This window comes from Pseudorhodoferax soli (genome assembly GCF_003337555.1).
GTDB classification, from domain to species: domain Bacteria; phylum Pseudomonadota; class Gammaproteobacteria; order Burkholderiales; family Burkholderiaceae_C; genus Pseudorhodoferax; species Pseudorhodoferax soli.
Window position 1 is genome coordinate 282,526 of record NZ_QPJK01000009.1, and the last position, 53,825, is coordinate 336,350.

Consider the following 53,825-nt stretch of genomic DNA (forward strand, 5'->3'; position numbering starts at 1 on the left):
TCCCTGGCCGTGATCAACACGCTGGGCCTGGACCCGGCCAAGGTCAACCCCATGGGCGGCGCCATCGCGCTCGGCCACCCGCTGGGCGCGACCGGCGCTATCCGGTCTGCGACAGTCGTGCATGCGCTGCGGCGCAAGAATCTGAAGTACGGCATGGTCACCATGTGCGTGGGCATGGGGCAGGGCGCTGCCGGGATCTTCGAGAGAATCTAAGGGACATGAGCGAACACTTCTTCGACCAGGCCGTGGCCTTGCGGCCGGACGGCGAGCACACCTTCCGCGGCGCCGCGCATCCGGCCTGGGCCAACATGGTCGGCCCGTTCGGCGGCATCACGGCGGCCAGCGCGCTGAACGGCGTGCTGTCGCACCCGCAGCTGCTGGGCGCACCGATCGCGCTGACGGTCAACTACGCGGCCGCGCTGGGGCCGGGCGACTACCGCTTGGCCGCCGTGCCGGCGCGCACCAACCGCTCGACCCAGCACTGGACCATGGCCATGACCCAGCCCGGGGCCGACGGCGCGGAAGAAACCGTGCTGACCGCCACGGCCGTGACGGCCGCGCGCCGCGACACCTGGAGCCTCAACGACACGGCCATGCCGTCTGCGGCGCCCCCGCAGGACTGCGGGCGCTTCAACCCGTTCGGCGTGGAATGGCTCAAGCGCTACGACATGCGCGTCGTGCAGGGCGCCGTGCCCTCGACGTGGGACGGTGGCGGCACCGACAGCCTCACGCAGATGTGGATGCGCGACGATCCGCAGCGCCCGCTCGACTTCCTGTCCCTGGCCGCGCTGGCCGACGTGTTCTTCCCGCGGGTGTGGCTGCGCCGCGCCACGCGTGTGCCCGCCGGCACCGTGTCGATCACCACCTACTTCCACGCCGATGCGGCCATGCTCGCGCGCAGCGGCACGGGCTACCTGTTCGGCCAGGCGCGTGGACAGGCCTTCAGCAACGGGTTCTTCGACCAGACCGCACAGCTGTGGAACGAGGCCGGCGAACTGCTGGCCAGCTCCCACCAGATCGTCTACTACAAGGAGTGAGCGCCATGAGCGATGACATCCTGGTTCACGCCGAGGCCGGCGTCACCACCATCACCTTCAACCGCGTCGACAAGAAGAACTCGATCACGGCCGCGATGTATGCCACCTTGGCCGATGCGCTGGCCGCGGCCGATGCCGACCCGGCGCAGCGCGTGGCGGTGCTGCAGGGCCACGAGACCATCTTCAGCGCCGGCAACGACATCGGCGACTTCCTGAATGCGCCGCCAAGCGGCGAAGAGTCTTCCGTGTTCCGCTTCCTGCGCGGCATCGCCGGCTTCTCCAAGCCGCTTCTGGCGGCGGTCTGCGGCCCGGCGGTTGGCGTCGGCACCACCATGCTGTTCCATTGCGACCTGGTCTATGCCGGCGACAACGCGGCCTTCTCGATGCCCTTCGTGAACCTGGGCCTGGTGCCCGAGGCAGCCTCCAGCCTGCTGGTGCCGCAGATGATGGGCTACCACCGCGCGGCCGAGGCGCTGCTGTTGGGCGAGCCCTTCATGGCCGAAGCGGCGCTGGAGGTCGGGCTGGTCAACCGCGTGGTGCCGCCGTCGGAAGCCAACGCGCTGGCGCAGGCCCAGGCGCGCAAGCTGGCGGCCAAGCCGCTGACTTCGCTCATTGCCACCAAGCGCCTGCTCAAGAAGACCAGCGCCGACGCGGTGCTCGCGCGCATGGACGAAGAGGGCGCACTGTTCCGCCGCATGCTGGCCGAGCCGGCCGCGCGCGAGGCCTTCGGCGCCTTCATGGAGCGGCGCAAGCCCGATTTCTCCAAGCTCTGATCAGGCCGTGCACAGCGTTCGGCGCCGCCATTGCGCGCGCCGGCGCATGGCAATCGCGGCCACCGCGCCGCAGCCTGCCAGGTTGATCAGCGTGATCATCAGGAAGGGCAGGTCGCGCACCACCAGCACGCCGTAGGCGATGGCCGTGATGTGCGAGAGCACCCAGGACCACCAGGTCAGCAGCGAGAGCGAGCGCGCGCCGTCCTGGCAGCGCCACACCGTCACGATCTGCGGCACGTAGGTGAACATGCGCACCGCGTTCGTCAGCAGGTAGGCCCAGGCGATCAACGCGAGCGGGCCATCGGGCATGCCCATGGACCACGGCGTCGTCATGGGCGATCGGTCGGCTGTGGGGCCGGCGGGTGAAGAGGCATGGCGTGGTCTCCGGCGCCGGACAGCGGCGCATGCCCAGACTCTAGGAACCGGCGGCCGTGGCGGGAATGCCGTCAGTGCGGCAGTCCATCGCGTGTTTGCGCGAGGGGCAGCTCCAGCTGCCAGCAGCAGCCGTGCGCACGCGGCAGGCGGCGCAGCCGGCCGCCCAGGCGCGCGGCGCGGGCGTGCATGTTGGCCAGCCCGTGGCCCGAGCCGCCGGCCGCTGCCATGCCCACGCCGTCGTCGGCCACCTCCAGATGCAGCAGGCCGCCGTTCCAGGCCAGCGCCACTTCCACGGCCCCGGCGTGCGCATGCTTGAGCACGTTGGTCAGCGCCTCCTGGGCGATGCGCAGCACCTGCAGGGTGCTGTGCGGCGGCAGCGGGAGGGCCTCGTCCGGCAGGTCCTGGCGCCAGTGGGTGGCCAGCCCGGCCTCGCGCAGCCGGGCGTCCCAGCGGAAGCGGAAATCGGTCCAAGCGGTGGCGAAGTCGCTTTCGTCCGAGCCCAGCGCATCCAGTGCCACGCGCATTTCGTCGATGGCCGCGCGCAGCATGCCGCTCATCTGCGGCGCGTCGAGCGCGCCCCGCTCGGCCCGCAGCAGCGAGGTGAACAGCTGCGCGCCCAGGCCGTCGTGCAGCTCCTGCATGATGCGCTGGCGCTCCTCGGTGGCGGCCTGCTCGCGCTGCAGCGCGGCGATGCGGGCGTAGCTGGCGGCGATCTCCAGTTCGCGGGCGGCCACGCGGGCCTCCAGCGTGCGGTGCGATTCCTCCAGCGCGCGCAGGTTGCGCACGTAGCGCAGCGTGATCAGGCCGCCCATCGTCAACAGCAGCAGGTTGGCACCGTAGTGCAGCAGGAAGAACCGGTGTGCGCTCCACTGCGGCAGCAGCGCGGCGAACCATGCCGACTGCACGGCCATCAGGTAGTCGTGCACGCCCGACAGCAGGGTCAGCACGAAGACCGCGGCAATGACGATGTAGCCCGCCGAAGGGCGGCGCCAGGCAGCCAGCACCGTCACCAGCGCCGCCAGCACGCCCATCGGGATCAGCCCGGCCACCCACCAGCGGGCGACCCACTCCTCTGCGCCGGGGCTGGCGCCGCCGAGCACGTAGACCAGCGGGCCCAACGCCCACCAGCCGACGAGCAGGCGCACGAGCCAGGGCCGCTGCCAGCGCGCCAGGTGCAGTGCGAACAAGCTCAGCAGCACGATGAAGCCGCCGTTGCTGGCGTGGTAGACGAGCCGCCAGATCGGCCATGCCCACGCGGGCAGCACGTCGAACACGAACGTGGTGGTGCGCAGCGCCCAGATCACGCCGACCAGCCCGGCGATGGCGTAGAGCGTTTCGCCCCGGCGCCGCGACCAGATGTACAGCGCGAACAAGCCCGCCACCAGCGACACGACAACGGTGATGACCGGCACCGTGCGCACGAAGAACAGCCGCTGGTCGAACTGCTGCTGCAGCGCGCTCTGCGGTCCGAGCACCAGGCGCGGCAGCATGGCCGCGGCGGGCGCCTGCGAGGCCGCCACGCGCAGTTGCAGCAGGTTGGCGCCACTGTGCAGCAGGCTCGGCGGCAGCGCCAGCAGGTGCGGGCGCTCCCAGCGCACGCGGTTGCGCTCGCTGGTCTCGGGCACGGCGCCGATCAGCTGGCCATTCAGCCAGACGCGTCCGCCGCCGTACAGGTAGGGCAGGTACAGCACCCAGGCGTCGTCCTGCATGGCCTGCACCGCACCGTCTGGCAGCGGGAAGACCAGCTGGTACCAGACGGCCGGCGCCTTCTGCGCATCGGGCACCGCCACCACCTGCCAGCGTGGATCGCCCGGGGCGGGCGGTTGCGCACTGTCGGCGCGCAGCAACTGGGCCTGCGTGGGCTCCAGCGTCTGCGCCTGCACCGCGCCGGCCGCCAGCCAGGCGGCCAGCCACAGCACGCTACAGCAGGCCCAGCTGCGAAGCTTCATACACCGCTTCGCCGCGCGAGTGCACGGCCAGCTTGCGGTAGATCTTCTTCACGTGGGCGACCACCGTGTGCGGCGAGATGTCCAGCAGCTCGCCGATGGTCTCGAAGCTCAGGCCCTTGGCGACCATGCGCAGCAGCTCCGTTTCGCGCGCCGTCAATGGAGACGCCGCCTCCAGCGGCATCGGGCGGGAAGCCGTGCCGGCCGGCGCGCCGGCGCGCAACCGCGACAGGATGCGCCGCGCGATGCTGGGGCTGATCGGCGCGCCGCCGGCGTGCAGTTCGTGCACTGCGGCCGCGATGCGTTCGGGCGCGGCATCCTTGAGCAGGTAGCCGGCGGCACCGGCCTCGATGGCCGCCACCACGTGCGCGTCGTCCCCGAACATCGTGACGACCAGCACGTCGCAATCGGGGTGGCGCTGCTGCGCATGGCCGATGACCTCGATGCCGCTGATGTCGGGCAGTCCCAGGTCGACCAGCAGCACATCGGGCCGCTGCCGATCCAGCACAGCCTTGGCGGCGTGGCCATTGGACACGGCGCCCAGCAGGGCGAGACCGGGGTCGCAGAGCACGGCATCGGCGAAGCGCCGCATGAACTCGGGCTCGTCCTCGACGATCAGCACCTCAATGGCCATTCGTTACTCCAGGGGCCCGGCCATTCTGCCAGCGGGTGAGGGGGGCGCCATCGCGTGTCCGCGGGATGGCCTCGGAGCCAGGCTGCGCGTTAAGGTGCACCATGACCGATGCCGACAAGCTGATCGCCCGCGCCCGCTCCATGACCGAACGCCGCATCCTGTACTGGGCCGGCGCCGGCGGCACCGATCCCGGCGCCCCCGACTGCACGACGCAGCTGGCCGTGGGCCGCGCCTGGCCCGGGCTGCCCGCCGACGAACGTGCGCGCCTGCTGCCGATCGCCCAGGCGGCGGGCCTGGACCCGACCGATCCCGATCTGGTGGTGCCTGCGTGCGACTGCTCGGGCTTCGTGTGCTGGGCGCTCGGCATCCCGCGCCGGCGGCCGACGGGCGCGTGGATCAACACCGACAGCGTCTGGGCCGATGCCTCCGGCCCGCAGCGCGCCTTCGTGCACCGCCCGGAGGCGTCGGTGGGCGACCTCGTGGTCTATCCGAAGCCGGTCGACGCGCGTTTCGGCCACATCGGCATCGTCACCGCGGTCGATGGCGCGGGCCGCGCGCTCCGCGTGCTGCATTGCTCGGCCGACAACTTCGCGTTGGCGCCGGCCGGTGATGCGATCCGGGAGACCGCGCCCGCGGCCTTCGAGCAGCATCGGCAAACCCTCTACTGCCGCTTCATGGGAGCGGGCTGAGCGCCACGCGGGTCAGCCAGGCTGCAGCAAGCCGCCCAGCAGAGGCCTGGCGTACAGCGCGGCCACGTTGGCGGCGCAGGACGGGGGCGACCAGCGTTGTAGTTCGGCCGATGCGTTGATGCCATTGAGCGCGATCTGGGCCGCCAGCGAAGCGTCCAGCGGCCGCACGGAGCCTTGCATGACGCCCTCCACGACCAGGCTGGTCATGCGCTCGGTCAGTCGGTTGTTCTCGTCGAGGATGCGGGCCCGGTGCACCGGATCGGGCAGCGCCGAGATCGCCGTCATCCGCAGCAGCGGGCCGGCCGGCGAGCGCTGGAACAGCACCAGGCCCCGCGTGGCCAGGCACAGCTGGTCCCAGGCGCTGCCAGGTGTGGCCTGCGCCAGGTTCAGGGCTTTGCGCACGACGGCGAACGTGTGCGCAAAGCACTGCGAGACCAGATCGTCCTTGGCCTCGTGGCGGGCGTAGAAGGCGCCTTTGGTCAACTGCAGCCGCTCGGCGATGCGCGTGACCGACGCACCCTTGTAGCCCTGTTCGTTGATGAGCTCGGTGGCCGAGCGCAGGAACGAGCCGGGTGCCATGTCGGCCGCGGCGTCGAGCACCCAGGCCTGCTCGGCGCCGCTGTCCGCCCAGGCGGCGTCCGGGCTCGCCATGCCCCGCAGCACGATGTCGGCCGCGCGTTCGGCGATGCGGCCGTACTCCTGCGGCTCGTGGCGCTGCACGTTCTCGCGCAGCCTGTTCAGCGTCGACAGCAGGATGTGCCCACGGGCGTTCAGCGCCTCGCGCGACAGCCCAGCCGTCTCCGGCCCGCGCAACAGGTCGCGCACCCGGCGGAACATCTCCGTGTAGGCCGTGAACACCTGCTCGAGCATGGGCTGCGGCAGCGCGCGCAAGTCGTGGAACAGGATCAGCGCGGGCTCGGTGCCGGCCTCCACCGCCGCCAGGCGCTGCGCGAGCTGCGTGAACAGCGCGGTCACACGCTCGGCCACGGTGGCGTGCGCGGCAGCCCGCGCGATGAAGGCGTGGTGCACCTCGATCGCACGCAGGAAGCAGGCGGTCGCCAGGTCCTCCTTCTTGCGGTAGTAGTACGTCACGCTGTTCTTGACCAGCCCGACGCTGGCCGCCACATCGGCCAGCGCGGCGCCTTTCACGCCGCGCTGGTTGAACAGATCCGCCGCGGCCGCCAGCACGGCCTCGCGCTTGTGCGTGAACTTGCGGGTCCGCTCGGCGGCGTCTGGGCTTGGCGTCATGGAGGAGGGGGCAGAGCTGCCAGGACAGCGGTTCGAAGTCGCGCCAATGTCGCGTTTGAGACAGTTTTAGAACAGAGGGTATTCCCGATACTCGGCTCTAGCTGGAAGTGTTGTCATCGCATTGCGACTTTTCGAATAAACGGTTTTTGGTGTGCGGCGCCCTGGCGTCGTGCAACCGATGGCCCCAACGGAGACAAGACATGGCCCTGCGGATTCCATTTCCCGCGATGCGTGTGCTCGCGCTGTCCGCCACGCTGGCGTTTGCCGGCCCGCTGGCCACGGCGCAGGCCGTCAAGCCCGCCGCCGGCAGCCTGACCATCGCCTTCGCGGCCGAGGCCACCACGCTGGATCCCGTCAAGTACTCCGCCGGGGTCGACACCTACTTCATCGGCCAGATCTTCGAACAGCTGGTCAAGCCCGATCCGAGCCAGAAGCGCGTGAACTGGCTGGCCGAGTCCTGGGAGGTGACCGATGTCGGTGGCAAGCCCGTGCTCGACGTGAAGATCCGCAAGGGCGTGAAGTTCCACAACGGCGACCCGCTCACCGCGCGCGATTTCGAGTTCTCGCAGAAGCGCCTGGCCGATCCCGCGCAGTCGCGCTGGTCGCACCTGCAGGCCGCGGTCGAGCGCTTCGAGGTGGTCAACGACCACCAGTTCAAGATCCATTTCAAGGAAGGCGACGGCTCCTACATCGCCGACAACCTGCAGCTGTGGGCCATGCCCAAGGCCTACTTCGAGAAGGTCGGCGAGGAAGGCTTCGCCAAGGCGCCGGTCGGCACCGGGCCCTGGAAGTTCGTCTCGCGCAGCGTCAAGGAAGAGCTCAAGCTCGAGGCCTTCGACGACTACTGGCACAAGACCGCGCGGCCCACGGTCAAGAACCTCACGATCAAGATCATCCCGGAGGACCTCACGCGCGTGGCGGCCTTCAAGACCGGCGCGGTCGACTGGATCGACGCGGTGCCGCCGGCCATGATCGCCGAGGTCAAGAAGATGCCCGGGGTCCAGACCAGCACCGTGGTCTCGGGCAACAACCTGTTCCTCGACTTCGCCGAGCAGGTGCCCAACTCGCCGTGGCGCGACGTGCGTGTGCGCCAGGCGGCGGCCCATGCGATCGACGTGGACGCCATTGTCAAGGCCGTGCTGTTCGGCCAGGGCGAGCGCTATGTGCAGGTCGGCAAGGGCGGCGCGGGTTACGACCCCAACCTCAAGCCCTACCCCTACGATCCGCGCAAGGCCAAGGAGTTGCTGACGCAGGCCGGCTTCCCGCGTGGCTTCGACACCAACTGCTACAACCTGACCACGCCACGCGAGCCCAACGTCAAGGAGATGGGCGAGGCGATGTTCGCCTACCTCACGGCCGCCGGCATCCGTTGCAAGGTGCAGGGCCTGGAGTACGGCGCCTGGATCAACCTGGGGCGGCGCGGCCGCAATGGCCCGCCCGAGATGGACGGTGTCATCAGCTGGATGTGGGGCCAGGGCATCCCGGGCGACCCGGGCACGGCCTGGGCCGGCCACCTGCACAGCTTCGTGGCCGGCAAGGGCTGGGGCAGCTACTCGTACGCCAGCGACCCGGAGCTCGACACCTTGGTCGAGGAGGCCAAGCGCACCATGGACCCGGCCCAGCGCGAAGCCGTGCTGCAGCGCCTGGCCAGGCTCAAGCACGAGCGCGTGCTGGGCGGCCTGCCGACCTACCGGCCGCTGGTCACCCTGGCCTGGCGCGACAAGGTCGACTACACGCCCTGGCCCTGGCCGGGCTTCTGGCGCAACCTGCAGCAGATCGGCCTGAAGCAGCCCTGAGACGGCGCCGTCAGCACCAGGCTCTACAGATGCCGCAATTCCTGCTCAAACGCTTCGGGCTGGGCCTCATCAGCATCATCGGCGCGAGCGTCGTGATCTTCATCATCTCGCGCCTGTCGGGCGACCCCATCGTGCTGCTGCTGCCGGTGGACGCGCCGCCCGCTGTGATCGAGGCCATGCGCAAAACGATGGGACTGGACCAGCCGCTGTGGCGCCAGTACCTGCTGTTCGCCCAGCACGCGCTGCTCGGCGACTTCGGCAACTCCTACCGCTGGCAGACGCCGGCGCTTTCGCTGGTGCTCGAGCGCTTGCCCGCCACCATCCAGCTGGCCTGTGCCGGGCTGCTGTTCAGCATCGCGCTGGCTGTGCCGCTGGGCATCCTGTCGGCCGTGTACCGCGGCACCTGGCTGGACAGCTTCGGCAAGGGCTTCGCGATGCTGGGCCAGTCCATGCCGGGCTTCTGGGTCGGGCTGCTGCTGATCCTGGTGTTCTCCGTGCACCTGGGCTGGCTGCCCGCCTTCGGGCATGGCACGCCGGCGCACATCCTGATGCCGGCCATCGCGCTGGGCTGGTACCCGGTGGCGGCGCAGACGCGCATCGTGCGCTCGGCCATGCTGGACGTGCTGGACAGCGACTACATCCGCATGGGCCGCGCGCTCGGCACGCCGGAGTGGCTGCTGGTCGGCAAGTACGCCTTCCGCAACGCCGCCATTCCGCTCGTCACCATGCTGGGCGTGTACTTCGCTGCCATGCTGGGCGGCGCCTTCGTGGTCGAGGTGGTGTTCGCCTGGCCGGGCCTGGGCCGCACCGTGGTGGAGGCTGTGTTCGCGCGCGACTTCCCGGTGGTGCAGGCCGGGGTGCTGTTCACGTCGGTGCTGTTCGTGGCGGCCAACCTGCTGGTCGACCTGAGCTACGGCGCCATCGACCCGAGGATCCGCCATGCAGGCTGACGCCACGCTTGCCGCCACCGCCCATGCGCCGCGCGCCGGCTGGCTGCGCCGCCTGCGCGGGCGCGGCATCCCCTGGCTGTCGCTGGGGCTGCTGCTGTTGCTGGGCATCGCCGCCATCGGAGGCGAGGCGCTGGCGCCCTGGGATCCCAACGCGCTGGACCTGGCCAACGTCTTCAAGCCGCCGGCCTGGCATGCCGAAGGCAGCGCTGCGCATTGGCTCGGCACCGACAACCTGGGCCGCGACATCGCCAGCCGCATCATCGCGGGCGCCCGTGTCTCGGTCACCGTGGCGCTGTACGTGATCGTGCTGTCGGGCGGCATCGGTGCGCTGATCGGCCTGGTGGCCGGCTACTTCGGCGGCTGGGTCGATGCGGTGCTGATGCGCCTGGCCGACATCCAGATGTCCATCCCTTCGCTGGCGCTGGCCCTGGTCGTGGCCGTGGTGCTGGATCCGAGCTTCTCCACCGTGGTGGTCGTGATCGTCATCACCTACTGGACCTGGTACGCGCGCATCATCCGCAGCGAGGTGCTCTCGCTCAAGGAACGCGACTACGTGGCGCTGGCGCGCGTGGCCGGTTGCAGCAACCTCACCATCCTGCGCCGCCATCTGCTGCCCAACGTGTCGAACACGCTGCTGGTGCTGGCCACGCTGCAGGTCGGCCAGGTCATCGTGTTCGAGGCCTCGCTGAGCTTCCTGGGGCTGGGCATCCAGCAGCCCGATGTGTCCTGGGGCCTGATGCTGGCCGACGCGCGCAACTACATGACCAACGCCTGGTGGCTCATCACCCTGCCCGGCGTGGCCATCATGCTGACCTGCCTGGCGTCCAACCTGGTGGGCGACTGGCTGCGCGACACGCTGGACCCGCGGAGGAAGCAACGCTGATGGACCCCCTGCCCACCGCCGCCAAGCCGCCGCTGCTGCGCATCCGCAACCTGCAGACCCACATCGCCGTGCGCGACGGCACCGTGCGCGCCGTCGACGGCGTGAACCTGGACATCGCCGAACGCGAGACGCTGGGCGTGGTCGGCGAATCGGGTTCCGGCAAGACCATGACCGGCCTGTCCATCCTGAAGCTGCTGCCGCGCCCCGGCGGCCGCATCGCCGGCGGCAGCATCGAGCTGGACGGCACCGACCTCGTCGGCGTGCCAGAGCGCGAGATGGCGCGCCACTGGCGCGGCCGGCGCATCTCCATGGTCTCGCAGGACCCGCTGACCTCGTTGAACCCGGTCTACTCCATCGGCGACCAGGTCGGCGGGCCGTTCCGCTACCACGGGCTGGCCGCATCGCGCGCCGAGGCACGCCGCGCCGCCATCGACGTGCTCGGCCGCGTGCGCATTCCGTCGCCCGAGAAGCGGCTGGACGACTACCCCCACCAGTTCAGCGGCGGCATGCGCCAGCGCGTGGTGGCCGCCATGGCGATCGCCTGCCAGCCCCGCCTGTTGATCGCCGACGAGCCCACCAGCGCACTCGATGTGACCATCCAGGTGCAGATGATCGACCTGCTGCGCCGCATCCAGCAGGACACCGGTGTCGGCATCCTCATGATCACGCACGACATGGGCGTGGCCGCGTCCATGTGCGACCGCATCGCCGTGATGTACGCCGGCCGCGTGGTCGAGTCCGGCCCGGTGCGCCGCATCTACCACGCGCCGGCCCATCCCTACACCCAGGCGCTGCTGGCCTCGATCCCGCGGCTGGGCCAGGCGCGTGAGCGGCTGGATTCCATCGGCGGCCAGCCGCCCAGCCTGCTGGATCCGCCGCGCGGCTGCCGCTTCGCCGCGCGCTGCCCGCAGCGCATGGCGCGCTGCGAGGCCGAGTACCCACCCGAATTCGAAACCGCCAGCGGCCACCGCGTCGCCTGCTGGCTGCACGAGGGCGCGCCGCATGCCACCTGAAACGCCAGCGACGCCACTGCTCGAAGTGCAGGGACTGCAGAAGCACTTCAAGGTGCGGCATTCGCGCAACCCGGTCAAGGCCGTCGAGCAGCTGAGCTTCGCCGTGCCCGCCGGCAGCACCTTCGCCATCGTCGGCGAGTCGGGCTGCGGCAAGACCACCTGCGCCAAGCTGATCCTGGGGCTGGAGCCGCCCAGCGCCGGCAGCATCCGCTTCGACGGGCGCGACGTGGCCTCGCTGGCCGGTGCCGACAGGCGCACCTGGCGGCGCCAGGTGCAGGCCGTGTTCCAGGACCCCTACGCCTCGCTGAACCCGCGCCTGCGCGTGGCCACCATCGTGGCCGAACCCATCCTGGCCAACGAGAAGCCCACGCGCGCCGAACTCGACCGGCGCATCGCCGAACTGCTGGACGTGGTGGGCCTGCCGGCGGATGCGGCGCGGCGCTATCCGCACGAGTTCAGCGGTGGCCAGCGCCAGCGCGTGGCGATCGCGCGCGCGCTGGCACTGCGGCCGCGCCTGCTGGTGCTGGACGAGCCGACCTCGGCGCTGGACGTGTCGATCCGCGCGCAGATCCTCAACCTGCTGTCGGACATCCAGCAGCAGTACGGCCTGACCTACCTGCTGATCGCCCACGACCTCGCGCTGGTCGAGCACTTCGCCGACGCCGTCGGCGTGATGTACCTGGGCGACATGGTCGAGCAGGGCCCGACCGCGCAGGTCTTCGGTGCACCGCGCCACCCCTACACCCGCGCGCTGCTGGCCTCGGTGCTGCGGCCCGACCCCGACGTGCCGCTGCCCGTGGGCATGATCCGCGGCGAGATCGGCAGCGCGCTGGCGCCGCCGCCGGGCTGCAAGTTCCATCCACGCTGCCCGCAGGCCATCGATGCCTGCCGCAGCGACAAGCCGGTGCCGACGCCGTTCTCGCCGCTGCACTGGGCCGCCTGCCATGTCGAAGCCGCGCGCGCCACCGGCGCGCCCACCGCCGCCGCGCCCGCCGCAGGCGCCGGCACCCACTTGGAGCCCGCACTGCCATGACCCAGGACGAGTACCTGCGCGATGTCGCGCAACTGCAGCAGCGCCACTGGCCTGCCGACATCCCGCGCGCGCCGGCCTACCGCTTCGGCGAGGTGCCGATGACCGAGTACCTGCGCCGCTGGGCCGCGCTGCAGCCCGACAAGCCGGCCTTCATCTACTACGGCGCTGAACTCAGCTACCGCCAGCTCGACCAGCAGAGCGATGCGCTGGCCGCGCTGCTGGCGCGCCACGGCGTGCGCCAGGGCGAGCGCGTGGCCGTGTTCCTGGGCAACTGCCCGCAGTTCGTCGTGGCCTTCTACGCCATCCTCAAGCTCGGGGCCGTGCACGTGCCGGTGAACCCCTTGTTCAAGGAGGCCGAGCTGGTCTACGAGCTGAACGACACAGGCGCCAAGGTCGCCATCGTGCAGGACCAGCTGATGCCGCTGGTCCAGGCGGTGCAGGACCGCGCGCCGCTGTCCACCATCTTCACGACCAGCTTTGCCGACGCGCTGCCGGCGGCACCCACCATCCCCGTGCCCGAGTCGATCCGCCAGCCCAAGATCGAATGCCCCGGCACCATCGACCTGCTGCGCGCGCTGGCCGAGGAGCCTGGCGCCTGCCCGGCCGTGCAGGTGGGGCTGGACGATGTCGCAGCGCTCAACTACACGGGCGGCACCACCGGCATGCCCAAGGGCTGCGTGCACACGCAGCGCAACATGCTCTACACCGCAGCCACCACCTGCACCGTGGGCTCGCCCGGTTCGCCGGACGACATCAGCATCAACTTCTTCCCGGTGTTCTGGATCGCGGGCGAAGACTTCGCGCTGCTCTTCCCGGTGTTCAGCGGGGGCACCTGCGTGCTGCTGGCGCGCTGGGACCCGGTCGGCTTCATGGCGGCAGTGCAGCGCTACCGCGTCAACGTGGCCGGCCTGCTGGTGGACAACGCGGTGGAACTGCTGGAACACCCCGAGGCCACCCGCTACGCACTGCGCTCGCTGCAGCGCGTGCGCGTGTCCTCGTTCGTCAAGAAGCTCAACATCGACTACCGGCGCCGCTGGCAGGCACTGACCGGCACCGTCATGGCCGAGGCCGCCTGGGGCATGACCGAGACCCACACCTGCGACACCTTCACGACCGGCATGCAGGACGAGGACTTCGACCTCAAGGCCCAGCCCGTGTTCGTCGGCCTTCCCATGCCCGGCACGGAGTTCAAGATCTGCGACTTCGACAGCGGCGCGCTCAAGCCCCTGGACGAGGAGGGCGAGATCTGCTGCCGCTCTCCCTCGCTGCTCAAGGGCTACTGGAACAAGCCCGAGGCCAGCGCGCAGGCGCTGCGGGACGGCTGGCTGCACACGGGCGACATCGGCGTCATCGACGCCATGGGCTACCTGCACTTCCTGGGCCGGCGCAAGGAGATGCTCAAGGTCAAGGGCATGAGCGTGTTCCCGGCCGAGATCGAGGCCCTGCTGGGCCAGAACCCGGCCATCCTCGGCTCGGGCGTGATCGGCCGCGCCGACGCCGAGCGCGGCCAGGTGCCCGTGGCGTTCATCCGCGTGGACCCGGCGCGCCGCGCCGAGGTCGACGAGCAGCAGCTCATCGCCTGGTGCCGGCGCAACATGGCCAGCTACAAGGTGCCCGAGATCCGTTTCGTCGACGCGCTCCCGATGACCGCCACCGGCAAGGTCAAGAAGGAAGAACTGGCCAAGCTCCTATGACATCGCCCTCCGTCCTGATCGCCAACCGCGGCGAGATCGCCATCCGCATCGCGCGCGCCTGCGCCGACCTGGGGCTGCGCAGCGTGGCCGTGCACCCTGCCGACGATGCCCGTTCGCTGCATGTGCTGCGCGCCGATGCGGCGCAGCTGCTGCCGGGCCGCGGTGCCGCGGCCTACCTCGACGTGGCGCAGATCGTGGCCGCGGCGCAGGCCGCGGGCTGCAGCGGGGTGCATCCGGGCTATGGCTTCCTGAGCGAGAGCGATGCGCTGGCCGATGCGTGTTCCCAGGCCGGCCTGGCCTTCATCGGCCCTTCGGCCGATGTGCTGCGCCTGTTCGGCGACAAGGCCCGTGCACGCCGTGCCGCGACCGAACAGGACGTGCCGGTGCTGGCCGGCACCCCCGGCGCGGTGGATGTGGCCGGCGCACAGGCCTTCTTCGCCACGCTGAACGGCGCCGGCATGCTGGTCAAGGCGATCGCCGGCGGTGGCGGGCGCGGCATGCGCGTCGTGCAGCGGGCCGGGGACATCGCCGAGGCCCACGCGCGCGCCAGCGCCGAGGCGCTGTCCGCCTTCGGCCGCGGCGAGGTCTATTGCGAGGAGTTGATCGCGGACGCGCGCCACATCGAGATCCAGGTGCTGGGCGACGGCACCGGCGAGGTCGTGCACTTCGGCGAGCGCGAATGCAGCCTGCAGCGGCGCCACCAGAAGATCGTCGAGATCGCGCCCAGCCCCACGCTGGGCAACGCGCTGCGCGAACGCATCGCCGAGGCCGCGCTGGCCATGGCGCGCGCGGCGAAGTACCGCGGCCTGGGCACCTTCGAGTTCCTGGTCGACCGCGGCTGCGCCGACCGCTTCGTCTTCATCGAGGCCAATCCGCGCCTGCAGGTCGAGCACACCGTCACCGAGGCGGTCTACGGCGTGGACCTGGTGCAGGCGCAGATCCGCGTGGCGCTGGGCGCGACGCTGGCCGCGCTGGGCTTGCGCCAGGCCGACATCCCGGCGCCGCGCGGCCATGCGGTGCAGCTGCGCGTGAACATGGAGAGCATGCAGGCCGATGGCAGCGCCTTGCCGGCCGCAGGCCTGCTCACGGCCTACGAGCTGCCGTCCGGGCCCGGCGTGCGGGTGGACGGCTTCGGCTACGCCGGCTACCGCACCAGCAGCAACTACGACGCGCTGCTCGCCAAGCTGGTCGTGCATGCGCCCGGCGGCTACGCCGATGCCGTGGCGCGCGCGCGGCGCGCACTGGGGGAGACCCGCATCCAGGGCGTGGCGACCAACCTGGGCTTCCTGGCCGCCACGCTGGCCCATCCCGAGGTCCAGGCCAACGATGTCTCCACGCGCTGGCTGGACGCGCACATGGCCGAGCTGCTGGCCAGCGAGGCCGCTGCACCGGTGGCCAGTGGCTTCTTCGACAGCGGCGCGGCCGGCGCTGTGCCGGGCGCTGTGCCGGGCGCCGCGGCGGCACCGGCCGGCACCGTGGCCGTCGTCGCGCCCATGCAGGCCAGCGTGATCGCCATCGACGTGCGCGAGGGCGATGCCGTGCGGGCCGGCCAGCAGATCGCCGTGCTCGAAGCCATGAAGATGCAGCACGTGGTCGTCGCCGAGCGGCACGGCACCGTGCGCGGCCTGGCCACGGCCGTGGGCGAGGTGCTGCTGCAGGGTCAGGCCATCGCCTTTGTCGAGCCCGGCGAGGGCGAGGCCCTGGCCGATGCGCGCGAGGAACAGGTCGACCTGGACCGGATCCGCCCCGACCTCGCGGAGTCGGTCGAGCGCCACCGCCTGACGGCGGACGCGGCGCGGCCCGAGGCCGTGCGCAAGCGCCATGCCCAGGGCGGGCGCACGGCACGCGAGAACATCGACGACCTGGTGGACGCTGGCAGCTTCACCGAGTACGGCGCGCTGGCCTTCGCCGCGCAGCGCAGCCGCCACCCGGTCGAGCAGCTGCAGCGCAGCACCCCGGCCGATGGCCTGATCGGCGGGCTGGCGACGGTGAACGCTGCGGAGTTCGGGCCCGAGCGCGCCCGGACCGTGGTCGTCTCCTACGACTACACGGTGCTGGCCGGCACCCAGGGATCGTTCAACCACAAGAAGCAGGACCGGCTGTACAAGCTGGCCGCCGACATCGAGCGCCCGCTGGTGCTCTTCGCCGAGGGCGGGGGCGGGCGGCCGGGCGACACCGACAAGGCCTTGTTCAAGGTGGCCAGCCTGGACATCCCGACCTTCAAGGCCTTCGCCCACTTGTCGGGCCTGGTGCCCGTGGTCGGCGTGGTGCACGGCCGCTGCTTCGCGGGCAACGCGGCGCTGCTGGGCTGTTGCGACGTGATCATCTCCACGCGCAGCGCCAACATCGGCATGGGCGGGCCGGCCATGATCGAAGGTGGCGGCCTGGGCGTCTACACGCCCGAGCAGATCGGTCCGGCCGATGTGCAGAGCGCCAACGGCGTGATCGACGTGCTGGTCGACGACGAGGCTGCGGCCACGGCCGCGGCGCGCCAGTACCTGTCGTACTTCCAGGGCACGCTGTCGGCCTGGCAGTGCGCCGACCAGCGCGCACTGCGCCGCGCCATCCCCGAGAACCGGCTGCGCGTGTACGACGTGCGCAGGGTCATCGACCTGCTGGCCGACACCGGCTCGGTGCTGGAGCTGCGGCGCGGCTTCGGCCTGGCGATGGTCACCGCGCTGGTGCGCATCGAGGGCCGGCCCGTGGGCCTGATCGCCAACAACCCCATGCACCTGGGCGGCGCGATCGACGCCGACGCGGCCGACAAGGCGGCCCGCTTCATCCAGCTGTGCGATGCGCACGGCCTGCCCATCGTCTCGCTGTGCGACACGCCGGGCTTCATGGTCGGCCCCGAGGCCGAGAAGACGGCGCAGGTGCGGCGCGTGTCGCGCATGTTCGTCAACACCGCCTCGCTGAGCGTGCCGCTGGTCATGGTGGTGCTGCGCAAGGGCTACGGGCTGGGCGCGCTGGCGATGGCCGGCGGCGACTTCCAGGACACGGTGTTCACGGTGTCCTGGCCCACGGGCGAGTTCGGCGGCATGGGCCTGGAGGGCGCGGTGCGCCTGGCCTACCGCAAGGAGCTGGCGGCGATCGAAGACCCGCAGGCGCAGCAGGCCGAGTTCGAGCGGCGTGTGGCCCAGATGTACGAGCACGGCAAGGCGCTGAGCATGGCCTCGGTCGTGGAGATCGACGACGTGATCGACCCGGCCGACACGCGGCGCTGGATCGCGAACGGCCTGCAGTCGGCCGTGCGCGAGCGGCCAGCCCGCAGCGGCCGCCGGCGCACCCACATCGAAACCTGGTGAACCGATGAACGAAGAAGCTGCCTACCTGGCCCGCCTGGCCGCCCTGCACGCGAAGAACTGGCCGGCCGGTGTGCCGCGTGAAAGCCACTACCCCTTTGGCCGGCGCCCGCTGTCCGAGTACCTGCGCGAGCGCGCGCGGCTGCAGCCGCACAAGCCCGTCGTGGTCTTCTACGGCCGCGAACTGGGCTTCGGCGAACTCGACGCGCTGAGCGATCGCTTCGCCGCGCTGCTGGCCGCCCGCGGCGTGCAGCGCGGCGACCGGGTCGCGGTGTTCATGCCGAACTGCCCGCAGTTCCTGGTCGCGTTCTACGGCATCCTGAAGCTCGGTGCCGTGCATGTGCCCGTGAACCCCCTGTTCAAGGCCGAGGAGGTGCTCTACGAGCTGCGCGACAGCGGCGCCCAGGTGATGCTGGCGCTGGACCAGCTCATGGACGTGGCCCGCGCGGCGCGCGCGCAGGGCGCGCTGCGGCACCTGTTCGTGACCAGCTTCGCCGACATGCGGCCGGACCACCCCACGCTGCCGCTGCCGGCGGCCGTGGCCGCCGCGCGCATCGATTGCCCCGACGCCGAGGACCTGCTGCCCGCGCTGGCCACCACTACGCCCATCGCGCCCGACGCGCTGCCGCCGCCGGGCCTGGACGATGTGGCGGCGCTCAACTACACGGGCGGCACCACCGGGCTGCCCAAGGGCTGCGTGCACACGCAGGCCGACATGCTCTACACCGCGGCGGCCACGCACAGCATCTCGGTCGACCTGCGCGAGGACGATGTGGGCATCGGCATCAACCCGGCGTTCTGGATCGCGGGCGAGAACGCGCTGCTGATCCAGCCCGTGTTCAGCGGCGTGACCGTGGTGATGCTGGCGCGCTGGGATCCCGTGGCCTGGATGGCGGCCGTGCAGCGCTACCGCGTGAGCTTTGCCGGCCTGGTGCTGGATTCGGCCGTGGAGGTGATGGAGCATCCCGATGTCGCGCGCTACGACCTGCGTTCGCTGCGCAGCATGCGCGTGTCCTCCTTCGTCAAGAAGCTGGGCATGGGCTACCGCGAACGCTGGCGCGCGCTGACGGGCACCACCATGATCGAGTCGGCCTGGGGCATGACCGAGACGCACACCAACGACAGCTTCACGCGCGGCATGCAGGAGGGTGATTTCGACCTGCATGCGCGGCCCATCTTCGTCGGGCTGCCCATGCCCGGTACCGAGTTCAAGGTCTGCGACTTCGACACCGGCGCGCTGCTGCCGCTGGGCAGCGAGGGCGAACTGTGCTGCCGCACGCCCTCGCTGCTCAAGGGCTACTGGAACAAGCCCGAGGCCAATGCGCAGACGCTGCGCGGCGGCTGGCTGCACACGGGCGACATCGCCATGCTGGACGAGCACGGCTACCTGCACTTCCTGGGCCGGCGCAAGGAGATGCTCAAGGTCAAGGGCATGAGCGTGTTCCCGGCCGAGGTGGAGGCGCTGCTGGGCATGCACCCGGCCGTGCTGGGCTCGGGCGTGGTCGGCCGCGCGGACGCGGACAGGGGCGAGGTGCCGGTGGCCTTCGTGCGGCTCGATCCGGCGCAGGCGGCGGGCTGCACGGCCCAGGCCCTGCAGGACTGGTGCCGCGAACGCATGGCCAGCTACAAGGTGCCCGAGATCCGGCTCGTGGAGCGGCTCGCCACGAGCGCGACCGGCAAGGTGCTCAAGAACGAGCTGACGGCACTGCTGGCGCAGGAGCGCGGCGCGGGGCCCTGATCCCGCTCAGTGCCAGCCGAAGGCTTCGCTGGCCGCCATGGTTTCCGGCAGGATATAGACCACGCTGCGCCCCTGGCCCAGCAGCGGCTCCACCTGCTCGGTGTAGAAGGCCACAGGCACGACCACGCAGCCCAGGGAGACCTTGTTGTCGGCCGGCGTCGCGGAGCGCAGCCGCTCGGCGCGGCGCTCGCGCGCCGGGCCGGGGCGCAGCCGGTGGATGGCCAATGCGGCGCCATAGTCGACCCAGACCACCGGCTCGCCCTGCAGGTTGCGGCCGGGCTGGGCCACATACCGGCCGGCCGGCGTGGTGCGTTCGTGCCAGCCCAGCGTGGACAGGTCGCGCTGGTTCAGGTCGGGCGCGCCGCGGTCCCCTGGCGCAGCGCCCAGCAGCGCCGGCGTGGCCGCGCGCAGTTGCCCGTCCGCGCCGAAGAGGTAGAGCATGGCGGCCTTCTTGTCGACGAGCGCATAGGGCAGGCCGGCGTTGTCGTTCGACTGCTGCACCCAATCGGCCACCTGGCGCGCATCGGCCGAGAATTCTGCCGGCGCAGCATGCGCGGCCGGGGCCCATGCCAGAGCCAGGCCGATGGTGCAGTGCAGCAGGAGTTTTTGCATCGCGCCGCATGCTAGCGTCGTAGGTGCAGGCCCACAAGCGCAGGGGCATTCGTCCTACAGGAGCGGCGCGATGGGTGGCGGCAACGGGGCGATCAGCGGAGGCCGGCGTGGCGCTCGCCTGGCGCGTACAAGGCGGCGAAGACCTGCTGCAGCGGCAACTGCTCGGGCAGCACGTAGACGATGCCGCGGCTGTGCTGGAACACCGGCCACAGTTCGTTCTCGAAGAAGGCGACCGGCATGTTGATGCAACCGTAGGAGATGCGGTTGTCTTCGACGCCGGGCGAGGCCAGGCGCTCCAGCCGGCGTTCGCGCGGATCGGTGGCGCGCACGCGGTGCATGGAGACGGCGGCCGCATAGTCGACCCACACCACATCCTCGGGTGTCGTGTTGCGGCCGGCCTGGGCCACGAAGCGGCCGGCCGGCGTGGTGCGCTCCTCGGGCAGCACGGCGTGGATGGGCTTGCCGCCCACGCCTTCCACGGTGTGGTCGCCGGGCGCCGAGCCGAGCAGCACGGGAGTGGCGGCACGCAGGCTGCCGTCAGGGCGGAACAGGAACACCTTGGCGTTGCGCTTGTCCAGGATCACGAAGTGCAGGCCCTGGTGGTCGCCGGAATCGGTGACCCAGTCGGCCACGCGCCGCACGGCCTCGGAGGCTTCTTCGCCGCGCAGGTCGGCCAGGCGCGGCGCGGCATCGGCGTGTGGCAGCGTGCTGCCGGGAGCCTGTAGCGCAAGCCGGGCATGGGGGGCCATGGCCGCCACTGCGGCCTGGCGCGTGCCGGCCGGTGGCAGCACCAACGCCAGCACGGCGCACCCCAGCAGCAGGCCGTATTTCAGGCCTGCCAGCGCGTCGTCGCGCGGTGGGGTGCGGGCGGCCGGCATGGTGCGCAGGCGCGCAACTCAGTTGCGGTCGGCTTGCGGCGGCAGGGTTTGCTGGGTCCCCATGTTGGGGTTGGCCTGGGTCTCGGCCGGCATGGTCTGCGGCGTCTGCGTCGTCGAGTTGTTCATGTTGCTGTTGTTGTTCGGCGTGCCGTCGACCGCGCCCATCTGTGCCTGCTGCGGCGTTTGCGTGGTGCCGCCAGTGGTCTGGGCGTAGGCCAGGCCGATGGCGCCGACCAGCGAGGCTGCGGCGACGAGGGAGGTCAGGGTGGTGGATGCTTTCATGGCTTGCTCTCCTGAATGGTGGATGGAAGGTGAGGGCCGGCAGTGCACCGGCTGAGGTTCAGCTTAGGCGGGGGGAGGGGGCACGGAGTCGGCTCTGCGCGACGGCCGGCGTAGGACAGCACGGCCTGCGGCCCGTCGTCTGCGCGCCATGGGCTTGCAGGGCCGCCTGTAGGACGTCCGCGCCACGGCTACGGGTGTTGGACGCCGGATGGCCATTGCGCACAATGGCCCGTCCCATCGGAGTCGCCCATGTCCGTTCCCCCCTATGCCCTGGCCGTGTGCATCGGCCGCTTCCAGCCCTTCCACCTGGGCCACCGCAGCGTGCTGGTGCAGGCCCTGGCGCAGGCCAGCCGCTGCCTGGTGCTGCTGGGATCGGCCCACCAGGCCCGCACGCCGGCCCAACCCTGGACCTGGCAGGAGCGCGCCGAGATGCTGCGCCAGGCCCTGCCCGAGGAGTTGCGCGAGCGCGTGGAGGTGCAGCCCCTGCGCGACCACCACGACGAGCAGCGCTGGGCCGACAGCGTGCGCGCGCTGGTGGCCGCCGCCCTGCCCGAAGGAGGCCGCGTGCTGCTGGCCGGGCATTTCAAGGACGCCAGCAGCGCCTGGGTGCGCGACTTCCCGCAGTGGAAGCTGTGGGCCGTGCCGGGCTTCGGCGCTTACGACGCGCGCACCGTGCGCGATGCCTTGCTGGGCGCCGGCGCGGACGGCGCGCAGGCCGCGCTGTTGCGCATGGCGCCGCTGCTGCACGCCAACACGCAGGAGTTCCTGCGCGACTGGCTGGACCAGGGCCACCTGCCGGCGCTCGTTGCCGAATGGCAGGCGCTGGCGCGCGGGCGCGCTGAATGGGCCGGCTCGCCTTACCCACCGGTGTTCGTGACGGTGGATGCCGTGATCCGCTGCCAGGGGCGGGTGCTGCTGATCCGGCGCGGCCAGGCGCCGGGCCTGGGCCTGCTGGCCGTGCCGGGCGGTTTCCTGGAGCAGCGCGACACGGTCTACCAGTCGGCCGTGCGCGAACTCGAGGAGGAGACCGGCCTGGCCATGCTGGAGCCCGCGCTGCGCCAGTGCCTGAAGGCCGTCGCAGTGTTCGACCGGCCCGACCGCAGCCAGCGCGGCCGCGTCATCACGCACGCGCACTACTTCGACCTGGGCGAGCGCGCGCTACCGGCGGTGCAGGCCGGCGACGATGCGCGCGACGCGCAGTGGGTGCCGATCGCAGAGCTGGCCGAACTGGAGCCGCAGTTCCACGACGACCACTTCCAGATGCTTGACCACTTCCTGGGCGTGCTGCGGCCCTGAGTTCAGGCGGTAGGGCGGGTCTCGAAGCCGGGCGGCAGGCTGGCGTCGTCGCTGGCGGGAGTGGCCTGCACACCGTCCACGCGCGCGGCCGGCGGGCCCCGTCGGCACCAGGCGAGCAGCGCCTGCAAGGCTTCGGGTTCGGCCTGCGCCATGGCCTCGACCCGGCCATCGTGCCGGTTACGCACCCAGCCGCGCACGCCGAGGCGGCGCGCCTCCCCGGCCATGCTGGCGCGGTAGGACACACCCTGGACACGGCCGCTGATCGACAGGTGCAGCGTGTGCACTGGCGTTCCTTGGGCTTCGGCTGCGGTGCGAGCGCCCTGCGGGGCGGGCGGGCGGGCGCTCATGCGGCGATCTGCTGCGCGGCTTCCCAGGCCCGCGCGATCTCGGCGTCGGCATCGGCGCCGGGGGCGGCCTGGGCGCGCGGCTTGAGCCGTGTCTCGATCAGCGACAGGTGCACGTGCATGGCCTTCATGGCGCGGGCGGCGTCGCCTTGCGCGAGGGCGCGCACGATGTCGTCGTGCTCTTCGCAGGCACAGGCGGACGACGCGGCCGGTTCGAAGAAGACCACCAGCATGGCCGTGCGGCTGACCAGTTCCTGCAGCGCGCGCAGCACGAAGGGGCTGTCGGCGAAGCTGGCCAGCAGCAGGTGGAATTCACCGCTGAGCTGGATGGAGCGCGCCCGGTCCTGCGCGTGCAGGGCCGCGTGCTCGCGTGCGCCATGGGCCTGCAGCGCGGCCAGCTGCGCGGCCGACAGCCGGCCCGCGAGCCGGCCGACGAGGCCGCCCTCGACGATGCGGCGCGCCTCGTAGATCTCGCGCGCCTGCGCCAGCGTGGGGTTGGAGACGAAGCAGCCGCGGTTGGGGATCAGCTCGAGCAGCCGCTCGTGGCCCAGCCGGTGCAGCACCTTGCGCACGCGCTCGCGCGAGACGCCGAAGATCTGCGCGAGCCGGGTCTCGATGAGCTGCGTGCCCGGGGCCAGCCGGCCCGCCAGCAGGGTCTGCGCCAAGGTCGCGTGGATGGCCTGTTCCTGGGGGTGCATCCAGCGAATGTAGCGCAGCCCCTCAGGCCGACGGGGCGTGCGCGATCCAGTGCCGCGCGATCTGCGCGCGCGTGGCGATCCAGGCGCCGCCGCGCGCGTGCAGGTGCGCCAGGATCTGCTCCAGCGCCTTCATGCGGGCGGGCCGGCCGATCATGCGCAGGTGCAGGCCGATGGACAGCATGCGCGGCGCCTGCGCGCCCTCGCGCGCCAGCCAGTCGAAGGCGTCGCAGCAGTACTCGGCGAACTGCCCGGCCGTGGCGAAACGCTGGGTGTGCTGGAACTGCATGTCGTTGGTGTCGAAGGCGTAGGGCAGCACCAGGTGGCGCCGGCCGGCCACGGGCACGAAGTAGGGCAGGTCGTCGTTGTAGGCATCGCTGTCGTACAGGAAGCCGCGCGCGGCCAGCAAGGCACGCGTGGCGGGCGTGCACGCCGAGCGCGTGTGCCAGCCCAGCGGGCGCTTGCCGCAGGCGGCCTCGAAGGCCCGGATGCAGGCGTCCATGTCGGCCGCCTCGCGCTCGGGCGCCATGCCGGCATGGCTTTCCCAGCGCCAGCCGTGGGCCGCCAGTTCATGGCCGCGCGCCACCGCGTCTTGCGCCAGCCAGGGGCTGCGTTCCACGGCGCGGCCGCAGGCGCTGACGGTCATCGGAGCGTCCCAGCGCGCGAAGGTGTCGGCGATGCGCCACCAGGCCGCGCGCGTGCCGTACTCGAAATGGCTGTCGATGCACGGGTCCCAGCCCGTGCGCGGGTCGATCACCTCGTAGACCGACTCGTTGCGCGCATCGCCGTCGGCCACCGAGAACTCGGCGCCTTCCTCGAAGTTCAGCACGAAGGAGACGGCGACACGGGCCTGGTTTGGCCATGTCACGGCTGGCGGCCGGTTGCCGTAGCCGACCAGATCGCGCTGGATCATGGCTCTGCCTTGATGTTCCGTTCCTTCACCACCTTGGCCCAGCGCGTGAACTCGGCGTCGAGGTAGTCGCCCGACTCCTTGAGCGTCATGCTGGCCACCTCACCGCCGGTGCCCTCGACGCGCGCGCGGAAGTCCGGCGACTGGGCCATGGCACGCAACGCCGCGTTGAGCTTTTCCAGGACGGGGGCCGGCGTCTTCGCCGGCGCGAGCAGCATGTACCAGGACACGAACTCGTAGCCGGGCAGGCCGGCCTCGGCCACCGTGGGCACCTCGGGCAGCTGCGGCGAGCGCTTGGCGCTGGTGACGGCCACGCCGTTGAGCTTGCCGCTTTTCACGAGCGGAAGGGAGGACGTGATGATGTCCACCGAGAGCGCCACGCGGTCGGCCATCACGTCCTGCAGCGCCGGCGCCGCACCCTTGTAGGGCACGTGCAGCATGTGCGCGCCCGACATGGATTCGAGCAGCGCTGCGCCCACGTGGCTAGTGGTGCCCACGCCGGAGGATGCGTACTGCACGGCATCGGGCTGGGCCTTGGCCAGGGCGACCAGGTCCTGCATGGTCTTGCCCTTGAGCGCCGGGCCGGTGACGACCACGCTGGGAACCTTGGCCACCACGCCCACGGGCACCAGGTCGGCGCGCGTGTCGTAGGGCAGCTTGCTGTACATGAAGGGGTTGACCGCATGGCCGATCGTCACCATCAGCAAGGTGCTGCCATCGGCCGGTGCCTTGGCGGCCACGTCGGTGCCGATCACGCCGCCAGCGCCGGCGCGGTTGTCGATGACCACGGCCTGCTTGCCACCCCAGGCCTCGCCGAGCTTCTGGCCGACCAGGCGCGCATAGACATCGGCCGCACCGCCGGGCGGGAAGGGCACGACGATCTTGACGGGCCGGTCGGGGTAGGCGGCGGCGTCCTGCGCGGTGGCCTGAGAGAGAGGCGCCAAGGCGGTGCACAAGGTGGCCAGGGCGGCCAGCACATGCCGGCGGGGTGAACAGTGCAGCGGGTCCATGTGGATCTCCAGCGAAAGCAGGGGAATGGCGCACCACCGCTGGCGCACCGGCTTTGTGCACTTTTCCTTGAAAATTGTGCACATTGGCAGGATGGAGCACGTTCCGTGCCGCTGCCCTCCGACGCGCGGAGACCGGGCTTTCCGACACGCGGGGCCGGCCGGGGGCCGCAGCATCGCAACCGATGTCCGCACCCGCCGCCTCTGCCGCTTCGGCCGATTCCGTTGCTTCTGCCGTGCCCCCCGGCCTGGTCTATGTGCACGACGGCATGCCTGGCATCACCCGCCGGCGCAGTGGCAAGGGTTTCAGCTACCGGCGGCCCGATGGCACGCCGTTGGCCGACGCGGCCACACTGCAGCGCATCCGCGCGCTCGCGATTCCGCCGGCCTACAGCCAGGTGTGGATCTGCACGCGCGCCAACGGCCACCTGCAGGCCACCGGGCGCGACGCGCGGGGCCGCAAGCAGTACCGCTACCACCCCGACTGGCATCTGGCGCAAGACGCCGGCAAGTACGCCCGGCTGCAGGAGTTCGCCGGCGTGTTGCCACGCATCCGCGCCGCCGTGCGGCGCGACCTTGCCCTGGCCGGCCCGCTGCAGCGCGACTGTGTGCTGGCGGCCGTGGTGCGGCTGCTGGACACGACGCTGGCGCGCGTGGGCAACGATGTCTATGCGCGCGAAAACGGCTCCTATGGCCTGACCACCTTGCGCGCGCGGCATGCCCAGGTGCGCGGCAGTGCCGTGCGGCTGCGCTTCAAGGGCAAGAGTGGAGTCGAGCACGCCGTGGCGCTGGACGACGCACGCGTGGCCCGCGTGGTGCGCCGCTGCCAGGAACTGCCCGGCCAGGAGCTGTTCCAGTACCTGGACGATGCGGGCGAGCGCCACGTCATCGATTCCGACGGGGTGAATGCTTACCTGCGCCGGGTCAGCGGCGGCGACTTCACGGCCAAGGACTTCCGTACCTGGCACGCCAGCGTGCACGCCCTGACGCTCGCCCGCACCCGCCCCTGCGTGCCGGGCAGTTCGATGTCGGCCCGGCGCACGGCCGCCAAGGCGGTGCTGGCCGAGGTGGCGGCGCGGCTCGGCAACACGGTGGCGGTGTGCCGCAAGGCCTACGTCCACCCGGCGGTGCTCGCGCTGCTGATCGAGGAGGCGCAGCCGCCGGCCTGCCTGGACGTGCCGCCACGGCGCAAGGCCGGGCTCACGGCGGCCGAATGCCGGCTGCTGGGCTTTCTGGAGGCGCTGGCCTAGGTGGCTTGCACGTGGCGGGCGAAATGGCGCAGCACGCGCGCGGCGGCGGGCGTGTCGACGACGCCGGCGGCCAGTGCGGCCGGGTCATGCCCTTCGTTGCGCAATTCGGGGCCGAGCCGCTCCACGTAGGCGCGCATGGCCTGGGCACTGAACTCGGGATGGAATTGCACACCCCAGGCTGCCGGCCCGACGCGGAAGGCCTGGTTCGGCTCGAAGGCGTTGGCCGCCAGCCGCACCGCTCCTGCGGGCAGCTGGTGCACGGACTGCCGGTGCACGACCTGGGCCGGGAACACCGCGGGCAGTGCGCCCAGGACGGGATCGTCGGCTGCGGCCGGTTGCAGCTGCACGGACACCGTGCCGACCTCGATGCCGCCCGGGTGGTAGCCGACCTCGCCGCCCAGGCTGTGCGCCAGCAGCTGGTGGCCGTAGCAGATGCCCAGCACGGGCAGGCCGGCGTGCACCGCGGCGCGCAGCCACGCTGCGGCAGCCTCGCTCCAGGGCTCGCGGTCGCTCACCATGGCGTGCGAACCGGTGATGACCACGCCGGCCAGGGCCTGCGGCGGTGGCAACGCACCGCGGCGTGCGTCGGCCACACGGATGTCCAGGCCGGGGGCCTCGAGGCCGGCACGGATCCAGTCGTCGAAATCGCCCAGCGTCTGGGCAAGGGCGGGGAAGGTGGCGCCGGCCTTGAGGATGAGGAGGGGGGATGTCATGGGAGGCGGTCTGCGAAGCGGCCGAGTGGCCATAGGCGGCGAAAAGCGGCGAAAAGCGGCGAAAAAGCGGGAAGAAGCGGCCGCCACTGTACGTGCTGGGGCGCGGCCTACACTGCGCCGATGGAGATCTACAAGGTGGGCGGCGCCGTGCGCGACGCGCTGATGGGCTTGCCCGTGCACGACCACGACTGGGTGGTGGTGGGTGCCTCGCCGCAGCAGATGCTGGACGCCGGCTACCTGCCCGTGGGCAAGGACTTCCCGGTGTTCCTGCATCCCCAGACGCGGGAGGAATATGCGCTGGCGCGCACCGAGCGCAAGACCGCGCGCGGCTACCACGGCTTTGCCTTCCATGCCGCGCCGGACGTGACGCTGGAGCAGGACCTCGCGCGCCGCGACCTGACCGTCAACGCCATGGCCCAGCCGGCCGCTGCGCAGGGGCTGGACGGCCTGGTCGACCCGTTCGGCGGCGCCGCCGATGTGCGGGGCCGCGTGCTGCGCCATGTGTCGGACGCGTTCCGTGAAGACCCCGTGCGCATCCTGCGGTTGGCGCGCTTTGCGGCCCGCTTCGCCGATTTCACGGTGGCGCCGGCGACCCAGGTGCTGATGCGCGAGATGGTCGAGGACGGCGAGGTCGACGCGCTGGTGCCCGAGCGGGTCTGGCAGGAGCTGGCCCGTGGCCTCATGGAGCGGCGGCCTTCGCGCATGTTCGAGGTCTTGCGTGCCTGCGGTGCATTGGCGCGCCTGTTGCCCGAGGTCGATGCGCTGTGGGGCGTGCCGCAGCGCGCCGAGCACCATCCCGAGGTCGACACCGGCGTGCACCTGATGCTGGTGCTGGATATGGCGGCGGCGCTGGACGCGCCCTTGCCGGTGCGCTTCGCCTGCCTGTGCCACGACCTGGGCAAGGCCACCACGCCCGCCGAGCTGTTGCCCCGCCACCACGGCCACGAGCAGCGCAGCGCCAAGCTGCTGCGGCGCCTGGCCGAAAGACTGCGTGTGCCGACCGAATGCCGCGACCTGGCCGATGTGGTGGCGCGTGAGCACGGCAATATCCACCGGAGCGCCGAATTGGGCTCGGCTGCCGTGATGCGGTTGCTCGAACGCTGCGATGCCATTCGCAAACCGGCCCGATTCGAACAGGCGCTGCTGGCATGCGAATGCGATGCGCGAGGCCGGGCCGGTCTGGAAAATCGCCCGTACCCACAGCGCGCGCGTCTGCAGCGGTGCATGCAGGCGGTGCTGGCTGTGGCGACCGACAGAATCTCGGGTGAGGCTTTGGCAGAGGGCCGCAAGGGGCCGGAAATCGGGGCCCGCATCCAAAAGGCGCGCGTGGCGGCTTTGGAAGAATATCTGGCGCAGGCTTGAGGCAGCCCGCGAAGCCATTATGCGGGCCGGGCGCGATGGCTCGCGCCGCGGCCGCCGGTGATCAGTTGATCAAATACTCTTCGCGGTTCTTGCCTTCGATCCACTTCGGCGGCTTGCCGCGGCCCGTCCAGGTGGCGCCGGTGGACTTGTCGCGGTATTTGGGCGCAACCTTCTGGCCGGCGGTGCTGCTTTTCGCAGTCTTGCGGCCGAAGACGTCGTCGGGCGTCAATGCGAACTCGGCAACCAAGGCGCGAACCTTGTCGATCGCGGACTGATTTTCACGCTGGCGCGCTTCCTCGATCTGCTTCTCGAGGTTTTCGCGCTGCTGCAGCAGTTCCTTGTAGGTGGTCATCGTTTTCCGTCCATATCTTCTGCCGAACCTTGGCAGGCGGGCGGATTATAGGGATAAATCCATTCGTTGCAGTCGACGAATTTCTCTACCGGCCGCTGGGGATTATGCAGACCCGCATTGCCTCAGTCGGGCACCAGGGCGAGGGCCGCATAATCGCCCACGCGGTCCCCCAATCCGGCCGGTGCGAGGATTACCCCTTGCGTCAGCGCTGGAAAATGCGCCTGGACCTGGGCTTGCAATCGGGGCAGCAAATACGCGCGGTGGTGCCAGAAGACGCTGCCGCCCAGGCTGATGCGCTGCAGATCCAGTGTGGCGACGAGGTTGTAGAGCATGCGCCCGAGGATGCGGCACAGGCCGTCGACTGTCTCCTGCGCAGCCGCATCGCCAGAGCTGGCGCGGCCCAGCCAGTCAGCCGCGTCGTGCCCGAAGCGCCGCGCAATCGCGTTGCCGGCCACCAGCGATTCCACATCGCCGCGGTTACCGCAACCGCACAGGGCGTCCTGGTCGTCGACGACGAAGCTGTGGCCGGCATGGCCGGCATTGCCGTTCTTGCCGCGCAGCACGTGGCCGTCCACGCACAGGCCCACGCCGATGCCGGTGCTCCAGGTCACGTAGGCGCAGTCGTCCACGCCCTGCAGCGCGCCCCAGCGGCGCTCGGCCTCCAGCGCGGCGACGCAGTCGTTCTCCACGCGCAGGCGGGCGAAGCGGCGGGCCAGCGGCGCTTCCACGGGCACGCTCATCCAGTCGTTGGGCAGGCCGCGCGCCGGGCCGGCCAGGCCGCCGCAGATGTTGGGCGTGGCCAGCGCGATGCGGCCGTCCTGCTTGACGAAGGGCCCGGCCGAGGACACGCCGGCCGACTGCACCTGGGCCGGATCCACGCCGGCCGCAGCGCACGCCGCGTCGACCAGCCGCAGGATCTGCTCGGACAGCGCCAGCGGCGTGCCGGTCTTGGCCGTGGGTTCGCTCTGGCGCGCGAGGATCTCGGGCTGGGCGCCGGCGGGCGCCAGGCCCACGGCCACCTTGGTGCCGCCGATGTCGATGCAGGCTTTCATGGGCTGTGTTGTCTCAAAGGATCTTGGAAATCAGGCTGACCACGGTGCTCAGCACAAGGGTGCTGGTCAGCGGCACGAACCATTCGCGCCCGAACAGTCGGAAGCGCAGATCGCCCGGAAGTTTCCCGAAGCCGAGCTTGGCCAGAAAGGGTTGCAGCCAGCTGATCAGCATCAGCGCGAGAAAGACGACGAGCAGCCAGCGCAGCATGGAAGGTGTTACAGCGTGTGGCTGCGGTCGCCGTTGGAGAAGCCGGGCGCGTCCCAGGGCACCGCGCCCTTGGCGAGGGCCAGCACCTTGAACAGTTCGCCCATCTCGTGCTCGGCGATGAGGCGGTGCGCCATGGCGCGCTGGGGGACCGGCGCCGCCTCCATGAGCGCGGGCAGGCCGCAATTGATCAGGAAGCGGGCCTGGCTGGTGTAGCCCAGCACGTCCCAGCCGGCGTCCTGCGCGGCCACGGCGATGCCCGTGAAGTCCACGTGGGCGGTGATGTCCTTGGCGCCCAGGTCGGCCAGCGGATCGGCGTCGGCGCGGTGGGCCTGGTGGCACATCAGGGTGCCGGTGCTGCGCTGCGGGTGGTAGTACTCGGCTTCGGGAAAGCCGTAGTCGACGAGCAGCGCCGCGCCGCGCTGCACGTGGCCGGCCAGCGTGCGCACGAAGGCCTGGCCCTGCGGGTGAATCTCTGTCAGGTAGTCGTGCGGGCCGGGGATCTCGACGGGCGGGCGCAGTGCGGTGGGCCGGTCCTGCCAGGCCAGCGCACCGCCTTGCAGCGCCACGCCGCGCTCGTGCCATTGGCCGGCCACGCGGTGCAGCAGCTGCACGGGCATGGCGTCCAGCACCTCGTTGCCGACCAGCACGCCTTCGATCTGCGCGGGCAGTGCGTCGGCCCAGTGCAGCTTGCCGGCATGCCCGGCCAGGCGCGCCTGCTGGCGTGCGCGCAGCTCGGCCGACAGGTCGACGATGGTGTAGCGGCGCAGGCGCGGGCCCAGGTGCTCCAGCAGCTGGGCGGCCAGCGCGCCGGTGCCGGCGCCGAATTCCCAGACTTCGTCGGTGCCGGTGCGCTCCAGCATGTCGGCCACCTGCACGGCCAGGGCCTGGCCGAACAGCGGCGAGAGTTCGGGCGCCGTCACGAAGTCGCTGCCGCCCTCGGGCATGGCGCCGAACTTGCGGCCGGTGTTGGCGTAGTAGCCCAGGCCCGGCGCGTACAGCGCCAGCGCCATGAAGCGGTCGAAGCCGAGCCAGCCGCCGGCCGCTTCGATGGCTTGGGCGATGTGGGCCTGCAATGCGGGGCTTGCCTCGCGCGCGGGGGGGCTTCCATTAGGATGCGCGGTCTCGTTTTCGTGCACCCGTGGATTCTCCCCCAATGACCCAGACCCCCGTCACCGCCGCACGCACCGTGCTGGTCACCGGCGCCGGCCGGCGCCTGGGCCGTGCCATCGCGCTGGACCTGGCCGCAGCCGGCTGGCAGGTGGCCGTGCACTACCGCGCGTCCGAAGCCGAGGCGCTGCAGACCGTGGCGGACTGCAGCGCGGCAGGCCCGGGCCGCCATGCCGCCTTCGCCTGCGATCTGGCCGACGAGGCTGCCACGCGCGCGCTGCTGCCCGCCGTGCAGGCTGTGCTGGGCCCCGTCACGGCGGTGGTCAACAACGCCTCGCTGTTCGAGCACGATGGCGCGCAGGACTTCGGCTATGCCGCGATGGAGCGGCACTGGCGCAGCAACACCGCTGCGCCCATCGTGCTGGCCCAGGTGCTGCACCAGCTGCTGGCCGCGCGCGGCGCCGGCCCGCGCAGCGGCGCGGTGGTCAACCTGCTGGACCAGAAGCTCTGGAACCCGAACCCCGATTTCCTGAGCTACACGCTGTCCAAGGCCGCGCTGGAGGCCGCCAACACCTTGCTGGCCCAGGCGCTGGCGCCGTTGCTGCGCGTGGTCGGCGTGGCGCCCGGGCTCACGCTCACCAGCCATCTGCTCAGCGACGAGGCGTTCGCCGCCGCGCACCGGCTGTCGCCGCTGGGCCGCTCGTCCACGCCCGAAGACGTGGCCGGCGCCGTGCGCTTCGCGCTGGAGAACCAGTCGCTCACGGGCACCACGCTGCTGGTCGATGGCGGCCAGCACCTCATGAAGTTCGAGCGCGACTTCTCGATGATGGAGAAAAAAACATGACGATCAACGCCGCCGGCACCCAGACCCTGCACCTGACCGGACTGCGCTTCGACGCCAACCTGGGCATCCTCGACTCCGAGAAGACCGCGCCGCAGCCCATCCTGGTCGATGCCGAGCTGAACCTGGGCACGCAGCCGCTGCGCCCGCGCGACGACGACATCACCCATGTGCTGGACTACCGCAAGGTGCGCCAGATCGTCATCGACGAGTGCACGGCCGAGCATGTGAACCTGCTCGAAAGCCTGATCGGCAAGCTGGCCCAGCGCCTCATGCAGCTGCCCGGTGTGCTGGGCGTGCGCGTGAGGATCGCCAAGCTGGAAATCTTCGACGACTGCGAAGTCGCGATCCGGGTCGAAGCCGGCCAGTGGTAGCGCAAAAGGCCCCGCGCAGCGGGCCGACCCCGGCTTGGCGGAAAATCCCGCCCTTGCCCTGAGGATCCCCCTATGAATGCCGCCTGGACCGCCGAAGACACTGCCGTTGCGCCTTCGCCCGAGCCCGCCCTGAAGATCGAACGCGAAACCCACAAGCTGGAGAAGCGCCTGTGCCGCCTGACGGGCCAGGCCATCGTCGACTACAACATGGTCGAGGAGGGCGACAAGGTCATGGTCTGCATGTCCGGCGGCAAGGACAGCTACGCCATGCTGGACATCCTGCTCAAGCTGCGCGCGCGGGCCCCGATCCACTTCGACATCGTGGCGGTGAACCTGGACCAGAAGCAGCCCGGCTTTCCCGAGCATGTGCTGCCCGAATACCTCAAGGGCCAGGGCGTGCCCTTCCACATCGAGGAGCAGGACACCTACAGCATCGTCAAGCGCGTGATTCCCGAAGGCAAGACCACCTGCGGCCTGTGCAGCCGGCTGCGCCGCGGCATCCTGTACCGCGTGGCCGACGAGCTGGGCGCGACCAAGATCGCGCTTGGCCACCACCGCGACGACATCCTGCAGACGCTGTTCCTCAACATGTTCTTCGGCGCCAAGTTGAAGGGCATGCCGGCCAAGCTAGTCAGCGACGACGGACGCCACATCGTGATCCGCCCGCTGGCCTACGTGCCCGAGCGCGACCTCGTGCGCTGGGCCGCGCACCGCGCGTTCCCCATCATCCCGTGCACGCTGTGCGGCAGCCAGGAGAACGCGCAGCGCAAGCAGGTTGCCGCCATGCTGCAGGAGTGGGAGAAGAAGTATCCGGGCCGCGTGGAGAACATGTTCACCGCGTTACAGAACGTCGTGCCTTCGCACCTGATGGACGGAACCCGCTACGACTTCAAGGGTCTGAAGACCACGGGCGTGCCCGATCCCTCCGGCGACAAGGCGTTCGACGCGGAAGACATCGCACCGCCCATTGCACCGCTGCTGCAGGTCGTCCGGCTCTGAGCGGGACCGGTGCATCGAGGAGGCATTGAATGCGTGTCCAGATGCGAATGTCCATGGCGGCGGCCGTTGCGGCCGCCGTGCTGTTGTCCGGCTGTGCCACGAGCTACGTGGTCGACAACCAGGTGCAGACCTTTTCCGAACTGCGCACCGTGCCCCAGCCTGCCACCTACCGCTTCGAGCGGCTGCCTTCGCAGCAGTCGGCAGGCGGTGCGCAGCTCCAGTTGGAGGCCGCGGCCGAGCCCGCGCTGGCCAAGGCCGGCTGGGTGCGCAACGACGGCGCGGCGCGCTACAGCGTGCTGATCGGCAGCGACGTGGTGACCACCACCCAGTTCGTCGATCCGTGGGTGTACAGCCGCTTCGGCCCCTGGGGCCCCTACTACGGCCGGCGCTGGGCCGGTGGCGCCGGCTTCTACGGCTGGGGGCCGTACTGGAGCTACCGACAGGACATGTGGGACCGCAGCTACGCGCAGCGCCAGGTCAGCGTGCTGATCCGCGATCTGTCGAACCAGCAGGTGGTCTACGAGACCCGGGCCGTGCACGAATCGCGCTGGCCCAACGACCCGGCCCTGCTCACACCCATGTTCGATGCCGCGCTGAGCAGCTTCCCGCAGCCGCCTGCCGGCGTGCGGCAGGTCAACATCGAGATCCCGCTCAAGAAGTGATTCAGCCGTAGGTGGCTGCGAGGCGCTGGCGCAGGTAGTCGCCGGCCGTCACGGGCGCGTGGCGCGGCAGCTCGCCAGCGGGCACGCAGCCGGGGATCGCGCTGACCAGCGCGTCCGGGTTCGGGTCCAGGAAGAAGGCCACCGAGTAACGTGCGCGTGCAGGCGGCAGCACGCGGTGCGGCGTGGACACGTAGACATCGTTGGACCAGCGCATCAGGCAGTCGCCGATGTTGCAGACGAAGGCGCCGGGCAGTGCCGGCACGTCCGTCCAGCCGCCGCCGCGGCGTTGCACCTGCAGCCCGGCGACGCCGTCGGTGGCCAGCAAGGTCACGTTGCCGTAGTCCGTGTGGGCGCCGGCACCGGCCCGGCCGGCGGGCGCGTCGGCCGCGAAGCGCTCCGGGTAGTGCAGCAGGCGCAGCGTGGCCTGCGGGCGGTCCAGCTTGTCGTCGAAGAAGTCCTCGGCGAGGCCCAGGTCCAGCGCGAAGGCGCGGTGCAGCCGCCGGCCCACGGCCAGCACGGCATCGAAGTAGGCCTGGGCCTGCGCGCGCCAGCCGTCGATGGGCGGCCAGACGTTGGATGGGCGCGTGGCTTCGTCGGTCCAGATGAGGTTGTAGGCCTCCTTGAGGTCGGGTGCGGTGGCTTCGTCCAGCGCTTCCACCCCGAGGCCCACATAGCCGCGGTTGTGGCCGTGGCGGGCGATGGCGAGCGCGTGCTTGGCCTGCGCCGGCAGTGCGAAGACCGCGTGCGCGGCCGCGAACACGCCAGCGCTGCAGGCCGCGGGAACGCCGTGGCCGGTGATGGCGAAGAAGCCGGTCTCGCGGCAGGCGCGGCCGATTGCCTGGGCGGCGGCCAGGCGCGCCGCGCCGTCGGTGCCGGCCAGCGCGGCGATGTCGATGCATGGGAAGCTGTCCATGGGCGGAGAGCATAGCGGCGGCGCCCGCCATGGCGCACTCCTAGAATTGGCCGATGGACGCCACCCGCATCATCGCCATCCGCCACGGCGAAACCGCCTGGAACGTGGACACCCGCATCCAGGGCCATTTGGACATCCCGCTCAACGACATGGGCCGCTGGCAGGCGCGCCGCGTCGGTGCGGCGCTCGCTGGCGAAGCGCTGTCGGCCATCTACGCCAGCGACCTGGGCCGGGCGCACCAGACCGCCCAGGCCGTGGCCGACCGGGCCGGCCTGCCGGTGGTGGCCGACGTGGGCCTGCGCGAGCGCGCGTTCGGAACCTTCGAGGGCAAGACCTTTGCCGAGATCGAGGCGGACTGGCCGGACCAGGCACTGCGCTGGCGCAAGCGCGACCCGGCCTTCGAGCCCGCAGGCGGCGAATCGCTGCTGCGCTTTCGCGAACGCATCGTCGGCACGCTCAACCGGCTGGCGGCACGGCATCCGGGTGGGCAGATCGTGCTGGTCGGCCACGGCGGCGTGATGGATGTGCTCTACCGCGCCGCCACCGGCCAGGAACTGCAGGCCCCGCGCACCTGGGCGCTGGGCAATGCCGCCATCAACCGCCTGCTCTGGACGCCCGAGACGCTGACCCTGGTGGGCTGGGCCGACACGGCCCACCTGGACGGCGCGGCACTCGACGAGATCAGCGCATGAGCGCAGCCCGGCCGCCCGAAGGCGCTCGCACCGCAGGCGAGGCCGAAGGTTTCCCTATGTACGCCGCCGCACGCACCGGCGATGCAGTGGCGGACATCGACACGCCCGCCCTGGTGCTCGACCTCGATGCGATGGAGCGCAACATCGCGCGCATGGCCGCGTTCGCCCGCCAGCACGGCGTGCGCTGGCGGCCCCACGCCAAGATGCACAAGTGCGCCGTGCTGGCGCTGCGCCTGGTGGCGGCCGGTGCCGTCGGCGCCTGCGTGCAGAAGACGGCCGAGGCCGAGGCGCTGGCCGCTGCCGGCGTGCAGGACCTGTACATCAGCAACGAGGTGGTCGCGCCGGCCAAGCTCGCGCGCGTGGCGCTGCTGGCGCGCAGCCTGCAGCAGCGCGGCGGCCGGCTGGCGATCGCGGTCGACAGCCCCGAAGGTGTGGACCGGCTCGCTGCTGCGCTGGCCGGCGCGCAAGACGCCATCGACGTGTTCGTGGAGATCGACGTGGGCCAGGGCCGTTGCGGCCTGCCGCCCGGCCCCGAGGCGGTGCAGCTGGCACGGCGCATCGGCGCCGCGCCACAGCTGCGCTTTGCCGGTCTGCAGGCCTACCACGGCAAGGCCCAGCACCTGCGCAGCGCCGAAGACCGGCGCGCCGCGATGGCCGCGGTGCTGCTGCTCGTGCGCGACCAGCTCGACGCGTTCGCCGAGGCCGGCCTGGCCGTGCCGCTGGTCACAGGGGCGGGCACCGGCAGCATGGCGCACGAGGCCGGCAGCGGCATCTATGGCGAGCTGCAGGCCGGCTCCTTCCTGTTCATGGATGCCGATTACGCCGGCAACGACACCGACCCGGCCCAGCCGGTGTTCGAGCATGCGCTCTTCGTCAAATCCCAGGTCATCAGCCGCAATGCGCGGCATGCGGTCTGCGATGCAGGCCACAAGAGCCATGCCATCGATTCGGGCCTGCCGCTGGTGCACCGGCCCGAGGGCGGGGCGCCCTGGCGCTACGCCAATGGCGGCGACGAGCACGGCGTGCTGCATGCCGACGATGGCCAGCCGCTGCCGGCGCTGGGGCAGGCCGTGTGGCTGATCCCTGGCCATTGCGACCCGACCGTGAACCTGCACGACACCCTGGTCGGCGTGCGCGGCGGCCTGCTGCAGGGCCGTGTGGAGGAACTGCTGCGCGTCGATGCCCGCGGGGCCCTGGCATGAAGGCGCTGCAACGCCGCGGGTTCTGTGCGGCACTGGCGCTGGGCGCGGGTGCTGCCGTGCGGGCGGCCGGGCCGGGCCGTGTGCACGAGGTCGGCCCGGGCCGGCAGTTCGCCACCATCGCCCAGGCCGCGCGTGCCGCGCGCGATGGCGACACCGTGGAGGTACAGGCCGGCGACTACCACGCCGATGTCGCCATCTGGCCCCAGCGCCAGCTCCTGCTGCGCGCCGTGGGCGGCCGGGTGCGGCTGCTGGCCGACGGCGCGAGCGCCGAGGGCAAGGGCATCTGGGTGGTGCGCGGCGGCGACATCCGCGTCGAGGGTTTCGACTTCGAGGGCGCCCGTGCCGCTTCGCGCAATGGCGCCGGCATCCGCTTCGAGAAGGGGCAGCTCACCGTGGTGGACTGCGGCTTCCGGGACAACGAGAACGGCATCCTGACCGCGAGCGACAGGGCGGCCGGGCTGGTCATCGAGCGCAGCCTGTTCCAGGGCAATGGGGCCGGCGACGGGCAAAGCCACAACCTGTATGTGGGCCGCATCGCCGCACTCACGGTGACCGACAGCGCCTTCCACGACGCCCGCGGCGGCCACCTGCTCAAGAGCCGCGCCGCGCGCAGCGAGATCCACCGCAACCAGCTGACCGACAGCGATGCCGGCCAGTCCAGCTATGAGCTGGAGTTCCCGAACGGCGGCCTGGTCCATGCCAGCCAGAACCGGCTGCGCCAGGGGCCGGGCACCACCAACTCGACCATGGTGTCCTACGGCGCCGAGGGCTACCCCTGGCCCGAGAACAGGCTTGTGCTGCGCGACAACGTGCTCATCGACGACCGGCCCGCCGGCGGCATCTACCTGCGCGTGGCGCCCGGCGAGCGGGAGGTGGAGCTGCTGGGCAACCGGCTCGAAGGCGCCAGCCGCACCCGGGCGCGCGAGCTGGCGTACTGAGGCCGTCGCAGGCGCCGCGCCCTCAGCGCCGCGCGCCCACCAGGGCCCGCAACAACTGCCGGTTGGCTTCCTCCACGCCGATGCCATGCGCGCGGCAGACCGCGCGCAGCGCCGGCGTGTCGTCGCCCTCCATGGCCCGCGCGGCCTGCAGCGCCGGGGCATAGGGGCCAGTGCGCTTGACGGCTGCGGCGTAGATGCGTTCGGACAGCGGCAGCCGGTTCAGCACCTGGCCCAGCGGTTCGTGCAGCAGCAGGTCGAGTTCGGCGAACAGGCCGCACAGGTAGACCTCGCGGCGCAGGCTGTCCTCGGCACCGGCGTTCAGCAGGTGTTCGGTCAGCCGCGCGCGCAGCACCATCTGGGCCTTGACGGGGCGCAGGTCGATGTCGGTGGCGGCATGCGCGCCCTGGTCGGCGAGCCAGCGGCCCAGCGCCCCGTAGCCCAGCATCATGAGCCCGTGGCGCACGGATTCGATGCCGCCGCGCCCGGCCATGGCCGCCGAGTTGGTGAACGACAGGAAGCGGTAGGCGAGCACCGGCTCCTCGCGCACCACGGCCTCGATCTGCTCCATCGACTGGTCGTCGTCCACCGCCTTGCCGGCGCGGCGGATCACCTCGCCGTCGGGCCCCACGGGCTGGTGGCGGTGCGCGTGCAGCACGTCCTCGGAAGGCCAGCCGGCGACCGCCAGCGCACCGGCCCGGTCCAGCAGCAAGCTGGCCAGGGCACGGCTTTGCACGTCCTCGTAGATCTGGCCCGGCGCGATGGCCGCACCAGCGGGCCGCCCGGCGGCGGCATCCTGCAGCGCGGTGGCCGCGGTCAGCGGCGCCACGCCCAGCATGCGCAGGAAGAAGCAGTCTTGCAGCGGCGCCCGCGGCCAGTCCTCCAGTGCGCCACGCCACACCAGCTTGAGGCCGCGTGCATGGGCCTTCTGCGTGCGCTCGTAGATGTCGGGCTCGCTGAGCCATTCATTGCGCACCTCGATCCAGTAGTCCCCGGCCGGCGCATGCGCCAGCATGTCGGACAGCAGGCGCTTGTTGTGCATGGACAGCAGCAGCTGCGGCGTGGCCATGGACGAGAGTTCCTGGAGCGCGGCGACCAGGTGCAGAGCATCGATCGCGCCGCCCTGGGCGGCCTCGACGAACAACTGCACGGCCTCGAGCTCGCGGGCCTGGTTCCAGAGTGGGCGGTAGCCCAGGGTGATGCTGCCGACGACGGATTGCGTCATGTCTGTTCGCGGCCCAAAAACTCAGATGTCCGTTGCGCCAGAGACCATCCCCACCTGCAAGCCACTGGTCGAGCGGCCGCGGAGCAGGCCATGCCAGCGCAGCCGCGAAACTGGCTCTGCCAGGCCGCCGGGTGCGCCCCTTGAGGGGGATCGGATGGCTGCGCGCAGTGCGCCGGCCAGACGGGGTGGTTTCATTTCAGCGGAGGAAGTCGAACAGCGAGAGCTTCTGGATCGAGGCGTAGGTCTGCAGTGCAACCTGGTAGCTCGTCTGCTGGTTCTGGAAGTCCGACAGGCCCTGGATCATATCCATGTCCTCGGCGCGGGAGCGGTCGCCTTCGGCCTGCACACTGCGGTCTTCCTGGGTGTCGTGGATGCGGTCTGCGCGGTTGAGCAGGTCGCCCGCGCGGCCGCGCACGGCGCCGATGCGCTCCAGGCTGGTGTCCACCTGGGCCAGCGAGATCGCCAGCTCGTGGTTGAAGTTGGCGTCGGCGCTGGCTGCGCCCTTGGTCGAGCTTCCCGGCTCGTACATGCCGGCGATGGCGCGGTCGAGCACGCCGAAGACGCTGGGCCGCTCGCTCGGCACCGTGGCGTCGACTTCCAGCCGGTCGCCCTCGGCCGGAACGCCCTTGACCACCATGGCGATGCCGCCCAGCGTGATGGTCTGGTTTTCCTTGTACGGCAGGCCCGTGGTGGTGACGCCGGTGGTGTTGTTGGTGACGTCGTAGCTCATCGCACCGGTGGCCGCGTCGACATGGAAGCTCAGCGAGAAATCCGTGCCCTCGCTGCCCATCAGCGCCGCGTCCTTGACGAGGCCCACATCGGTGTACATCTTGCCGGTGTTGCCCGTGCCCAGGCTGACCTTGAACACGCCGTTGCTCTCGGGCACGTCCATCCAGGTGGCGCGGCCGTCCAGCGTGCCCGGGATGGCCACTTCGCCGGCGCCGGCCTGGCCGGCCAGGCCGTTGAAGCTGTAGTCGGGATCGGGCACGGTGCCGTCGGCACTGACCTCGAAGGGCGCGGCGGTGCTTCCCAGGCCGTGGAACAGCGGCAGTCCGTTGGCGTCCTTGCGGTTGGCCAGCGCGACCAGCTCGTCGCGCAGGCCCACCAGCTGCTTGGCGATGGTCTCGCGTTCGGTCGGGCTGTTGACGCCGCCGCCGGCCTGCACCAGCAGGTCGCGGAACTGCTGCAGCAGCCCTGTGGCGTCGCCCAGCGTGGATTCGCCGAGCTGGATGGCGCTCTTCTGCGTCTCCAGCGCGCGTTGCTCCACCGTGATGCGGGCGATGCGCGTCTGCGCGCGTTCTGCCTGCGCGGCGGAAGTGGGGTCGTCGCTGGGACGCACCACGCGCTTGCCTTCGGTCAGCTTGGCCTGCAGGTCGGCCAGGGTGGCCTGGCGCGTCTGCAGCGTCTGGCGTGCGGCGTCGAAGGTGTTGGCGGTGCCCAGGCGGGTGAAGGTATTGGCCATGGCGTCTCAGTTCTCAGCGTGCGATGGTCGAGATCAGGCTGTCGAAGATGCTCTGTGCCACCTGCAGCATCTTCGCCGATGCCTGGTAGGCCTGCTGGAACTGGATCAGCTTGGCGGCTTCCTCGTCCAGGTTCACGCCCGAGACGCCGTTGCGCTGGGCTTCCAGCCCTTCGGCGATGGACTTGGACACGTCGGCCGCGTACTGCGCGCTCTGGGCGCGCACGCCGACGTTGGCGATCAGCGCGGCATAGCCATCGGTGAGCGGCGCCCCGTCGAACAGCTTCATGTCGCGCAGGTCCATCAGCGCCTTGGCGTTGCCGGCGTCCAGCGGGGCGTAGGCCGGGTTGATGGCGCCGACGGTCAAGGTGTCGCCGGGCTGCGGCGCGCCGCTCAGCGTGAGCGTCCAGGCCGAGGGGTTGGCGCCGTCGTAACTGATGGGCGTGCCCGGGCTGTAAATGAAGGTGCCCGGCACGTCCGAGCGCGTGTACTGGGTGCCGCTCGTGAAGGTGATGGTCACGTTGGCCGGTGCCGGCACCGATCCCGCCGCCAGCTTGCCCACCGCCAGGCCGCCGGTGTTGGTCGTTCCCATGTTGGCCTGCACCGGGCTGGCCACGGCCAGATCGCGCGGCGAGGCGAACAGCGTGTGCATGTTGCCGGCCGCCTGCGCATAGGGCCGCAGCAGGAAGCTGTCGCCGGTGGCGGCGGCGCCCGTGATGTCCAGCGCCAGGCCGTCCACGGTGGGCGGCGGGCCGGGGTCCACCGCGGGCGAGACGCCGTCGGACAGCCGCGTCACGGTGAAGTCGGTCGGCGTGGTGAAGGTCACGCGGTAGTCGGAGGCGCGCAGCTGGCTCGGGTCGGCCACGCTGATGCCGATGCCGGCGCTGCCCGCGTTGTTGGCGAAGGCGGTGCCATCGGTCATGGCGATGGGCGTGAACAGGTTGCCGCCGGGCTCGCCGTCCAGGTCCAGCCCGAGCTTGTGCTGGTCATTGATGACCGTGGTGATGGACACGGCCATGCGGCCCAGCAGGTTCTGCGCTTCGACCAGGTCCTCGTTCTGGAAGCGCATCAGCCCCGACAGCGAGCCGCCGCCCAGCATGCTGTCCTGCAGCTTCACCTCGGTGCTGCCGTTGACGAGCCGCAGCTCGCTGCGCGTGGAGTCCAGCGGGTCGTTTGCCACCTTGAGCTCCAGCGCGCGCGTGCCCAGCACCACGGGCTGGCTCTGCGCCACGAACACGCTGATGGTGCCGTCGTTGTTCTCCAGCGTCGTCGTCTGGACGTACTTGTTCATCTCGCTGACGAGCTGGTCGCGCCGGTCCAGCAGGTCGTTGGGCGGCTGGTCCAGGCCGACGACGGACTGGATCTGCCGGTTCACGTCGGCGATGCCGGTGATCAGCGTGTTCAGCGTGGAGACGCTGTTCTCCAGCTCCTCGGTCAGCCCGCGCTGCAGGTTGGCCAGCTGCGTGGCCGCGTCGTTGAAGCGCGAGGCCGTCTCCGAGGCACGCGTCAGCACCACGGTGCGGGCCGTCAGGTCGGTGGGTGCGCTGGCCACGTCGGAGAACGCGTTCATCAGCTCGCTGACCGAAGCGCCCAGGCCGGTCTTGCCGGTGCCGAACAGGTCCTCCAGCTGCAGCAGCTTCTCGGCACGGGACACGTCCTGCGCCGAGACCGACTTGGACAGCGCGGCCTGGCGCGTCAGGTAGGCGTCGTAGACGCGCTGGATCGACGCCACCTCCACACCCTTGCCGATGTAGCCGCCGCCGGTGTACTGGCCGTCCACCGTGGCCAGGTTGACCACCTGGCGCGAGTAGCCCACCGTGGCGTTGTTGGCGATGTTGTGGCCGATCGTCGAGAGCGCGGCCTGGTTGGCCTGCAGCGCGCGGACACCGACGTTGAGGATGTTGCTCATGCCGCGCCGGCCTTCATGCGTTCAGCGCGCGCTGCACCTGCAGCGTGCTGTTGATCACGCGGCTGAGCTTGCCCGCGTAGTCGGGGTCGGTGGCGTAGCCGGCGCGCTTGAGTTCTGTGGCGAAGGCCAGCGGCGAGGCGGTCTGGGTGAGCACCTTCTCGTAGCGCGGGCTGTTGGTGATCATGTTCGCGTAGTCGCGGAACGAATCCTCGTAGGAATCGTAGGCGCGGAACTTGGCCTTGACCTTGCGCGCCTCGCCGTTCACGTACTCGGTGGTCGTCACTTCGGCCACCTTGCCCGTCCAGCCCGGGCCGGCCTTGATGCCGAACAGGTTGAACGAGGAGCTGCCGTCGGCGTTCTTGATCTCGCGCTTGCCCCAGCCGGTCTCGTGCGCGGCCTGGCCCATCATGTAGTGGGCCGGGATGCCGCTTTGCTGCTCGATGCGCTCGGCCGCCTCCTGGTGCTGCTGCACGAAGCCTTGCTTGGCGCCGGCGCTGCCCGCGGGCGCGCGCGGCGCCGTGGCGCCATCGCTGGCCGGCGGCAGCACGCGTGTGTTGTCCATGGCCACCGTCTGGCGCGAGAGCTGGCGCTCGATGGCGGCCGACAGGCCGCCAGGCAGGCCGGACATGGAGACCGACAGCTGCTGGTCCAGCAGGTCCGAGCTGATCTCGGTCTGTGCGCTGTCGAGCAGGCCGGATTTGACGGTCGCGTCGCGCATGCTCTTGATCAGCTCGCGCATGAACAGCGACTCGAGCTGCTTGGCGGCTTCCTTGATGGCACCGGTGCCATCCTTGTTGGCCTGCGCCTTCAGCGCGTCCAGCGAGCGCGCGTCCGCCGCGAGGGCGTTGTTGTTGGTGGCCAGCGGCGACAGGGACATGTCAGATCACCTCCAGCTCGGCGTTCAAGGCGCCGGCGGCCTTGATGGCCTGCAGGATGGCCAGCAGGTCCTGCGGCGTGGCGCCCAGCGCGTTCAGCGCGCGCACCACGTCGCCCAGTTGCGGCGCGCCCTGCAGCTGCACCAGCTTGCCCGGTTCCTGCTTGACCGAGATGTCCGACTGCTGCGTGACCACGGTCTGGCCCTGCGAGAACGGCGCGGGCTGGCTGATCACGGGCGTGGTGGCGATGCTGACCGAGAGGTTGCCGTGCGCGATGGCGCAGGGCCCCAGCGTCACGGCCTGGTTCAGCACGATGGAGCCGGTGCGCGCGTTGATGACCACCTTGGCCGAGGGGATGGCCATGTCGAAGCGCAGCTCCTCCAGCTCGGCGATGAAGTTCACGCGGGCATGCGGCGCGTTGGGCGCGCGCACCTGCACCGTGCGCCCGTCCAGCGCCTGCGCCAGGCCCTGGCCGAGCTTGTCGTTGATGACGCTGGCCACGCGGCGCGCGGTCTGGAAGTCCGAGGCGTCCAGGCCCAGCGTGATGTGGTCGCCTTCCTGCAGCGGCGTGGGCACGCTGCGCTCGACCTGGCCGCCGCCCGGAATGCGGCCGGCGGACAGGTGGTTGATCTGTACCTTGCTGCCACCGGCGGCGGCACCGGCGCCCGCCACCACCAGGCTACCCTGGGCCAGTGCGTAGACCTCGCCGTCGGCGCCGCGCAGCGGCGTGGCGATCAACGTGCCGCCCTTGAGCGACTTGGCGTTGCCCATGGAGGAGACGGTCACGTCGATGGCCTGGCCCGGCTGCGCGAACGGCGGCAGCTCGGCCGTGACCAGCACCGCCGCCACGTTCTTGAGCTGCAGCTGCGAGGCCTGGTTGGCCGGCAGCACGATGCCCTGCTGCTGCAGGTAGTTGGACAGGCTCTGCGTGGTGTAGGGCATCTGCGTGGTCTGGTCGCCGGTGCCGTCCAGGCCCACCACCAGGCCGTAGCCCGTCAGCTGGTTGCTGCGCACGCCCTGGACCGAGGCCACTTCCTTGATGCGCATGGCCTGCACCGGCTGGGCCAGCAGTGCGAAGGCGAGCAGCGGAAGCAGGAGGCGCGGCAGGAATTTCATGGCAGTGCTCGGAAAGAGGGGGCTGCCGCGATTGTGCGAAGTCTCAGAACGGCAGAACGCTCAAAAAGAACCGCGCCAGCCAGCCAATTGCCATCGCTTCCTGCTGCTGGCCGCGCCCGCGCGATTCCACGCGCACGTTGGCCACCGCGGTGGAGGGCACGATGGAGCCGGGCAGCACGGCGCGCGGATCGACCGTGCCGGAGAAGCGCAGCACGTCCACGTTCTGGTTCACGCCGATCTGCTTCTCGCCGAGCACCGCGAGGTGGCCGTTGGGCAGCACGTCCACCACGGTGGTGGTGATGGTGCCGCTGAAGGTGTTGGCGGCGGCGGTGCCACCGCTGCCGGCGAAGCTGTTCTCGGACTCCGCGCCCACGTTGAGCTTGCCCAGGCGGCCGGCCGACAGGAAGGGAAAGGCGCTGATGCCGCTGCTCACGCTGCCGGACTTGTCCACCGAGGCGGTGCTGGTCTGGCTGGCGTTCAGGTTCTCGACGATCTGCACGGTGAGCGTGTCGCCGACCAGGCGCGGGCGCCTGTCCTCGAAGAACGGCCGGTAGCGCACCTGCGAATACAGGCCGCCCGTGGCCACGGGTGCGGCATGCGGGGCGATGGCCACAGGGCGCTGGGTCGCCGCATCGGGAAACTCGACCTTGGGCGTCTGCTGCAGCGTCTCGCACCCGGCGAGCGCGAGCGCCGCCAGGGCCAGGAGCCAGGGGCGCAGGGAAAGGGTTCTGGCCATGCCTGCTCCTACAGCTGCGCGAGCTTCTGCAGCATCTGGTCGGAGGTCTGCACGGCCTTGGAGTTCATCTCGTAGGCACGCTGGGTCTGGATCATGGTCACCAGCTCCTGCACCACGTTGACGTTGGAGGTCTCCAGGTAGCCCTGCTTCATGATGCCCAGGCCGTTGGTGCCCGGCGTGCCGCCCTGCGGCTGGCCCGAGGCGGCCGTCTCGGTGAAGATGTTCTGGCCGCGCGGCTCCAGGCCCGGCGGGTTGACGAAGGTCGACATGGCGATCGTGCCCACGGTCTGCGGCGCAGTGTTGCCCGGCAGCATCACGGTGACCGTGCCGGTCTCGCTGATGTTCACCGACAGCGTGTTCGGCGGGACAGTGATGCCGTTGGCCACCGGCAGGCCGTTGGAGGTGACCAGCCGGCCTTGCGAATCGACCTCGAAGCTGCCGTCGCGCGTGTAGCCCACGGTGCCGTCGGGAAGCTGGACGTTGAAGAAGCCATTGCCGTTGATGGCCACGTCGAAGTGGTTGTCCGTCAGCTGCAGCGTGCCCTGCGTGAACTGCCGGCTGGTGGCCACGGTGCGCACGCCCAGGCCCAGCTGCAGGCCGGTGGGCAGCTGCTCGGCCTCGGTGTTGTTGGCGCCGACCTGGCGCAGGTTCTGGTAGATCAGGTCTTCGAACACCGCGTTGGAACGCTTGAAGCCGGTGGTCGAGACGTTGGCCAGGTTGTGCGAGATGACGTCCAGCTGGGTTTGCTGGGCTTCCATGCCGGTCTTGGAGATCCAGAGCGAATTGATCATGGCGGTTCCTTGTTAGCCCTGGACGCCCAGGAGTTGGCTGGCGCTCTTGTCGCCGGCCTCGGCGAGCTGCAGCAGGCGCATCTGCGTTTCGAACTGGCGGGCGACCTGGATCATCCCGACCATGGTTTCCACGGCGTTCACGTTGGAGCCCTCCAGCGCGCCGGCGGCCATGCGCGCATTGGCGTCGTTGGCCATCGGGTCGCCCGAGGTGGTGCGGAACAGGCCGTCGTCGCTGCGCTTGAGCCGGTCGTCCGGCGTGGGCGTGGCCAGCTTCAGCCGGCCCAGGTTGGTCGGCGGCAGGTTGCCCACCTTGGCGCTGATGCTGCCGTCCGATCCCAGCGTCACCTCGGCGTTGGGCGGCACGTCGATCGGCGCGCCGCCGTCGCTGAGCACCGGCAGGCCCTGGGGGTTCACCAGTGTGCCGGCGGACGTGATCTCGAAGGCGCCGCCGCGGGTGTAGGCCTCGGTGCCGTCCAGTCCCTGCACTGCGAACCAGGCGTTGTCGCGCGCCATCGCATCGAGGTTGCGGCCGGTGCGCTGCACCGGGCCCGGCGTGCTGTCGTGGCCGCGCGTGGTCTCCAGTGCGAACACCCGGCTGCTGGAGCCCGGGCCGTTCAGCGGCACCGATCGGAAGGTCGACAGCTCGGCCCGAAAACCGTTGGTCGAGACGTTGGCGAGGTTGTTGGACAACACCGCCTGCCGTCCGGAGGCGGCGGTGGCGCCGGTCATCGCGGTGTAGATGATGTGGTCCATGGCTCAATCCCGCGTGCTGGTGTTAACGGATGTTCAGGATGGTGTTGAGCACCTGGTCCTGGGTCTTGATGGTCTGCGCGTTGGCCTGGTAGGTGCGCTGCGCCGTCATCATGTTCACGAGCTCCTTGGTCAGGTCGACGTTGGAGTCTTCCAGCGTGCCGGCACGCACCACGCCGATGTTGCCGGTGCCCGGCACGCCGGTGGCGGTGGGCTCCAGGCCCGAGGCGGGTGTCGCCATCCACATGTTGCCGCCGATGGGCGACAGGCCCTGCTCGTTGGTGAACGTGGCCAGCTGGATCTGGCCGGCCGCCAGCGTCTTGCCGTTGGAGTACACGCCCAGCACCACGCCGCTGTCGTCGATGTTGATCGCCGTGAGCTTGCCCGAGGCCTGGCCATCGGTGACGGCCTTGGTGACCGAGAAGCGCGAGGAGCCGTACTGCGTGGCACGTTCCAGGTTGAAGGTGACCGGGAAGGTGGTGCCGTCGGATTCGGCCAGGTTCAGCGCCGTCAGCGTGGACGAGGAGGTCAGCTCGCCGTCGTTGCCGAAGGTCATGGTGCCGCTGTTGGTCATGGCGCCACCATCCACCGAGGTCCACACGTCCCAGCTGTTGTTGGCGGTCTTGGTGAAGTAGATGCCGATGGGCACCGCGGTGCCCAGCGAGTTGTAGCCCACGGCGGAGGTGCCGTAGGTCTCGATCGGCGGGACCAGCGCGGCCGGCGCGGTGCCGGTCGGCACGGCGGCCGAGGCGTCCAGGTTGAAGCGCACGTCCAGCTGGGTGCTGCGGTCGGCCTTGATCTCGCCACCGGCCGGCAGGATCAGTGGGCCGACCACGCCGCCCGTGGGGATCACGCCGTCGGGCGTTGCGGTGATGCCCAGCAGGCTGCCGCCGTCGTTGGTGACGATCTGGCCGTCCTTGGTCAGCTTGAACGAACCGTCGCGGGTGTAGGCCCGCGAGCCGTTGGGCTGGTCGATCTGGAAGAAGCCATTGCCGTTGATGGCCACGTCTAGCGAGCGGCCGGTCACCGACAGGTTGCCCTGCGTGAACTGCTGCGACACGGTGGCCACTTCGACCCCGATGCCCTGGTTGATGCCGCCGGCCGAGCCCATGGCGTTGGCATACAGCTCGGCAAATTCGGCACGCGAGGCCTTCATGCCGGTGGTGTTGGCGTTGGCGATGTTGTGGCCGATGACGTCCAGGTTCTTGCTGGAAGCGCTCAGACCGGAGAGGCCTTGTTGGAAACCCATGGAAGACTCCTGAAGCGTTGGGGGGTCAGAGGATGGCCTTGACGCTGCTGTAGGGCAGCGTCTTGCCGCCGGCCAGTTGCAGTGTCAGGACGTTGTTGTCGTTGCTCACGCCTTCGACGCGGGTGCGCTGCAGCGCGGTGGCGGTGACGGCGGTGTTGCTGGCGGTCGGCATCACGGTGAAGGTCAATGCCTCGCTGCCGCTGTACTTGGTGGCGTCCCACTCGAAGGCGTGGCGCCCGGCAGCCAGGCCGCCCATGTCGATGGTGTCCACCAGCGTGCCGCCGGCCGTGCGCACCTGCACCTTCACGTTGTCGGCGTTGGTGGCCAGGTCGAAGCCGCCGCGGCCCACCTTGTCCGTCACCTGCAGAGCAGAGCCCTCGGTCAGCACGTCGTGGCCGACCATCGCCGCGCCCTGCAGGGCCTGCATGGAGGCCATCTGCGCCAGCACGTTGTTGACGGTGGAGTTCAGGTTCTCGATGCCGGTGACGGTGTTGAGCTGCGCGATCTGCGAAGTCATCTGCGCGTTGTCCAGCGGGTTCATCGGGTCCTGGTTGTTGAGCTGCGCGACCAGCAGCTTGAGGAAGCGGTCCTGCACCGCCTGCGCGCTCGAGTCGTTCTTGTTCGTGCCGCTGGTGGTTCCGGTGCCGGCGCTGCTCGTGCCGTTGAGGGAGTTCAGGACGTCGGTGCCGATGGCCATGGTGTGTGTCTTTCAGGTTGCGCGGGCTCACTGGCCCATCTGCAGTGTCTTGAGCAGCAGCGTCTTGGCCGTGTTCATGACTTCCACGTTGTTCTGGTAGGAGCGCGAGGCCGAGATCATGTTGACCATCTCCTCGACCGCGTTGACGTTGGAGTGCGTCACATAGCCTTCCGCGTCGGCCAGCGGATGGTTCGGGTCCAGCACCTTGCGGGCCGGCGCATCGCTTTCGGTCACCTGGCGCACGGCCACGCCGGCGGCGCTGTCGGCGCCCATCAGCGTGGTCTGGAACACCACCTGCCGCGCCTTGTAGGGCTGGGCGTCGGGGCCGGCCACGGCGTCGACGTTGGCCAGGTTGGAGGCCACCACGTTGAGCCGTTGCGACTGGGCGCTGATGCCGCTGCCCGAGACGCCGAAGATCGAGAACATCGACATGGCGAAGCTCCTTATTGCCCCTGGATGGCCGTGAGCATGGTCTTGGCCTGGCCGTTGATGAAGCGCAGCGCGGCCTCGTAGCGCACGGTGTTGTCGACGAAGTTGGCGCGTTCGCGGTCCAGGTCCACCGTGTTCTGGTCCAGGTTGGGCTGGGCTTGCACGCTGTAGCCGAGCTCCGGATCGCTCTGGTGCGACAACTCGCCGATGCGCGAGAACGGCAGGTGGCCGGCCGCGGTGCGGGCCTGGCCGGTGGAGACCACGTAGCCCTTGTCGCCTTGCATCATGCCCTTGAGCGCATCGCCGAACTTGTAGTCGCGTGCGACGAAGCCGGGGGTGTCCACGTTGGCGATGTTGCTCGCAATGGTGCGCTGGCGCTCCGAGCGCAGCAGCAGGGCGCGGGCCTGGAAGTCCAGCGTGCCGGTCAATTTGTCCAACATGGGCATCACCTCTTGCGATGGGTTGGCTCCGCCACGGGTGTGGACGGAGCTGGGGGTGCCGGGAATTGTGGAAGTCCGCCGCGGGCACGAAACCGCGATGAAGGGCGTGTTTGGCGCGCAGTTCGCGGTTTCGCCCGCGGCCGGTCTGCCTACAGTTGCGGCTGTCCCATTCACGCTTGCAGGAGGTGCTCCCATGGGCTTTGCTCAAAGGCTTCGCCAATGCGCGCTGCCGCTGGCCGCCGCGCTGTGCGCCCCTGCCTGGGCGCAATACGAACAGGTCAGCCAGCAATGGGTGGACCAGGCACTGGCCCAGCTGCCGGCGGACGCCAAGGGGCCGCTGCGCATGGAAGTCAGCGTGGGTGCGCTGGACAGCCGCCTCAAGCTGGCGCCCTGCGCCCAGGTGGAACCCTATCTGCCGCCCAACACCCGGCTGTGGGGCCGCACCCGGCTCGGGCTGCGCTGCGTCGACGGCGCAACGCGCTGGAGTGTGTTCCTGCCGATCACGGTCAAGGCCTTCGGGCCGGCCTGGATGTTGCGCGGGCCGGTGGCCCAGGGCGCGGTGCTGACGGCCGCCGATGCCGAGCAGGGCGAGGTCGACTGGGCCGAAGACCGCTCGCCCGTGCTGGCCGATCCCGCGCTGTGGGTTGGCCAGATCGCCACGCGCAGCTACATGCCGGGCCAGGCCATCCGCCAGTCCATGGTGCGCGCGCCGCTGGCCTTCCAGGCCGGGGCCCAGGTGCGCGTGGTGGCCCAGGGCTCCGGTTTCTCGATCAGCTCGGACGGCCAGGCGCTGTCGGTCGGCGTGATCGGCCAGGCAGCGCGCGTGCGCATGGACAACGGGCGCATCCTGACGGGTACGGTGCTGGACGCCCGTACAGTCGAGCTGTCCATGTGACCCCTGGTCACCAAGGAATTCCCATGTTGGCCCTCAAGTCGCTCTGGAAACTGCCGATAGCATCTGCACGATGCCCTTTTCACAGGGGCCATGGAGAGTGCAATGAAGATCGGACAGACGCCCGACCCGAACCCGGGAATCACCCCGGCCAAGCGGCCCGGGCCAGAAACGGAAGCCGCCGCCCAGGCGAAGGCGGCCGCTGTCCGCACGCCTGCGGCCACGCCGGGCGCTTCGGTCAGCGTTTCCACGCTGGGCAAGACGCTGGAAGCCACGCGCCGCGCGGATGCAGGCGACATCGACCAGGCCAAGGTCGACGAGATCAAGGCGGCGATCGCGGACGGCAGCTACCAGATCAGCCCCGAAGCCATTGCCGACAAGATGCTCGCCAATGCGCAGGAAATGCTGCAGCCCAAGCGGGGCGCCAGCAACCACTGAGGCTGGGCCACAGCCTGAACCGGAGCCACCGCCATGGTGGCTGACGCCTTTCTCCACCAGCTCGCCGAGGCCGAGGCGCAGCTCGATTCCCTGACCCATTTGCTGCTGCTAGGCGATGCGCCTGCCTACGAGGCGGGTGCGCTCGCGTTCCGGCAGGCCCTGGTGCAACTGGCCCATGCCGCGGCCGACCAGCCCAGGCCGGTTTCCGATGCCGTGGCCACGCGGCTGGCGCAGCTGGCGCGTGCGCTGGTGCAGCAGCGGGACCAGCTGGCGCGCCGCGCCGTGGTGGTGGCGCGCAGCCTGGCCGTGGTGTTGCCGCAGGCGCAGCCGACGTACCAGGCGCCGGGGCGCCGTGCCTCCTTCAGCGGGGCGGCGCCGCAGATCTACTCGGCGCCGGCGCGCTGAGCGGGATCGTCCGCCGCATGCAAAAACGCCCTGCAGTGCAGGGCGTTTTGCTTTGCATGCGACATGTCGACATGCGGCATGCGGGATGGGAAATGTGGATGCGGTGCGCCGGCTCAGTGCGCCCGCATCTTCGCGCGCAGCCGCGCGACGGACTGGCTGTGCAACTGGCACACGCGCGATTCGGTGACGCCCAGCACGGCGGCGATTTCCTTGAGGTTGAGGTCCTTCTCGTAGTACATGCTCATGATGTACTGCTCGCGCTCGGGCAGCGATTTGATGGCCTCCACCAATGCGCTGCGCAGGCGGTCGTTGCGCAGCAGATTCAGCGGGTCGGCCTCGGTGTCGCCGGTGTGGCGGTCGAGGAAGCCCTCGGTGTCCTCGCCGCCGCCCATGTCTTCCAGGTACACGAGCTGGGTGCCGCGCACCTTGTCCAGCAACTCCTGGTATTCGCCGAGCGCCATGCCCAGTTCGGCGGCGATCTCGGACTCCTTGGCGCTGCGGCCCAGGCGCTGTTCCACGCGCTGCACGGCGCGTTCGATGTCCTTCTGGCTCTTGCGCGAGCCGCGCGACATCCAGTCGCCCTCGCGCAGCTCGTCGATCATGGCGCCGCGGATGCGCTGGGTGGCGAAGGTCTCGAACTGCACGCCCTGGGCCGCCTCGTAGCGCGTCAGCGCCTCGGACAGGCCGATCATGCCGACCTGGATCAGGTCGTCCAGCTCCACATTGGCCGGCAGCTTGGCGATCATGTGGTGCGCCAGGCGGCGCACCAGCGGCACGTACTGCCGGATCATGTGCTCGCGGTCGAGTTGGCCTTTGGCGGTGTACATGTCAGTCGCCTCCCGTCGCCTGCAAGCGGTGATGGGCGTGGTGGGCTGGTGAGGTGGAGCGTACGTGCAATTGCACCTCAGGCCATGAAGGGAACGGCGCCGTTCTCGAGCAGGCGCAGCGCCAGCCGGCGCACGTCGTCGCTGCGTTGCTCGGCTTGCGGTTCGCTGCGCACGGTGATCATGTCGGTCTCGCAACCCAGGAAGGTCAGGGCGCATTTTTGCAGACTTCGGCCGGTTGTACGGGCCAATTGGTCTGCGTTCCGGAGCGACGAAGTGATGAGCGAGACGAGCGTGGGGGCCAGCCGGCCCTCCTGCTGGAATTGCTTGAGCGTGCGGTAGCCGCGCAGCAGCGCATGGCGGCCCGGGGCCACGGCCAGCACCGGCTGCGCCGCGCTGCCGGCCAGCACCGGGATCAGCAGCTCGGCGCGGGCGTAGACCACCAGCACGCCGCAGCCCTGGAACAGCGATCCGAGCAGGTCCAGCGGCCTCGGCCGCGCCTGTCCGAGCGCGCGCAGGCCGACGGCGGCGGGCATCACGGCCCAATCGGAATCGTCGGTCGCCCCCAGCGCGCCCCAGGGCGTGTGCTGCATGAGATCGACCAGTCCGGGATGGGTGGGCGATTCCAGGCTGGTGCCGTCCAGCACCACGGGCGGATACCCATAGCTCTGCAGCGCCTGGCACAGCTGCCACAGCAAGGCCTGCTCGTGCCGCTCCTCGCCCTGGCTGACGAGCGTGATGAGCCGGGCCGGCGCGGGCGGGCGGGCCTGGCGCAGGCTGGCGCCTTGGTCTGCGAAGGCGTCAAGCATGGGCGCGCTCGCCACGCAGCGGGGTCGCCCCGGCCGTCGAGAAGATGAAGTTCAGATCGGCCGCCTTGGGGTCGTAGGCCGAACGCACATTGCTGCGCATGGAGGCGGCCACCAGCTTGGCCGCATCGGCGCGCTCGAAGTCCTCGGGCACGCGCTGGCCGTTGCAGATGCCGCGCACCAGCAGCTGGTGGCGGATCGTGGCATCCAGCGCCGGGCCGAGTTTCACGGCCTCGTCCACCTTGGACAGGATGGTCTGCTGCACGCCGCCGGTCTTGAAGGCGCCCATCACGTCGTCGAGCTGGTCGCCCTGGCCGCCGGCATTGACCACCAGCAGGCGCTGCACGCCGGGCAGGTCCAGCATGTCCAGCATGCCTTGCTTGCGCGGGTCGCGCGGGGCCACGCCGGTGGTGTCCACCAGCACCATCTTCTTGTTGGCCAACAGGCCCAGCAGGTCCTGCAGCGCGGCGCGGTCGTGCGCCAGGTGCGCCACCACGCCCAGCATGCGGCCGTAGCTGCGCAGCTGCTCGTGCGCGCCGACACGGTAGGTGTCCAGCGTGATCAGGCCCACGCTGGCTGCGCCGTGCTCCTGCACGCAGTGCGCGGCGAGCTTGGCGGCGGTGGTGGTCTTGCCCACGCCGGTGGCACCGACCAGCGCGAACACGCCGCCTTCGCTGTACAGCGGTGCGGCCGCTTCGTCGGTGTGCAGGTTGCGCTGCAGCACCTCGATGATCCAGTGCACGGCTTCTGCCGCGGAGAAATCGGCGGGCATGCGCTCCAGCAGCGCGCGCGCCAGGCTGGGGGAATAGCCGCCGCGGATCAGCTTGAGCATGAGGTTGGACTGGATCGGGTCCTGCTTGGCCTGGCCCAGCCAGGCCAGCGTGCTGAAGCGCTCCTCGATCATCTCCTTCATGGCCTGCAGCTCGTCCACGATGCCCTGCGAGGCCGGCGCCGCCACGGGTGCGGCAGGGCCGGGCTGCGGCCGGG

Annotated in this window: 57 protein-coding genes (2 of these 57 only partly in view); 25 read left to right on the top strand and 32 right to left on the bottom strand. The window is 70.5% G+C overall.

Features of this window, described 5'->3' with window-relative positions:
* The 3 genes in view from DES41_RS28730 to DES41_RS28740 are tightly spaced (at most 5 nt apart) and all read left to right on the top strand, a layout consistent with a single transcriptional unit that may run on beyond the window.
* A protein-coding gene (locus DES41_RS28730; RefSeq protein ID WP_114471034.1) for an acetyl-CoA C-acyltransferase crosses the window boundary here: on the top strand, positions 1–213 show its final stretch. The gene continues 1,005 nt to the left of window position 1, outside the view; 213 of the gene's 1,218 nt are visible here — the last part of the coding sequence; the start codon falls outside the window, past its left edge; it ends in the stop codon at positions 211–213.
* A 5-nt stretch (positions 214–218) separates the two neighbouring features.
* A complete protein-coding gene (locus tag DES41_RS28735) occupies positions 219–1,037 on the top strand; it encodes an acyl-CoA thioesterase (protein ID WP_114471035.1) in 819 nt (272 codons plus the stop codon).
* A 5-nt stretch (positions 1,038–1,042) separates the two neighbouring features.
* Positions 1,043–1,810: an enoyl-CoA hydratase gene (locus tag DES41_RS28740; protein ID WP_114471036.1), complete on the top strand. Its 768-nt coding sequence runs from the start codon at positions 1,043–1,045 to the stop codon at positions 1,808–1,810.
* Here the strand turns inward: DES41_RS28740 and DES41_RS28745 are convergent, their stop codons facing one another.
* The 3 genes from DES41_RS28745 to DES41_RS28755 all read right to left on the bottom strand — a co-directional run bounded on the left by DES41_RS28745 (position 1,811) and on the right by DES41_RS28755 (position 4,765).
* Complete coding sequence (locus DES41_RS28745; protein ID WP_147282977.1) at positions 1,811–2,143, bottom strand: hypothetical protein; 333 nt, start codon at positions 2,141–2,143, stop codon at positions 1,811–1,813.
* 113 nt (positions 2,144–2,256) lie between these two features.
* A complete protein-coding gene (locus DES41_RS28750) occupies positions 2,257–4,134 on the bottom strand; it encodes a sensor histidine kinase (RefSeq protein ID WP_114471038.1) in 1,878 nt (625 codons plus the stop codon).
* A complete protein-coding gene (locus DES41_RS28755) occupies positions 4,106–4,765 on the bottom strand; it encodes a response regulator (protein WP_114471039.1) in 660 nt (219 codons plus the stop codon). Before DES41_RS28755 ends, DES41_RS28750 begins: the two co-directional genes overlap by 29 nt.
* A gap of 101 nt (positions 4,766–4,866) precedes the next feature.
* Between DES41_RS28755 and DES41_RS28760 the strand changes: the two genes are divergently transcribed.
* Positions 4,867–5,454: a CHAP domain-containing protein gene (locus tag DES41_RS28760; RefSeq protein WP_114471040.1), complete on the top strand. Its 588-nt coding sequence runs from the start codon at positions 4,867–4,869 to the stop codon at positions 5,452–5,454.
* 12 nt (positions 5,455–5,466) lie between these two features.
* On the opposite strand, the gene DES41_RS28765 is transcribed toward DES41_RS28760, so the two are convergent.
* On the bottom strand, positions 5,467–6,702 hold the full coding sequence (locus DES41_RS28765; protein WP_114471041.1) for a TetR/AcrR family transcriptional regulator: 1,236 nt from the start codon (positions 6,700–6,702) through the stop codon (positions 5,467–5,469).
* A 200-nt stretch (positions 6,703–6,902) separates the two neighbouring features.
* On the opposite strand from DES41_RS28765, the gene DES41_RS28770 reads away from it, so the two are divergent.
* Genes DES41_RS28770 through DES41_RS28805 form a run of 8 tightly spaced genes read left to right on the top strand, consistent with a single transcriptional unit; the run spans position 6,903 to position 19,111 of the window.
* The gene (locus DES41_RS28770; RefSeq protein WP_114471042.1) at positions 6,903–8,498 is read left to right on the top strand and encodes an ABC transporter substrate-binding protein; all 1,596 of its coding nucleotides are present in this window, start codon (positions 6,903–6,905) and stop codon (positions 8,496–8,498) included.
* Positions 8,499–8,527: 29 nt separating this feature from the next.
* Positions 8,528–9,448, top strand: a complete 921-nt coding sequence (locus tag DES41_RS28775; RefSeq protein ID WP_114471043.1) for an ABC transporter permease — start codon at positions 8,528–8,530, stop codon at positions 9,446–9,448.
* Complete coding sequence (locus tag DES41_RS28780; RefSeq protein WP_114471044.1) at positions 9,438–10,331, top strand: ABC transporter permease; 894 nt, start codon at positions 9,438–9,440, stop codon at positions 10,329–10,331. Before DES41_RS28775 ends, DES41_RS28780 begins: the two co-directional genes overlap by 11 nt.
* Positions 10,331–11,344, top strand: a complete 1,014-nt coding sequence (locus DES41_RS28785; protein WP_114471045.1) for an ABC transporter ATP-binding protein — start codon at positions 10,331–10,333, stop codon at positions 11,342–11,344. Before DES41_RS28780 ends, DES41_RS28785 begins: the two co-directional genes overlap by 1 nt.
* Positions 11,334–12,377, top strand: a complete 1,044-nt coding sequence (locus DES41_RS28790; protein WP_114471046.1) for an ABC transporter ATP-binding protein — start codon at positions 11,334–11,336, stop codon at positions 12,375–12,377. The genes DES41_RS28785 and DES41_RS28790 overlap by 11 nt, the downstream gene beginning before the upstream one ends.
* A complete protein-coding gene (locus DES41_RS28795) occupies positions 12,374–14,071 on the top strand; it encodes an AMP-binding protein (RefSeq protein ID WP_114471047.1) in 1,698 nt (565 codons plus the stop codon). The genes DES41_RS28790 and DES41_RS28795 overlap by 4 nt, the downstream gene beginning before the upstream one ends.
* Positions 14,068–17,376 (top strand): acetyl-CoA carboxylase family protein, encoded by a 3,309-nt coding sequence (locus DES41_RS28800; protein ID WP_114471048.1) that lies wholly within the window; start codon positions 14,068–14,070, stop codon positions 17,374–17,376. The genes DES41_RS28795 and DES41_RS28800 overlap by 4 nt, the downstream gene beginning before the upstream one ends.
* Positions 17,377–17,380: 4 nt before the next feature.
* Entirely contained in the window at positions 17,381–19,111 is a 1,731-nt protein-coding gene (locus tag DES41_RS28805; protein ID WP_114471049.1) for an AMP-binding protein, read from the top strand.
* Positions 19,112–19,117: 6 nt separating this feature from the next.
* Here DES41_RS28805 and DES41_RS28810 read toward each other — a convergent pair whose 3' ends face one another.
* The 3 genes from DES41_RS28810 to DES41_RS28820 form a co-directional block, all read right to left on the bottom strand.
* Complete coding sequence (locus DES41_RS28810; RefSeq protein ID WP_114471050.1) at positions 19,118–19,723, bottom strand: L,D-transpeptidase; 606 nt, start codon at positions 19,721–19,723, stop codon at positions 19,118–19,120.
* A 92-nt stretch (positions 19,724–19,815) separates the two neighbouring features.
* Positions 19,816–20,601, bottom strand: a complete 786-nt coding sequence (locus DES41_RS28815; RefSeq protein ID WP_114471051.1) for a hypothetical protein — start codon at positions 20,599–20,601, stop codon at positions 19,816–19,818.
* Positions 20,602–20,619: 18 nt separating this feature from the next.
* On the bottom strand, positions 20,620–20,883 hold the full coding sequence (locus DES41_RS28820) for a hypothetical protein (protein WP_114471052.1): 264 nt from the start codon (positions 20,881–20,883) through the stop codon (positions 20,620–20,622).
* A gap of 249 nt (positions 20,884–21,132) precedes the next feature.
* Between DES41_RS28820 and DES41_RS28825 the strand changes: the two genes are divergently transcribed.
* The gene (locus DES41_RS28825; RefSeq protein ID WP_114471053.1) at positions 21,133–22,179 is read left to right on the top strand and encodes an NUDIX domain-containing protein; all 1,047 of its coding nucleotides are present in this window, start codon (positions 21,133–21,135) and stop codon (positions 22,177–22,179) included.
* Positions 22,180–22,181: 2 nt separating this feature from the next.
* Here the strand turns inward: DES41_RS28825 and DES41_RS28830 are convergent, their stop codons facing one another.
* Genes DES41_RS28830 through DES41_RS28845 form a run of 4 tightly spaced genes read right to left on the bottom strand, consistent with a single transcriptional unit; the run spans position 22,182 to position 25,138 of the window.
* Positions 22,182–22,526, bottom strand: a complete 345-nt coding sequence (locus DES41_RS28830) for an acylphosphatase (RefSeq protein ID WP_114471054.1) — start codon at positions 22,524–22,526, stop codon at positions 22,182–22,184.
* Positions 22,523–23,221 carry a GntR family transcriptional regulator gene (locus DES41_RS28835; RefSeq protein ID WP_114471055.1) on the bottom strand — a complete coding sequence of 233 codons (699 nt, stop codon included), beginning with the start codon at positions 23,219–23,221 and terminating at the stop codon, positions 22,523–22,525. Before DES41_RS28835 ends, DES41_RS28830 begins: the two co-directional genes overlap by 4 nt.
* 22 nt (positions 23,222–23,243) lie before the next feature.
* Positions 23,244–24,131 carry a polysaccharide deacetylase family protein gene (locus tag DES41_RS28840; RefSeq protein ID WP_114471056.1) on the bottom strand — a complete coding sequence of 296 codons (888 nt, stop codon included), beginning with the start codon at positions 24,129–24,131 and terminating at the stop codon, positions 23,244–23,246.
* On the bottom strand, positions 24,128–25,138 hold the full coding sequence (locus tag DES41_RS28845) for a Bug family tripartite tricarboxylate transporter substrate binding protein (RefSeq protein WP_114471057.1): 1,011 nt from the start codon (positions 25,136–25,138) through the stop codon (positions 24,128–24,130). The genes DES41_RS28840 and DES41_RS28845 overlap by 4 nt, the downstream gene beginning before the upstream one ends.
* A 182-nt stretch (positions 25,139–25,320) precedes the next feature.
* Between DES41_RS28845 and DES41_RS28850 the strand changes: the two genes are divergently transcribed.
* A complete protein-coding gene (locus DES41_RS28850) occupies positions 25,321–26,385 on the top strand; it encodes a DNA topoisomerase IB (protein ID WP_114471058.1) in 1,065 nt (354 codons plus the stop codon).
* Here the strand turns inward: DES41_RS28850 and DES41_RS28855 are convergent.
* Positions 26,382–27,098: a glutamine amidotransferase gene (locus tag DES41_RS28855; RefSeq protein WP_114471059.1), complete on the bottom strand. Its 717-nt coding sequence runs from the start codon at positions 27,096–27,098 to the stop codon at positions 26,382–26,384. The two genes, DES41_RS28850 and DES41_RS28855, sit on opposite strands and share 4 nt — an antisense overlap.
* 120 nt (positions 27,099–27,218) lie before the next feature.
* On the opposite strand from DES41_RS28855, the gene DES41_RS28860 reads away from it, so the two are divergent.
* On the top strand, positions 27,219–28,460 hold the full coding sequence (locus DES41_RS28860; RefSeq protein WP_114471060.1) for a multifunctional CCA addition/repair protein: 1,242 nt from the start codon (positions 27,219–27,221) through the stop codon (positions 28,458–28,460).
* A gap of 61 nt (positions 28,461–28,521) precedes the next feature.
* Here the strand turns inward: DES41_RS28860 and DES41_RS28865 are convergent, their stop codons facing one another.
* The 4 genes from DES41_RS28865 to DES41_RS28880 form a co-directional block, all read right to left on the bottom strand.
* Positions 28,522–28,812 (bottom strand): H-NS histone family protein, encoded by a 291-nt coding sequence (locus DES41_RS28865; RefSeq protein ID WP_114471061.1) that lies wholly within the window; start codon positions 28,810–28,812, stop codon positions 28,522–28,524.
* Positions 28,813–28,934: 122 nt separating this feature from the next.
* A complete protein-coding gene (locus DES41_RS28870; RefSeq protein WP_114471062.1) occupies positions 28,935–29,864 on the bottom strand; it encodes an ROK family protein in 930 nt (309 codons plus the stop codon).
* A 13-nt stretch (positions 29,865–29,877) separates the two neighbouring features.
* Positions 29,878–30,072 carry a DUF2905 domain-containing protein gene (locus tag DES41_RS28875; RefSeq protein ID WP_114471063.1) on the bottom strand — a complete coding sequence of 65 codons (195 nt, stop codon included), beginning with the start codon at positions 30,070–30,072 and terminating at the stop codon, positions 29,878–29,880.
* 8 nt (positions 30,073–30,080) lie between these two features.
* Positions 30,081–31,208 (bottom strand): class I SAM-dependent methyltransferase, encoded by a 1,128-nt coding sequence (locus DES41_RS28880; RefSeq protein ID WP_425466402.1) that lies wholly within the window; start codon positions 31,206–31,208, stop codon positions 30,081–30,083.
* A 17-nt stretch (positions 31,209–31,225) separates the two neighbouring features.
* Here DES41_RS28880 and DES41_RS28885 point away from each other — a divergent pair, with 17 nt between their 5' ends.
* The 4 genes from DES41_RS28885 (at position 31,226) to DES41_RS28900 (ending at position 34,055) form a co-directional block, all read left to right on the top strand.
* Positions 31,226–32,023, top strand: a complete 798-nt coding sequence (locus DES41_RS28885; protein WP_114471064.1) for an SDR family oxidoreductase — start codon at positions 31,226–31,228, stop codon at positions 32,021–32,023.
* Complete coding sequence (locus DES41_RS28890) at positions 32,020–32,394, top strand: dihydroneopterin aldolase (RefSeq protein WP_114471065.1); 375 nt, start codon at positions 32,020–32,022, stop codon at positions 32,392–32,394. The genes DES41_RS28885 and DES41_RS28890 overlap by 4 nt, the downstream gene beginning before the upstream one ends.
* A gap of 72 nt (positions 32,395–32,466) precedes the next feature.
* Positions 32,467–33,393, top strand: coding sequence for a tRNA 2-thiocytidine(32) synthetase TtcA (gene ttcA, locus DES41_RS28895; RefSeq protein WP_114471066.1), 927 nt, complete (start codon positions 32,467–32,469; stop codon positions 33,391–33,393).
* Between the two features lie 29 nt (positions 33,394–33,422).
* Positions 33,423–34,055, top strand: coding sequence for a DUF4136 domain-containing protein (locus DES41_RS28900; protein ID WP_114471067.1), 633 nt, complete (start codon positions 33,423–33,425; stop codon positions 34,053–34,055).
* 1 nt (position 34,056) lies between these two features.
* On the opposite strand, the gene DES41_RS28905 is transcribed toward DES41_RS28900, so the two are convergent.
* Positions 34,057–34,968, bottom strand: coding sequence for an isopenicillin N synthase family dioxygenase (locus DES41_RS28905; protein WP_114471068.1), 912 nt, complete (start codon positions 34,966–34,968; stop codon positions 34,057–34,059).
* 53 nt (positions 34,969–35,021) lie between these two features.
* On the opposite strand from DES41_RS28905, the gene DES41_RS28910 reads away from it, so the two are divergent.
* Genes DES41_RS28910 through DES41_RS28920 form a run of 3 tightly spaced genes read left to right on the top strand, consistent with a single transcriptional unit; the run spans position 35,022 to position 37,800 of the window.
* Positions 35,022–35,660, top strand: coding sequence for a histidine phosphatase family protein (locus tag DES41_RS28910; RefSeq protein WP_114471069.1), 639 nt, complete (start codon positions 35,022–35,024; stop codon positions 35,658–35,660).
* Positions 35,661–35,716: 56 nt separating this feature from the next.
* Positions 35,717–36,862 (top strand): DSD1 family PLP-dependent enzyme, encoded by a 1,146-nt coding sequence (locus DES41_RS28915; protein WP_114471070.1) that lies wholly within the window; start codon positions 35,717–35,719, stop codon positions 36,860–36,862.
* Complete coding sequence (locus tag DES41_RS28920) at positions 36,859–37,800, top strand: right-handed parallel beta-helix repeat-containing protein (protein ID WP_114471071.1); 942 nt, start codon at positions 36,859–36,861, stop codon at positions 37,798–37,800. Before DES41_RS28915 ends, DES41_RS28920 begins: the two co-directional genes overlap by 4 nt.
* A gap of 22 nt (positions 37,801–37,822) precedes the next feature.
* Here DES41_RS28920 and DES41_RS28925 read toward each other — a convergent pair whose 3' ends face one another.
* The 12 genes from DES41_RS28925 to flgB all read right to left on the bottom strand — a co-directional run bounded on the left by DES41_RS28925 (position 37,823) and on the right by flgB (position 49,473).
* The gene (locus tag DES41_RS28925; RefSeq protein WP_114471072.1) at positions 37,823–39,022 is read right to left on the bottom strand and encodes an HDOD domain-containing protein; all 1,200 of its coding nucleotides are present in this window, start codon (positions 39,020–39,022) and stop codon (positions 37,823–37,825) included.
* Between the two features lie 196 nt (positions 39,023–39,218).
* Positions 39,219–40,484, bottom strand: a complete 1,266-nt coding sequence (gene flgL, locus DES41_RS28930) for a flagellar hook-associated protein FlgL (protein WP_114471073.1) — start codon at positions 40,482–40,484, stop codon at positions 39,219–39,221.
* Between the two features lie 13 nt (positions 40,485–40,497).
* The gene (gene flgK / locus DES41_RS28935; protein ID WP_114471074.1) at positions 40,498–42,390 is read right to left on the bottom strand and encodes a flagellar hook-associated protein FlgK; all 1,893 of its coding nucleotides are present in this window, start codon (positions 42,388–42,390) and stop codon (positions 40,498–40,500) included.
* 13 nt (positions 42,391–42,403) lie between these two features.
* The gene (gene flgJ, locus DES41_RS28940; RefSeq protein WP_114471075.1) at positions 42,404–43,267 is read right to left on the bottom strand and encodes a flagellar assembly peptidoglycan hydrolase FlgJ; all 864 of its coding nucleotides are present in this window, start codon (positions 43,265–43,267) and stop codon (positions 42,404–42,406) included.
* Between the two features lies 1 nt (position 43,268).
* Entirely contained in the window at positions 43,269–44,381 is a 1,113-nt protein-coding gene (locus DES41_RS28945; protein ID WP_114471076.1) for a flagellar basal body P-ring protein FlgI, read from the bottom strand.
* A gap of 43 nt (positions 44,382–44,424) precedes the next feature.
* Complete coding sequence (locus tag DES41_RS28950; RefSeq protein ID WP_114471077.1) at positions 44,425–45,117, bottom strand: flagellar basal body L-ring protein FlgH; 693 nt, start codon at positions 45,115–45,117, stop codon at positions 44,425–44,427.
* Between the two features lie 8 nt (positions 45,118–45,125).
* Positions 45,126–45,908, bottom strand: a complete 783-nt coding sequence (flgG, locus tag DES41_RS28955; RefSeq protein WP_114471078.1) for a flagellar basal-body rod protein FlgG — start codon at positions 45,906–45,908, stop codon at positions 45,126–45,128.
* A 12-nt stretch (positions 45,909–45,920) separates the two neighbouring features.
* Positions 45,921–46,661 carry a flagellar basal-body rod protein FlgF gene (gene flgF / locus DES41_RS28960; protein WP_114471079.1) on the bottom strand — a complete coding sequence of 247 codons (741 nt, stop codon included), beginning with the start codon at positions 46,659–46,661 and terminating at the stop codon, positions 45,921–45,923.
* A 22-nt stretch (positions 46,662–46,683) separates the two neighbouring features.
* A complete protein-coding gene (gene flgE / locus DES41_RS28965) occupies positions 46,684–47,907 on the bottom strand; it encodes a flagellar hook protein FlgE (protein ID WP_114471080.1) in 1,224 nt (407 codons plus the stop codon).
* Between the two features lie 25 nt (positions 47,908–47,932).
* Entirely contained in the window at positions 47,933–48,604 is a 672-nt protein-coding gene (locus tag DES41_RS28970) for a flagellar hook assembly protein FlgD (protein WP_114471081.1), read from the bottom strand.
* 27 nt (positions 48,605–48,631) lie between these two features.
* On the bottom strand, positions 48,632–49,036 hold the full coding sequence (gene flgC / locus DES41_RS28975; protein ID WP_056664028.1) for a flagellar basal body rod protein FlgC: 405 nt from the start codon (positions 49,034–49,036) through the stop codon (positions 48,632–48,634).
* 11 nt (positions 49,037–49,047) lie between these two features.
* Positions 49,048–49,473: a flagellar basal body rod protein FlgB gene (gene flgB, locus DES41_RS28980; protein ID WP_114471158.1), complete on the bottom strand. Its 426-nt coding sequence runs from the start codon at positions 49,471–49,473 to the stop codon at positions 49,048–49,050.
* A gap of 193 nt (positions 49,474–49,666) precedes the next feature.
* Here flgB and flgA point away from each other — a divergent pair, with 193 nt between their 5' ends.
* The 3 genes from flgA (at position 49,667) to DES41_RS28995 (ending at position 51,208) form a co-directional block, all read left to right on the top strand.
* A complete protein-coding gene (gene flgA / locus DES41_RS28985) occupies positions 49,667–50,368 on the top strand; it encodes a flagellar basal body P-ring formation chaperone FlgA (protein WP_114471082.1) in 702 nt (233 codons plus the stop codon).
* 102 nt (positions 50,369–50,470) lie between these two features.
* Positions 50,471–50,803, top strand: a complete 333-nt coding sequence (gene flgM, locus DES41_RS28990; RefSeq protein ID WP_170168313.1) for a flagellar biosynthesis anti-sigma factor FlgM — start codon at positions 50,471–50,473, stop codon at positions 50,801–50,803.
* 33 nt (positions 50,804–50,836) lie between these two features.
* Positions 50,837–51,208: a hypothetical protein gene (locus DES41_RS28995; RefSeq protein WP_114471084.1), complete on the top strand. Its 372-nt coding sequence runs from the start codon at positions 50,837–50,839 to the stop codon at positions 51,206–51,208.
* A 113-nt stretch (positions 51,209–51,321) separates the two neighbouring features.
* Here the strand turns inward: DES41_RS28995 and DES41_RS29000 are convergent, their stop codons facing one another.
* The 3 genes from DES41_RS29000 to flhF form a co-directional block, all read right to left on the bottom strand.
* A complete protein-coding gene (locus DES41_RS29000) occupies positions 51,322–52,035 on the bottom strand; it encodes an RNA polymerase sigma factor FliA (protein WP_114471085.1) in 714 nt (237 codons plus the stop codon).
* 77 nt (positions 52,036–52,112) lie between these two features.
* Positions 52,113–52,841, bottom strand: a complete 729-nt coding sequence (locus tag DES41_RS29005) for a hypothetical protein (RefSeq protein ID WP_114471086.1) — start codon at positions 52,839–52,841, stop codon at positions 52,113–52,115.
* Positions 52,834–53,825, bottom strand: partial view of a flagellar biosynthesis GTPase FlhF gene (flhF, locus tag DES41_RS29010; RefSeq protein WP_114471087.1) — the 3' portion only. The gene runs 583 nt beyond the window's last position; only the last 992 of its 1,575 coding nucleotides appear in the window; its start codon lies beyond the right edge, outside the window; its stop codon occupies positions 52,834–52,836. Before flhF ends, DES41_RS29005 begins: the two co-directional genes overlap by 8 nt.

Coding starts and splice junctions, on each gene's coding strand:
- DES41_RS28910 (WP_114471069.1), top strand. CDS start 35,022: ATGGACGCCACCCGCATCATCGCCATCCGCCACGGCGAAACCGCCTGG.
- DES41_RS28760 (WP_114471040.1), top strand. CDS start 4,867: ATGACCGATGCCGACAAGCTGATCGCCCGCGCCCGCTCCATGACCGAA.
- DES41_RS28900 (WP_114471067.1), top strand. CDS start 33,423: ATGCGTGTCCAGATGCGAATGTCCATGGCGGCGGCCGTTGCGGCCGCC.
- DES41_RS28825 (WP_114471053.1), top strand. CDS start 21,133: ATGTCCGTTCCCCCCTATGCCCTGGCCGTGTGCATCGGCCGCTTCCAG.
- DES41_RS29005 (WP_114471086.1), bottom strand. CDS start 52,841: ATGCTTGACGCCTTCGCAGACCAAGGCGCCAGCCTGCGCCAGGCCCGC.
- DES41_RS28865 (WP_114471061.1), bottom strand. CDS start 28,812: ATGACCACCTACAAGGAACTGCTGCAGCAGCGCGAAAACCTCGAGAAG.
- flgC (WP_056664028.1), bottom strand. CDS start 49,036: ATGTCGATGTTCTCGATCTTCGGCGTCTCGGGCAGCGGCATCAGCGCC.
- flgE (WP_114471080.1), bottom strand. CDS start 47,907: ATGGGTTTCCAACAAGGCCTCTCCGGTCTGAGCGCTTCCAGCAAGAAC.
- DES41_RS28845 (WP_114471057.1), bottom strand. CDS start 25,138: ATGGACCCGCTGCACTGTTCACCCCGCCGGCATGTGCTGGCCGCCCTG.
- DES41_RS28875 (WP_114471063.1), bottom strand. CDS start 30,072: ATGCTGCGCTGGCTGCTCGTCGTCTTTCTCGCGCTGATGCTGATCAGC.
- DES41_RS28815 (WP_114471051.1), bottom strand. CDS start 20,601: ATGCCGGCCGCCCGCACCCCACCGCGCGACGACGCGCTGGCAGGCCTG.
- DES41_RS28745 (WP_147282977.1), bottom strand. CDS start 2,143: ATGACGACGCCGTGGTCCATGGGCATGCCCGATGGCCCGCTCGCGTTG.
- DES41_RS28790 (WP_114471046.1), top strand. CDS start 11,334: ATGCCACCTGAAACGCCAGCGACGCCACTGCTCGAAGTGCAGGGACTG.
- flgA (WP_114471082.1), top strand. CDS start 49,667: ATGGGCTTTGCTCAAAGGCTTCGCCAATGCGCGCTGCCGCTGGCCGCC.
- DES41_RS28890 (WP_114471065.1), top strand. CDS start 32,020: ATGACGATCAACGCCGCCGGCACCCAGACCCTGCACCTGACCGGACTG.
- DES41_RS28785 (WP_114471045.1), top strand. CDS start 10,331: ATGGACCCCCTGCCCACCGCCGCCAAGCCGCCGCTGCTGCGCATCCGC.
- DES41_RS28970 (WP_114471081.1), bottom strand. CDS start 48,604: ATGGCCATCGGCACCGACGTCCTGAACTCCCTCAACGGCACGAGCAGC.
- DES41_RS28800 (WP_114471048.1), top strand. CDS start 14,068: ATGACATCGCCCTCCGTCCTGATCGCCAACCGCGGCGAGATCGCCATC.
- DES41_RS29000 (WP_114471085.1), bottom strand. CDS start 52,035: ATGTACACCGCCAAAGGCCAACTCGACCGCGAGCACATGATCCGGCAG.
- DES41_RS28870 (WP_114471062.1), bottom strand. CDS start 29,864: ATGAAAGCCTGCATCGACATCGGCGGCACCAAGGTGGCCGTGGGCCTG.
- ttcA (WP_114471066.1), top strand. CDS start 32,467: ATGAATGCCGCCTGGACCGCCGAAGACACTGCCGTTGCGCCTTCGCCC.
- flgB (WP_114471158.1), bottom strand. CDS start 49,473: ATGTTGGACAAATTGACCGGCACGCTGGACTTCCAGGCCCGCGCCCTG.
- DES41_RS28805 (WP_114471049.1), top strand. CDS start 17,381: ATGAACGAAGAAGCTGCCTACCTGGCCCGCCTGGCCGCCCTGCACGCG.
- DES41_RS28950 (WP_114471077.1), bottom strand. CDS start 45,117: ATGGCCAGAACCCTTTCCCTGCGCCCCTGGCTCCTGGCCCTGGCGGCG.
- flgG (WP_114471078.1), bottom strand. CDS start 45,908: ATGATCAATTCGCTCTGGATCTCCAAGACCGGCATGGAAGCCCAGCAA.
- DES41_RS28755 (WP_114471039.1), bottom strand. CDS start 4,765: ATGGCCATTGAGGTGCTGATCGTCGAGGACGAGCCCGAGTTCATGCGG.
- DES41_RS28830 (WP_114471054.1), bottom strand. CDS start 22,526: ATGAGCGCCCGCCCGCCCGCCCCGCAGGGCGCTCGCACCGCAGCCGAA.
- DES41_RS28915 (WP_114471070.1), top strand. CDS start 35,717: ATGTACGCCGCCGCACGCACCGGCGATGCAGTGGCGGACATCGACACG.
- DES41_RS28840 (WP_114471056.1), bottom strand. CDS start 24,131: ATGATCCAGCGCGATCTGGTCGGCTACGGCAACCGGCCGCCAGCCGTG.
- DES41_RS28850 (WP_114471058.1), top strand. CDS start 25,321: ATGTCCGCACCCGCCGCCTCTGCCGCTTCGGCCGATTCCGTTGCTTCT.
- DES41_RS28750 (WP_114471038.1), bottom strand. CDS start 4,134: ATGAAGCTTCGCAGCTGGGCCTGCTGTAGCGTGCTGTGGCTGGCCGCC.
- DES41_RS28770 (WP_114471042.1), top strand. CDS start 6,903: ATGGCCCTGCGGATTCCATTTCCCGCGATGCGTGTGCTCGCGCTGTCC.
- DES41_RS28765 (WP_114471041.1), bottom strand. CDS start 6,702: ATGACGCCAAGCCCAGACGCCGCCGAGCGGACCCGCAAGTTCACGCAC.
- DES41_RS28820 (WP_114471052.1), bottom strand. CDS start 20,883: ATGAAAGCATCCACCACCCTGACCTCCCTCGTCGCCGCAGCCTCGCTG.
- flgF (WP_114471079.1), bottom strand. CDS start 46,661: ATGGACCACATCATCTACACCGCGATGACCGGCGCCACCGCCGCCTCC.
- DES41_RS28885 (WP_114471064.1), top strand. CDS start 31,226: ATGACCCAGACCCCCGTCACCGCCGCACGCACCGTGCTGGTCACCGGC.
- DES41_RS28905 (WP_114471068.1), bottom strand. CDS start 34,968: ATGGACAGCTTCCCATGCATCGACATCGCCGCGCTGGCCGGCACCGAC.
- flgK (WP_114471074.1), bottom strand. CDS start 42,390: ATGAGCAACATCCTCAACGTCGGTGTCCGCGCGCTGCAGGCCAACCAG.
- DES41_RS28995 (WP_114471084.1), top strand. CDS start 50,837: ATGGTGGCTGACGCCTTTCTCCACCAGCTCGCCGAGGCCGAGGCGCAG.
- DES41_RS28920 (WP_114471071.1), top strand. CDS start 36,859: ATGAAGGCGCTGCAACGCCGCGGGTTCTGTGCGGCACTGGCGCTGGGC.
- DES41_RS28810 (WP_114471050.1), bottom strand. CDS start 19,723: ATGCAAAAACTCCTGCTGCACTGCACCATCGGCCTGGCTCTGGCATGG.
- flgL (WP_114471073.1), bottom strand. CDS start 40,484: ATGGCCAATACCTTCACCCGCCTGGGCACCGCCAACACCTTCGACGCC.
- DES41_RS28835 (WP_114471055.1), bottom strand. CDS start 23,221: ATGCACCCCCAGGAACAGGCCATCCACGCGACCTTGGCGCAGACCCTG.
- flgM (WP_170168313.1), top strand. CDS start 50,471: ATGAAGATCGGACAGACGCCCGACCCGAACCCGGGAATCACCCCGGCC.
- DES41_RS28740 (WP_114471036.1), top strand. CDS start 1,043: ATGAGCGATGACATCCTGGTTCACGCCGAGGCCGGCGTCACCACCATC.
- DES41_RS28735 (WP_114471035.1), top strand. CDS start 219: ATGAGCGAACACTTCTTCGACCAGGCCGTGGCCTTGCGGCCGGACGGC.
- flgJ (WP_114471075.1), bottom strand. CDS start 43,267: ATGTCCCTGTCGCCGCTGGCCACCAACAACAACGCCCTCGCGGCGGAC.
- DES41_RS28780 (WP_114471044.1), top strand. CDS start 9,438: ATGCAGGCTGACGCCACGCTTGCCGCCACCGCCCATGCGCCGCGCGCC.
- DES41_RS28795 (WP_114471047.1), top strand. CDS start 12,374: ATGACCCAGGACGAGTACCTGCGCGATGTCGCGCAACTGCAGCAGCGC.
- DES41_RS28925 (WP_114471072.1), bottom strand. CDS start 39,022: ATGACGCAATCCGTCGTCGGCAGCATCACCCTGGGCTACCGCCCACTC.
- DES41_RS28855 (WP_114471059.1), bottom strand. CDS start 27,098: ATGACATCCCCCCTCCTCATCCTCAAGGCCGGCGCCACCTTCCCCGCC.
- DES41_RS28860 (WP_114471060.1), top strand. CDS start 27,219: ATGGAGATCTACAAGGTGGGCGGCGCCGTGCGCGACGCGCTGATGGGC.
- DES41_RS28775 (WP_114471043.1), top strand. CDS start 8,528: ATGCCGCAATTCCTGCTCAAACGCTTCGGGCTGGGCCTCATCAGCATC.
- DES41_RS28945 (WP_114471076.1), bottom strand. CDS start 44,381: ATGAAATTCCTGCCGCGCCTCCTGCTTCCGCTGCTCGCCTTCGCACTG.